Raw genomic sequence first — 57,671 nt, forward strand, 5'->3', positions numbered from 1 at the left:
TTAGCAAATGATAATATGTTAATAACCAACAATATAGTAAGGAAATTACAAACGAGAATATAGTAAAAAATATAATGCGTCTGCCCTGTCTTCTACCGGCATCTATATCGTTCCACTCCAGTGGACAGGCCTGTGCACTAGAGTAGAAAGAACCGTCCACTAGAGTGGAACGATCTGTTCACTCGAGTGCAATGATACAGATAGTAGCAGGAAGTGAGTAAGGGAAAACAGTAAGATATAAGGTGAATGATACACAGGAAAGCAGTAAACAATAGGAAGTTGATTAATAAACGACATAGGGAAAGGAATAATCGTAAGTCCGGCGAGAGTCCGGGAAAAGCTGCAGCCATCATGTATGAGAAATGAGCAAAACAAATAAGAAGGAGTATGAGAATAAGATGAGAAATGATTTGAAACCTATGAGAAATGCATCTTTTTTAGGGGTAAATGATGGAAATACTATGAGAAATGCCATTTCACAGTTCATTTCTCATAGTATTATATCATTGATTTACAAACTATTATCATATCATTTATGAGAACATGAGAAATGAATATGAAAAAACATTTGCAGAAGCTGAATTCAGCGGAGACTGCTGAATTCAAATTGTAAATACGACACCTCCTTATGAATCAGGCTGAATTTATCCGGGTAAAATTTGCTCTATTTCTTTCAACTCGTCTGCCGTGAACTCCAAATGTTCCAGCGCTTTCAAATTGTCGGCTAACTGATTCACAGAACTTGCACCTACAATCACTGATGTCATTCTTTCGTCTTTCAGCACCCATGCCAAAGCCATTTCAGCCAGCGTTTGCCCACGGCGGCGGGCTATTTCATTTAATTGACGGGCAGCTTCTACCTTTTCATGCGTCACTTGAGATTGTTGAAGAAAACCCGAAGAACGGGCAGCACGGGAACCTTCCGGAATGCCGTTCAGATATTTATCGGTCAATAATCCTTGTGCCAAAGGAGAGAAAGCTATGAAGCCGGAACCGTACTCCGCTGCTAAAGGAAGTGATTCAGCCTCAACCGCACGATCGAACATACTATATCGATATTGGCTGATAAGACAGGGAACACCGGCTTTTGCCATCATCTCATAGGCAACACGGGCTTGTTCGGGAGGATATTTAGAAATTCCGATATACAATGCTTTACCTTGCTTCACAATATCAATCAATGTCTGAATGGTTTCTTCAACTGGAGTGACTCCGTCATAACGATGACTATAAAAGATATCAAAATACTCCAAACCTGTCCGGCAGAGACTTTGGTCAATGCTCGCCATCAGATTTTTTCGAGAGCTATTTCCGCCATAAGGACCTGCCCACATGTCATGACCGGCCTTGGAAGAGATAATCATTTCATCCCGGTAGCCTTGAAAGTTCTCTTTCAAGATTCGTCCGAAATTTACTTCGGCACTTCCGGGAGCAGGACCGTAATTATTTGCCAAGTCAAAATGAGTAACACCGTGATCGAAAGCATACTTAATCATGTCGGTTGCTACATTGAAATTGTCCACACTACCGAAATTATGCCACAATCCCAAAGAGATTAGAGGTAACTGCAAGCCACTCTTGCCACAATATGTATAAGGCATCTGTTCGTAACGATCGGCTGCCGGCTGATAACTGAAAGAGTTTTCCATAAAGCAGAATGTTTATATTTTCCTTTCACAAAGAAAGGAAAAATATTCCAATTACGGCTTCAACCGGATATTAAAAAGAAGGCGGATCAGAACTGGAAATAGATAAACGGCTGAATCTCCGAACTCTTCATCTGAATAACAAGGTAAATCAAAGCTATCATCAACACTGCTTTTCCTACGAACGGTAGACGGATCACTCCCCGGCAAGCTGCATTTTCCCAGCTATCGGGAGCAAAATGAAGCAGGAAGCCGAACAACATTAATGCGAATACTTTCCAATATCCTTCAAGTAACTGTGGGAACAGTTGCGGACGGAAAGTAGTGAATATCTGTCCCAGCATATCCATTGAGTTCTGAAAATCGGCATTACGGAAGAAAATCCAGCAGAAGCAGACAAAATGGAAAGTAATAACCACTCCGAATACACGCCGCCAACCATGACTTTGTTCTCCTTTCTTACGCCCGGTGATGGTCATCCACATTTTATGCAATGCTAAAGCAACTCCGTGGAAGGTTCCCCAAAGAACGAAGTTCCAAGATGCGCCATGCCATAATCCACCCAGAAACATGGTAATGATAAGATTCAGATATTGCCGGAACTTACCTTTTCGGTTTCCTCCTAAAGAAATATACAGATAATCCCGCAGCCAACTGGACAAAGAGATGTGCCAACGACGCCAGAATTCGGTAATGGAGGCAGACTTATAAGGAGAATTAAAGTTGAGATTAAAATGAAAGCCCAACAATAAAGCGATACCGATAGCCATGTCACTATATCCGGAAAAGTCGCAGTAAATCTGTAAAGCATAACCATACACTCCCATCAGATTCTCAACACCCGAATAGAGAGTAGGATTATCAAAAATACGTTCTACAAAGTTGATGCTGATATAGTCGGAGATAATGGCTTTCTTGAAAAGACCGGATACGATCAGGAAGATTCCGCGGCCGAACATCTCCTGCGAAACAAAGAGAGGTTTCCGGATTTGCGGGATAAAATCGCGGGCACGCACGATAGGTCCTGCCACCAACTGGGGGAAGAAAGATACGTAGAAAGCATAGTCCAAAAGATTCGTCAATGGCTTTATGTCCCTCCGGTAAACGTCGATGGTGTAGCTTAGCGACTGGAAAGTAAAGAAAGAGATACCGACCGGCAGGAATATATCAAGGGCGGTAAACTCTCCTCCCATCAATGACGCTATCACTCCACCCAGGAAATTGGTATATTTGAAATAGACAAGAAGTCCCAGATTGATACTCAGACTCAAAACTACTAATCCTTTACGTTTCCAATACCCTTCTGCACGATCCATTAGCTGTGCAAGAAAGAAGTCGGCAACGGTGACTATAGCAAGCAGAAAGAAGTATGTGCCACTACTCTTGTAGTAGAAATAATAGGAAAAAAGGGTGACAAACAAGATACGGGCAGTGTATTTACGTTGTAACAACACATACACTACCATGAAAGCAGCGAACAGCCAAAGGAAGATACCGCTGCTGAATATCATCGGGGCTTGCGGATCGTAGGTAAGTACCTCTTTTAGTCTACTGAAATCTATATCAATGGGAAACATAGTCATTATATGCTTGTATAAGTGCTTGGTATAATAAATTTCCTTGCAGGATGTATCCTTCAGGTAAATAATGTACATGATCGGGACGCATCAGGTTTGCCTCCGTCCAGTTGGTGCAGGCACGACGCTTCCCTCCGACTACATCATACATATCCCACACGAGCAGGCGATGGTCTTTGGCATAACGGCGGATAGTTTCCGCTGCTGTTGCCGTACGGGGATTGATGGCATACGTGCGTCTACGCCTCCGTTGCCGGAAACTTTCATAGGAACCGGGAGGGGTAGTCAGAAGAATGGGGATGTTAGGAAGACTGTCGCGCAACAGTTTCACAAGTTCATCCATCTGATTGTAGTGCACATTTATATTATAACGCCGGTTATGGCTTTCATTGGTTCCGAAAGAGAGAATCAGCAATTCGGGTTTCAAGGCAGCGATTTCGGTAATACGATCCGGATGGGTAAATGTTAGGCAAGTAGCTCCGTTGACGCCTTTATCAATATAAGAAATGGCACCAAAGGTTTCTGCCAAACGGGCACCGGTGGTTTGGGGATAGATATGTCCACGCACGTGGCTATCGCCAATATGAACGATGCGGAGTGTATCTTCGGAGAGTCCGGCACGTACCTGGCGGAGATGTTCAAAGACGGGAGCCAGCAGAGCAATGCTGTCAATAATCTCATTCCGTCCGGTTTCGCGAAAAGCAGCAGGGAAGGCTACTTGTACGTTGATCGTATCATTCGCCCAGTTCATTTCCCGTAAAGGCTTTATCCGCTTTGCAGTCTTTCCCAATGGAGAGCATACAGGCATACGGTCTTGCGCGATTGTTTCTGTAAGAAAACAAGGGACACTCAACATACCGGCGAGAATGAGAATAAAGATGGACAGCAGGTTACTCTTTCTCATAAGCACGCCTCCTGTCGTATTGTTCCTTACCATAGATCATGGTTTCATAAAGCAATCCAGCCAAATGCTTACCGCCACGGAAGTTTATATGCGTATAATCGTAGTTTGCCATAGAGGGTTTGGCATGGACGAGTTTTGCCATACTGCCTTCTCCGCCCATTGCTTCAAACATATTCCAGAATGCAATACCGCTTTCAGCAGCAATGTTCTGCTGATAACGAATCAGATTCTTAACACCGGGCATGGTACGGAGTTCGCCGTTTTCGTTCTTATAATCACGGTCGCCAACGCTCAATAACAGAATTCCGGCTTGTGGGAAACATTCTTTCAGATGCTCGATAGCTGTAATCAATCCTTTCTGGTAATTATCATAATTGCGTCCCCGTTCGGTAGCTACATTCAATCCATATTCGAGGATAATCAGGTCGTAAGGACGCTGGCGGTTAAACTGCTTCAACGTTTGTACCGGAATACCGCGCAGGGAAAGACCGGAACTGCCACGCAACGAGAAGTTATCGAGAATGATTCCTTTCTTTCCATCCATTGCCAAGCCATAGAACAGGGCAGAGTCCGCACGATCTACTGTCCAACGGATAGAACCGATGCGTCCGTCCACCTGAACTTGTTGTAATCCATCAGAAGGGCCTAAAGAGTAATTCTTGCTTTCTCCTTTGTTCACACGGGCAGAAAGAAGAACGGAATCTTTATTATAGAAGAAGATAGAAGCACGTTGGCAAGTATCGAGCAGGGAGGCGTATTTATTTTGTCCGCGTAGTTCTACATAAGCTCCGTTCCGGGGGACAAAATAGTGTCCGGAAATGCCTTGTTTCTTCTTATCGAAATAGATACTGTCTGTTACTGCATGGCTGGACCATCCGCCAAATGTATGCCGTACCGTAGGACGGTAACCGCTTGTCATGGAAGTGATGGTAACAAAACCTACACCACAACCGCCGAATTGTTTCTGAAGCATTTCGCGCAAGTCGGCTGTAAATATATCCGCTTCGATAAAAGAGTCTCCGAATACGGCAATGCGTACCTGTTTGTCATCAGAGTCATCTGAATCACTGGAAGAGATACGATTGAGTGCTTCATAAAAAGGAGCCATCCCCCGGAGGGTGGAATCACTGTAATCTTCAATGCAAGTCATACCTGCACGACAAGTATCTACAAAGACCGGCTTTACAACTGGAGGCAAAGGGATACTGTCCGAATCAGCTGTGGCAATCTCCGATTCCGGATAACGAAGGTCGCTCAAAAGGTCTACACGCCTCATCGTGTGCCCGTCAATGGTCAGTACCGGAAGCCAATGAAGCCCGAGTAAGGCTGCAAATACAATCAGTACGAACCACAACGAATATTTCAAATAATTCTTTATTATCTCCATAATGTTTCTAAAATCCCAAACGACCGCAAAGATAGACAAAAGCCACAAAAAGAAAGGAGAATCTACATTATTTATTAGATTCTCCTTTCCTTTTTATCTATCTACCGGATCACATTTAAATGGTCCGTTCAATGTTCCACACAAATGCACGCAAACCTAATTGTTCCGTCTGCAAATCCATTTTATGCAAGGTGTCGAGCAATGAATCGACTTTGTTATCTTCTACCACTGTCAGGATAGCCGAGCACATACTTGGCCAGGCATGGCTTCCGAAATGCGGATCGCCTGTTTTCGAACCACGTCCCTGTACTTTTTCAAGGTATGTAAAGCCACGACAACCCAAACGGTCGAGCAACGCCATGATTCGTTCGTAATAAGCCTGGTCGAATGTTATCAATACTGATTTCATATTTCTTTTCTGTTATTTCTTAATAATGTTATCTTTATTCGCCTGGAAATAAACGTCCAATTCACGTTGACGGCGGAGTTTACGACGACGGTTCTTGATACCAGTTCCCGCGAATACACAATATAGAGTAGGAATCAAAATCAATGTCAAAACAGTAGATATCGTCAAACCACCGATTACGGCAATTGCCATCGGACTCCACATTTCCGAACCTTGACCGCCACCGATAGCCATCGGAATCATACCGAGAACGGTAGTAGCGGTGGTCATCAGTACCGGACGAAGACGGCTCTTACCTGCTGTTACCACAGAGTTCAAAACAGCCAATCCACGTTCTCGACAAAGGGTAATGTAGTCAATAAGCACAATACCGTTCTTCACCACAATACCAATCAACATGATACCTCCCAATAAACTCATGACACTCAATGTGCTGTTCGTAAAGAATAGTGCCATCAAGACACCACTAAACGCAAACGGCAGGGAGAACATGATGATAAACGGATAAGTCAGTGACTCGAACTGCGCTGCCATCACGATAAATACCAGAACAACAATCAGGATGGCAAGTGTTCCCAAATCGCGGAATGAATCCTGCTGATCTTCGTACGAACCGGAAATCTGGATGGTGACTTCTCCCGGAAGATCCATTTTATCTATCACCTTATTTCCGGCAGCCACTACGTCGCCCAGCGGAGCTCCGGAGATTACAGCGGAAACGGTCACGATACGTTCGCGGTCTTTACGTTCGATGGTAGGAGGTGCAAAACGTTCGACTACCTTTCCGACGTCTTTCACACGAACGGATTGTCCCTGTGCATTGTAAATGAGGATATTTTCGAGACTCTCCAGGCTTGTACGGTATTCAGGTGCGTAACGCACTTTGATATCATATTCATCTCCGTCCTCACGATATTTAGATGCTACCGCACCATTGACACGGTTACGCAGATAGTTACCAGCAGTTGAAAGATTCAAGCCATGCATCGCCAGTTTTTCACGGTCGAAGTCTACCTGGTATTCCGGTTGGTAGTCACTACGGCTGATATTTACCTCGGTCACGCCTTTTACTTTCAATAATTCACGTTTCAGACGGGCTGCTACGCTATCGGTTACTGTCATATCGTATCCGTAAACCTCAAAGTCGGCACTTGCCTGCGCGGACATACCCGTGTTACTACCTCCGAGGATTACCTGTGCTTTACTGAATTCCGGATAGGCTTTCAAATCTTCACGCATCTCATCACAGACTGCTTCCAAAGTGATGTCACGATCACCCGGGTCTACCAAACTGATGTTGAACGAGATTATATGTGAGCCATTGTCCTGCATGGATGCCCAAGTGTTGTCAGAATCAGCCTGACCGACTGTATAGTTACAGACTTTCATTATGTCTTTATACTTCGTCAGCCATTGGTTGGTTAACTTCTGAGATAATTCCTGCGCTATCTCTTTTCGTGTACCGATTGGAAGTTCCAACTGTACGGCAATACGGGCATTATCCTGTGCCGGGAAGAACTCCGTACCGATGCCCTTTGCACACAGCAAACTGACAACGAAGAAAGCAATACATCCCACAATCACAATCGGACGATGACGTACAGCCCAGTTCAACATCTTCGCATACCAAGTATCAAGTCCGTCGAGCGCTTTCTCAATCGGAGTAAAGAAGAGCTTGAACATTTTCGATGGTTTCTTCTGCAAGCGAAGTAACTGAGAACAGAGCATCGGAGTCAAAGATAGTGCGGCGACCGTAGAAATAAACATGATGGCACACATCATCCAACCCAACTGTTTGAAAAGCACACCGGACATACCGCTTACCATCGTCAACGGGAAGAACACGGCAATCATGGTCAACGTAGAAGCAATTACAGAGATTGCCACCTCATTTGTTCCGTGCACGGCTGCCTGTTTCGGATCGGAGCCACGCTCGATATGGGTCGTTACGTTTTCAAGTACCACAATCGCATCATCCACCACCATACCGATAGCAATAGAAAGTGACGAAAGCGAAATAATATTAATCGTATTTCCACTAATCGCCAAGTAAATGAACGAAGCAATCAACGAAAGCGGAATAGTGATACAGATAATCAGCGTCGCACGCCAACGTCCCAGGAAGAGGAACACGACGATGACAACAAAGAGCAAGGCATAAACAACGGTTTCCGTCAAACTGTCGATGGTGTTCAAAATGTTGTCCGAGGTATCGACAATGACACCAATCTTCACGTCGCTCGGCAGGTTCTTTTGAAGCCTCGGCAGCGCGTCGGCCACTTTCTTGGAGATTTCTACCGAATTGGCTCCCGACTGTTTCTGAACTACAATCATAGCACCTTGCACACCATTATTATAGGTTTCCTGTGCACGTTCTTCCACGGTATCGACAATACGGGCTACATCACGCAAAAAGACATTCGCCCCATTGTGTGTACCCACCACTACATCTGCCAACTGACGGGAATCATCAAACTCACCTTCTACACGCAGTGCATAGGTTTCGCTACCAATATCGAAGTTACCACCGGGAATGTTCTTATTCTCGGCTCCGATAATGGAGCTGATTGTTTCAATAGTCAGGTGATAGGCTTCCAGTTTGTTGGGGTCGCAATATACCTGAATCTCACGTTGCGGTGCACCACTGATGGAGACGGTTCCGACTCCCGGAATACGTGCCAGCGGATTTACCACACGGTCGTCCAATATCTTATAAAGCGCTGACTGACTCTCATTGGCCTGTACGGAAAGCAACACGATCGGAATCATGTCCGTACTAAATTTGAAGATGATCGGATTCTCGACATCATCGGGAAGCTGTGAGCTTACCATGTCGAGTTTATCGCGCACATCATTGGTGAGAACGTCAATATCGTTACCAAACTCGAACTCCAATGTAATTAATGACATATTCTCGGAAGAACGGGAGGTGATATGTTTCAGGTTGCTCACCGCATTCAACGTATTTTCGAGCGGGCGAGTCACATTATTTTCTATATCCGAAGCACTTGCTCCGGGATAAGCGGTCATTACCATGATTGTATTCGTGTCAATGTCCGGATACAAGTCGATAGGTAACTTGGACAAAGAGAAAAGACCAAAAATCACCACTGCCAGAAAGCAGAGGGAGGTCATAATCGGTTTCTTAACCGCACCTTCGTATAAACTCATGTTGTTTTATTTAAAAGCCTCTCCCCACTCCTCTCCCAAGAAGAGGAAGCCGGAAGATCGTTTTGAAATCAGGTTAATTAATAAAAGCATTGGGAGAAAGGTACTGTACATCTCTCATTTGGAAGAAAGTTGGGAAGAGGCTTCCACCTCTACTTCCATACCGTTCACCAAACGTGACTGTCCGGCAACTACAACCTGTGAGTTATCGGGCACACCGGATTTCAACTCGTACTCCGTACCCATGCGTCTACCCAGTTCAACCTTATTATAAGATACTTTACCATCTTTATAAACGAATACATAACGGTCGCCGGAACCTGCCTGCTTAACGATAGCCAAATCAGGAACAACTACGTTTTCTGCTGTACCGAAGTTCAATGTCGCACGGGCAAACATTCCCGGACGCACACGCTGGTCTTTATTATCCAGTCTGATCTCCACCTGGAATGTACGGGTAGTAGCATCTATGGTAGGGTAAATCAGGTTGATGGTTCCTGTAAAGACTTCATCACCATATACATCGAGTTTCACGTCGACAGGAGTACCTTTTTTCACTTTCGTGAAGTAGGTTTCAGACACGTTAATCAGGAGTTTCACGGGAGTGATCTGTTCTACTACCAGAACCGGTTCTCCACCACTGTACATATCGCCATTATCATAGTTGCGCGCAGTGACTACACCATTGATAGGGCTTTGCAAAGAGGTATTCTCCAGCAGATTCTTATAAGCGGTTTTCTTCACATCGAGTTGCATCTTCGAAGCATCCCACTCTGATTTGGACGCACCGCCCACTTTATATAATTCGTCGATACGGTTGAATTCTATTTCCTGATTATCTAGTTGCAGCTTCGTCTGTTTCAGGTTGGCTGCATCCATCTGCACAAGTTTCTGTCCTTTGGATACGCGGTCGCCCACTTCTACGAAAATCTGATCGATACGTACGGGAGACGAAGGCGCAATATTATTCTTTACTTCGGCTTCCACCGTTGCTGTGTAATCCTGTATTTGATCTACGGGGCGGGCTTTTACGTCTGCCAGCTTCACAATAGGCTTTGCGTCCACATGTTCCGCAGCAGCTTTGTCTTTTCCACCTGTACATGAGCCCATAAACACAGTTAACAGCAGGGCTACCAATTGGATACTTCTTTTCATATTCCTTACTTGTAATTTTTTAGTTGTCTATCTTTATTCTTTTCCCAGAACCTGATCGAGGTCTGCCTTAGCAACCAGGTAATCGTATATGGACTGATTGTAGGTGAGTTGCGCCTGTGTCAGTGACACTTGGGAACTGTTCAGTTCGAGCACCGTGCCCTTACCTACATCATAACGTTTTTCGGCAATCACCACCGCTTTCTTTGCCTGCATCACATTTTCCTTGTTGCTGACTACCTGCTCTGTGCTAGCACTCATATTATTGCGACAACTGACAATCTGCATATTCAACTGTCTTTCCGTATCGATACGATTCCAATCGAGCTGGCGCATCTGGATACGGGCAGATTTCACTTTCGTAAAATTGCTTGCCTTATATAAAGGTATGCTGATATTGAACATCAGGCTGGAACTGTTGCTCCAGTTATAATCGAAGAAATTGATATTCGGATTATACAATGACTGATATTGATAGGAGAAGCTCATGGAAAGAGTCGGCATAAAGTTCGTCTTTAAAGACTTTACATTCTTTTCGAGCAACTTCATGTTCAAGTCCAACTGCTTCATGGTGGTATTGTTGTTCAGATTCACATTCTCTTCTTTCAACTGATTGGCAAACATGGTCGTCTCATAGTTGGTCAGATTATCATTAATCTTTATCTCCACATCGGCAGTGATGCCCATCAGAACTTTTAACTGTAATTTAGCCAAAGTCACCGCATTGGCTGCCGCAATCAGGTTCGGCTTAATGCTGCGCATCTGTACTTCCGCACTGATCTTGTCATATTCGCTCACAGTTCCCTGCTGATATTTGGCATTCACTACATTGTAATTATCTTCTGCCAGTTTATAGCTGCCTTGAAGCACTTCATAGCTATCCTGTGCAAGCATTAACTGATAATAAGCCTTGCTTACCTGATTCACCAGATCCAGTTTGGAAGCACGTGACTTCTCTACTGCCAGTTCAATATCCGTCTTTGTCATCGACATAGCACGGTAAACACCCGGCACAAAGAGTGGCAGGTTAATACTCAACCCGGCATTGGCGGTGTTCGAACCGTCTTGCCCCATCTTGAACGACATATCGTTCAATTTCATTTCAGCCGCTTTAATTGTATGGTCTAAGGAACCGGCAATGCTGGCCTCCGGCAACAGACTTTGCCAGGCTTCCTTGCTGGCAACTCTCTTTAAGGCGATTTCTTCCGCTGCCACTTTCATTGTCGGATTCTCATCCAATGCAATTTCCAAGGCTTTGTCTAAGGTTAAGGTTAGGGTATTCTTCTCCGTCTGCGTGTCCTGCGCCTTTGCAAAACCAAATGCACAGAATGCCACAGCTACCAGAAGGATCTTCCGACCTGTCAATCTTTTCATCTTGTTCATAAACTGAATTTCTAATTTAATCTTAATTGTTTGTCAATAGAACCTCACTTTTACTCTAGTCTTCGATGCGGTTCTTGCGATATTCTTGTATAAAGTCTTCCAGTACCCTTGCTCCTTTTTCGGTGGAGATACCGCGTATATAAGTAAACATGATGGATTCGTACACTTCAATGAAAGGGTATTCATTACAGATGTCCGTATTCAAAAGCACATCAAATTGCTCACGTACCAGCAAATTGACAATAGCGAAGTTTACATCCGAACGAAAGATGCCCTGCTCTACTCCTGTTTTGAAGAAGGACATGGTTTTCATCGAATCGCTGTCCTGCCGATTCTTCATCATCTCATATACTTTGGGATATTTCTTAATGTCTTCAAAAAAGCGTTTGTTCGTCTGATGAAACATCTCAATGCTTTTCTGAAAGACTGCAAGTATCACTTCCAACACATTGTGCGACTGTTCAAAGACTTTCTGCAAATACTTGTCTCTGTCTGCCTGTGCCTTCAGTATGCATTCTTTCAACAACGATTCTTTATCCGAAAAGACTTCGTAGAGCGTACGTTTGGAAATTCCTAATGCTGCTGCAATGTCATCCATTGTAATACTCTTGATGCCTTTTGAAGTAAAAGCTTCTGTTGCCGCCGTTATGATCCGTTCTCTTAACTCTACCCGTTGGGAAGCGTCCTTTCCATGCTCTGTCATCATCCGTTTTTCTATTTTATTAAAATGCAGTTTTCGTTTTCTCTTCATTTCCAAAGGAAAAACGGAACAAAGATATATAGAAAACTCAATCAACAAATTAAGTTTCCAGCTATTTATAGTCCATTTGGGATTTATTATCATTCAATAGAGTGAAATGAAAACAAGTGTTAATAGGAAATTTGGAACAAACACAAAGGAAAGGTAAAAGGAGGGAATATAGGAAGTAAAGTTTTATCGCTAATAGAAGAGATGGGAGCCAATAAATGCCGGATAAATATCGATAAGAATCGACACTTACCCGGCAATAACAGTCACCATTATTAACGAAAAGCAAAAAAGGGTCAATTTATTGTCAGTATTCAATCTGTGTCCTCTTCAGGAAGGCGACTGTTTTATGTATTTCCTTGTACATCACAATGTCATCTTTTACAAAAGGCACTTCTTTCCGATAGGCATGGAGGAAACGCTCAAGAACGGGAGAGGTTTTCTGCGGGCGGCGGAAGTCGATGCCTTGTGCGGCGTTCATCAGTTCGATGGCAAGGATATGTTCCAGGTTGTCCATCACTTTATAGAGTTTGGTGGCGGCATTGGCACCCATGCTTACATGGTCTTCCTGTCCGTTGGAGGAGACTATGGAATCGCTAGAAGCTGCATAGCAGTACATTTTATTCTGGCTGACCATGGAGGCGGCGGCATACTGGGGAATCATGAAGCCGGAGTTCAGACCGGGGTTGGCTACGAGAAATTCAGGTAGTCCACGGAGTCCCATAATCAGTTGGGAGACACGGCGTTCGGAGATATTTCCCAATTCGGCCAGGGCGATGGCGAGGAAGTCATAAGAGATGGCAAGCGGTTGCCCGTGAAAGTTTCCACCGGAGATGATCCGGTCTTCATCGGGGAAGATGGTGGGGTTGTCCGTGACGGAATTGATTTCGGTCAGCAGTACGGAGGCAACGTAGCGGATGGCATCTTTGGTGGCGCCATGTACTTGTGGGATGCAGCGGAAGGAATAGGGATCTTGCACATGTTCCTTGTGGCGTTCGATTAGTTCGCTGCCTGCCAGTAGTTTGCGGAAGGCTTCGCCTGTCTCAATCTGTCCCTGATGGGGACGGATTTGCTGGATGCAGTCCATAAACGGGTCGATACGGCCGTCAAAGGCTTCGAGGGAAAGGGCGGCTATCAGGTCGGCCTTTTTCGAGAGGCGAAAGGCTTTGAGCATAGCAAACACACCGTTGGCACTCATAAATTGGGTGCCGTTCAGCAGGGCTAGTCCTTCTTTGCTCATTAGTTTGACCGGTTCCCAGCCAAACTCGTCGAGTACGCTGATGGCTTCGCACTTTTTTCCTTTATAGTAAACATCACCGACACCTATCAGAGGAAGGAAAAGATTGGCGAGCGGTGCCAGGTCGCCGGAGGCTCCAAGGGAACCGCGGTCGTAGACAATTGGCATGACGTCATTATTGAAAAAATCGAGGATGCGTTGCACGGTGATAACTTGTACGCCGCTATGTCCCAATGAGAGGGCGTGGGCTTTGAGAAGCATCATCAGTTTGATGATGACGGGGCGGATTTCTTCGCCTACGCTGCAAGCATGGCTTTTTATCAAGTTCTCCTGGAGGGTTCCCAGTTCATCGGGAGATATATTTTTAGTGCATAGAGAGCCGAAACCTGTTGTTATGCCGTATAATGGTTCTTCGGAAGAAGCTATTTTTTGGTCGAGGTAGTCACGGCATTTCTGGATGCGTAACTTGGCTTCGGGGGCTAGTTCCAGTTTCAGGTTTTCGTTTATAATTCGTTCGATGATTTCGAAGGTCAGTGCTCCGGAACCGATATGGTATACATTCTTACTCATACGCGCAGGTCTTGATTTACGGCATCCAACAATTCTTTTTCTCTCTGACAGGCGGTTTGCTCGATGGCATCGGCTTCGGTTTGCAGCTGGAGGACAAAATCTCTGTCTTTGAGCGAACCGAGGTTAATACGAACATTCAGCAAGGCTCCCAATACGGCGGAACGGGCAGACATCATGGCTACACAGGCGTCTGTGACGGCATTACGGTTACCCAAACGGGCAACATCTGCTATGACGGACATCATATCCAGTGCTTTGCGGGCTACTTCTAACGGGACGAGGGCAGCTTGTTTGGTTGCTTCCTGAATGGCGGCACTTCGGACAGCTTTCTCTTCGTCGGTTGTTTTAGGAAGTTTGAAGCAGGCAAAGACTTCGTTGTAGGCAGCGGAATCTTTATCAATAAGTGCAATAAATTCGTCCAGTAAGCGGAGTGTGATTGTTTGTGCGTGTTGCATTACTTCTTCACTGGCTTCGTATCCTTTTTTTCCTACGGTGAGCCGTGCCACCATCGTGGAAAGCGCGGAAGCCAGTGCTCCATTCAAAGCGGCAATACTGCCACCACCGGGCACAGGGTCACTGCAAGCTACTTTATCTAAGAAATCTTTTACGGTTAAATCTGCTAACATGGTATTCAGTTTTAAGTGATTAATGAATGAGTGGGGTAACTATTAAGCGACGGGATATAACATGCCGCCTTTAATAGTCATGATTACACAGTTCATGCCTATATAATAAGGTAGAATATGATAGTTGTCGGAATTGAGAATGATGAAATCGCCTTGTTTGCCAACTTCGATACTTCCAATACGGTCGGCTCGTTGAAGGGCGGCGGCTCCGTTCAGGGTCAGGGCGGTGATGGTTTCTTCGATGCTCATTTGCATATAGATGCAGGCCAAAGCAATGGTCAGCGGGATGGAACCGGAGAAACAACTGCCGGGATTCAGGTCGGTAGCGAGTGCCACAGCACAACCGGCGTCAATCATTTCACGACCTCGTGCGTAGGGTTCTTTCAGGGCAAAAGCTGTCAAAGGCAACAGGGTAGCCACAACTCCGGCATCAGCCATTGCACGGATGCCGGCATCGGAAGCATGCAGGAGGTGGTCAGCAGATAGTGCTCCCAGTTCGGCTGCCAGTTCGGCCCCACCGAGGGAGACGATTTCATCAGCATGGAGTTTCAATATGAAACCGTGCTCCTTGGCTGCCTGAAGCAGGCGACGGGATTGTTCGATAGAAAAAACACCTTGTTCGCAAAAGACATCACAACATTCTGCCCACTTACCGGAATGGATAAGGGGAAGCATTTCACGAATCAGGAAGTCGATGTATTCGTCGCTTCTCCCTGCATATTCTTCGGGAAGGGCATGGGCGCCGAGGAAAGTGGAGACTATATCGACGCGTTTATGCTCAGCGTTATTCAGGCTGCGCATTACTTTTAGTTGTAGTAATTCTGTGTCCCGGTCCAGGCCATAGCCACTTTTACCTTCTACGGTGGTTACTCCCATAGTACTCATCTTCTTCAGGAAGCTTTCGGCGGCTGAACGAAGTTTAAGGTAGTTCATTTGCCGGGTGGCTTTTACGGTACTTGCAATTCCCCCTCCCCGCTCCATGATTGACATATAGCTTTCGCCTTTCAGACGCCAGGAGAATTCTTCGGAACGTTCTCCACCAAATACAAAATGGGTATGGGAATCGACGAAACCGGGTAAAAGGCAATGTCCGCGAGCGTTATAATGCCAATAGTGCTGGTAGTAACCATCCCGGTCTTCACCACGGTTTTCACCAACGTAAGTAATGATTCCTTTGGTCACTTCCACGGTTCCGTTTTCTATGATTTGCAGTTGAGACATTTCCTCTCCTTTACGGGCGGAAAAGCCGATGGGGGTTACGATACGGGCGTTAAATATGATTAGGTTTTCACTCATAAATAGTTCATCATAATTAGTTCATATAATAAATGGAGATATGAATAGCACGTTTTTTAGAATGATGTTTGCCATAAAGCAATTGTGATTCATTTTATTTTCTTATTGACTATTCCATGATACGAGCTTCGAGAACTTGCTGCATGGTAAAGTTTTCGAGTCCGAGATAGTAGGAAGCGGTATCAATCAAAGCTTCCATCGGTACAAGGCCGATTATTTCGCTACCTACAATCGTAACACCGTAACGACGGGCTTCGATACGTACTAATTCGAAGGCACGGTAAAGTGCGGTACGGGTATAGTCGGTCATGTTAATGGATACTTGGGTAATGTTTCGCTCTTTCAGTTCCACCCCCATTGCTTTTACATAACGAAGTCCTCCATTGATATGGCGGATACTTTTCGCAATCTTAGTGGCTATCTCCAGATTATCTGTACTTAGATTAATATTGTAGGCTACGAGTGGCATACGGGCTCCGATTGCTACGGTACCTGCGGTCGGATGTCGTTCAGCAGGTCCGAAGTCAGGTTGCCATTCGGGTAGTTTGATCTTTTCGGCCATTCCTTCAAATTCACCTTTACGAACGGAGGCGAGATTTTCCCGATGTGGCGCAGTAGCGGACTTTTCATACAGGAAGACGGGAAGATTATATAGCTCCGCAACTTTCGCTGCTACTTTTTTAGAGAGTTCGATGGCTTCTTCCATACTGGTATTCTTAATCGGGATGAAAGGGATCACATCTACCGCTCCCATACGAGGATGTTGCCCGGTGTGCTGATTCAGGTCGATCAAACAGACAGCTGCACCGACGGCTTCAACTATTGCTTCATACAGTGCTTCCGGTTCTCCCACAAGTGTGACGACCAGACGATTATGGTCTTCATCATTACTATAATCAAGCAGTTTTACTCCGGCTTTAGCACGGAAAGGGGCTACTATCTGATCTATTTTCTCCAAATCACGTCCCTCGCTAAAATTGGGGACGCATTCAATAATCTTATTCCAACTCATACCAAATATCTATTATTATAGAGGTTATACTTTACTGAATAACTATATGTTTTACATCAAATAGCCACATGGTTTATTCAAAATAACCGCATGTTTAAACTGTTCCATATATTGTGGGAATTTACTCCCTCATATTATGGGAATGTTTTCTCTTATATTGTGAGACTACTTTCCCACAATAGATGTAACCATCTTCTTTATTAATTCTTCGTCCGCCACATACGGCATTGTTATCTGATAATCTCCAGCATGGGACTCATTAAATGCCTCACTCGTTTCCATCGCATGCGGATTACGCGCCCACGAACGGCGGGCTACTCCTCCCATTACGTCCCAAAGCATTGCCGAACGAAGTATTTCATCTACCCGTTCGCTACCGTCGCATACCATACCAAAACCGCCATTGATTGCTTTACCAATGCCGACGCCACCTCCATTGTGTAAGGCTACCAGACTCATTCCACGGGCACAATTTCCGGCAAAACATTGCACAGCCATATCTGCCATCACATTACTTCCGTCTTTGATATTCGACGTCTCCCGGAAAGGAGAATCCGTACCGCTTACGTCGTGATGGTCTCGTCCCAGCATAATAGGGCCTACTTCACCCCGGCGAACCATCTCATTGAAACGGAGGGCAATGTTCATTCTCCCAACTGCATCCTGATACAGAATACGTGCCTGTGTACCCACCACGAGCTGATTCTTTTCTGCATTATGTATCCAATTGTAGTTGTCAAGATCCTGTCCGCGCCGGTTGACGTCGATACATTCCATAGCCGCATGGTCTGTTTTTATCAGATCTTCGTGTTTGCCACTCAAGCAAACCCATCTGAACGGACCGTAGCCGTAGTCAAAGAGTTGGGGTCCCATAATATCCTCGACATAACTTGGCCAGATAAATCCGTCTTTTTCATCAACACCATTATAGGAGATTTCTTTTACTCCGGCATCGTATATGGCTTTCATAAAAGAATTTCCATAATCAAAGAAATAAGTTCCGCGGGCTACCAATTTCTTGATGACTTCGAAATGACGGCGCAGAGATATGTCTACCAAGTGACGGAATTGCTCCGGCGATTCGTGAAGAAGGCGTGTGCGTTCCTCGAAAGTCAGTCCGGCTGGGCAGTATCCGCCTTCGTAAACGGCGTGACAGGAGGTTTGATCGGATAATAGTTCGATCAAAATCTTTTCGCGCTCGGCATATTCGAGCAGGTCTACTATATTTCCATGATAGGCAATGGAACAAGGTTCACGACGTCGCATTGCTTCAGTTGCCATCCGGTATGCTTCTATGATATCTGCAGTCACATGCCCTACCCATCCCTGGCGGTAGCGTGTTTCAATGCGTGAACGATCTACTTCGGCTATGATGGAGACTGCTCCTGCTATTTCGGCTGCTTTAGGTTGTGCACCACTCATTCCTCCCAAACCGGAAGAAATAAATAAGTGTCCCCGCAAATCTTGGTCTTGTGGAATTCCGAGTTTCAATCGTCCGGCATTCAGGAGGGTGTTGAAAGTGCCATGCACAATGCCTTGAGGACCGATATACATCCAACCACCAGCTGTCATCTGTCCGTAATTGGCAACTCCCATCTGGGCGGCAATATGCCAATCATGTTGATTGTCGAATTGTCCGATCATCATCGAATTGGTAATTATAACGCGGGGAGCATCGGGACGGGAGCGGAAAAGCCCCAATGGATGTCCGGATTCAATAACCAGTGTCTGTTCCTGGGTAAGTTCTTCCAGATATTGCTTAATCAGTCGATATTGCATCCAATTTTGGCAAACTTGCCCGGTTTCACCATAAGTAACAAGTTCGTAGGGATATAAGGCTATATCGAAGCAAAGGTTATTGTCAATCATTACCTGAAAGGCTTTGCCTTCAATACATTGCCCCTGATATTCATCAATCGGCTTTGCTTTCAAGTCTCCGGCAGGACGGAAACGGTATCCGTAAATCCGCCCGCGAGTGCGTAGTTCTTCCATAAATTCAGGAGCCAGTTGTTCGTGCCACTCGGAGGGAATATAACGCAAAGCGTTTTTTAAAGCTGTGATGGTCTGCGCCGGGGTAAGTGTATAACCACGGTCGGGAGCTCTCCGGATACCTTCTACAAAATCCGGATAAGGAGGTAGCGTGTTGCCAAGAGTTATTCTCATAATAAACAGAATTAAGGATTACAAACTGTAAGCAATACAGTCTTATAACTCTTCGCAATATAGAAAAAAAGAAGATAAAAGACAAGAGAAATAACAGATTTATTATCAGAAAGGCATTATTACATTTACTGCTTAATAGAATGGTAAGATACAGGCAATGTCAGGAGTCTCTTATGCTTTTATACAGATACAAATGCAGGTCTTTTATCCAAACGGACTAATAGGGCTTTTATTAAAATGGATAGCGGATTTTTCCATTAAATCAAAGCCATGAGTTCTGTGTTATTTGCATAATCCGCACCCTAATCATATCACTATGACCATGATTGTATTATGAACATACTCTTTCTCTGCTATACCAACAGAGATCGACAAAATTACTTTTTTTGTTTATTCCGCAACTCCAACAAATATTTAAAGGTATGCTTCGCCTCCTGACTATCATCTTTCAAATATGCCTGTTTCAGTTCCGGATAATTCTCCAATAATTGAAGCATTTTATCTTTTCCTAGAAAATCGACTTTTCCTGTTTCACCATTTAGCTCATAACAGACGCGTTTCGTAACCAAACTTGAAGCGGCAAGAGCATCGCCAATATTCCCTCCCAGTTTTACGTCATCCTCTTCTACAAAGTTTCCTCCGATAACCGAGCCTAGAGGCATGGCACAAAAATAGATATTTTTACCCAATTGAACGGCAGGGGCATACCATGCTCCAAAGCGTAACTTTTTATAGCGCAACTTACGACAATTCAAATATAAATCTCCTTTTTCGTCACGCACGGCAAAACAACGCTTCTTCAAGCGTCGACACATCAACTCGTCATCACCGGCCGTTATCCGGTAATCAGCCCCTCCTGTCAATACAATCTGATTTCTGGAACGTTTTTCTACACGCAACACGGCTGTGGTATCACCATGTTGAGCCAGCAACTCTTTCAGGTTGGAATAAATAATATTCTGCGCAATTAACGGAAGGCTAATCACGCTTATCAGCAAACATAAGATACATCCTTTCTTCATAAGCATCCTCCTTTCCTGTCTAACGCCTTTTCGAGTGGAAAGTTATAAATTTTAGCGGATAAATGCAAGAATGAGAAAAGAAATATTGAAAAAAAGCTGCTATCAGGAAATGCCCCCTACTCTTATTAAACGGAAACAGAACTTATATACCCCATTCCTTACAGCTAATAAAGGCATTATCCAAACAAGTCATAATATGAGCTTGTTATTCCTTTCTATCTTCCGTTAATAAACAGTAAATCTGCTCTCGACAAAAACAAGCTCTTATCCCGACCGTCATGAATTATATTACCTTTGTGGAAAAGAATTAAATTTGTCATGGAAAAACAAGAACAGATCATTACTACATATCAGCAAATCATTCAGAAAACAGAACTGGAGTTACAGAATGCACGGAAACGTATCTATTATATCAGTCTTCTCCGCCTGATCTTATTCGTAGGAGCTGTAGCAAATGCTATTATCTTTTGGTCTGATGGGTGGCTATGTCTCTCTGCTTTCGCTATCTTACCTTTTATCTTATTCATCTGGCTGGTAAAACGCCATAATTTCTGGTTCTACCGAAAAGACTTTCTGAAAAAGAAAATAGAAATCAATGAGCAGGAGCTACGCGCCATGCAATATGACTTTTCTGATTTTGATGATGGAAAAGAATTTGTTAATCCATCTCATCTCTACACTCTTGATTTAGACGTATTTGGCGAACATTCTCTTTTCCAATACATCAACCGCACTGCAACGCCTATTGGCAAACAGCATCTTGCAAGCTGGTTCAATGCACATCTGGAAAACAAAGAAGCTATTGAACATCGCCAGGAAGCTATACATGAATTGTCCACAGACCTAGAATATCGCCAACAAATCCGCTTGCTCGGCTTACTCTATAAAGGAAAACCTGCCGATACCACCGAAATCAAAGAATGGGCAAACAGTCCAAGTTATTATCGGAAGCGTACGCTTCTACGCATCCTCCCGACAGCGGTAACGATCATTAATTTCTTATGTATAGGTCTAGCCATTTTAGGTATTATCTCGGCCAGTATTGCAGGAGGAGTGTTTGTTGGCTTTGTATTATTCAGCACTATTTTTTCTAAAGGAATCACTAAACTACAAACGACCTACGGAGAAAAGCTACAAATTCTTTCGACATACGCTGACCAGATTCTTCTCACTGAACAGAAAGAAATGCAAAGTCATATACTGCAAAAGTTAAAAACGGAACTTACAAGTCAGAATCAAACCGCTTCTCAAGCAGTACGCCAGCTTTCAAAACTGATGAACGCGCTCGATCAACGAAGCAATCTGCTAATAAGCACGATACTCAATGGACTGATATTCTGGGAGCTGCGCCAAGTGATACGAATCGAGAAGTGGAAAGAAATCCACGCATCTGACCTTCCCCGCTGGATAGAAACCATCGGAGAAATTGACGCTTATTGTTCTCTGGCAACATTCGCATATAATCATCCGGATTACATCTATCCTACCATTGCTGCTCAATCTTTCCATCTGCAGGCTGAAGCTTTGGGGCATCCTTTAATGGATCGCAACAAATGTGTACGCAACGGAATAGACATTGAAAGACGTCCTTTCTTTATTATTATCACAGGAGCCAATATGGCAGGAAAAAGCACGTATTTACGTACTGTAGGAGTGAATTATCTACTAGCATGTATAGGGGCTCCCGTTTGGGCAAAGCGGATGGAAATATATCCGGCTCGCCTCGTCACCAGCCTTCGAACCAGTGACTCCTTAGCCGACAACGAATCTTATTTCTTTGCCGAACTCAAGCGACTTAAATTAATCATAGACAAGCTTGAAGCAGGAGAAGAACTTTTCATCATCCTTGATGAAATATTGAAAGGTACAAACTCTATGGATAAACAGAAAGGTTCTTTCGCCCTCATCAAACAATTCATGCACATGAACACCAATGGCATCATCGCCACTCATGACTTGTTGCTAGGAACTTTAGTGGACTCTTTCCCACAAAATATCCGGAATTACTGTTTCGAAGCTGACATCACGAACAACGAACTCACCTTCTCTTACCAAATGAGAAACGGAGTTGCGCAAAATATGAATGCCTGCTTTTTAATGAAGGAAATGGGGATCGCCGTCATTAACGACTAATCCCCATCCTTGTATGAAAATCAAAGTTTTCTATTGCAGTAACATCCAAAACCTGCTTTATTTAGTAGCAGCAAACTGAATATAAAATTTCAAGCTACCTGTTTTAATGTGTCGGAAAAAACAAAGTTAAACAGGTTTTGTAGATATACTTTTACTGCATTTTACTTTTTGCCAGAAATGCTATTACCGCTGAAGCTTGTTCATCAGTGAAATACTGCACTGATGTTATTGGCTGATATGTATAAGGTATAAACTGGAATAACTGTACAGCTGCAAACTTTTTATCAGCAGAAAGTATCACATCCATACGTATATTACCACTAGCCTCACTCTTTATATTCGAACCTGCAGAGAATGAACCCGAATTCACAAGATTCCTCAAAGCATCCATGTGTTTCAAATCAAAGAATATACTATGCTCTTTAGCCACACTTTTGGTTGGCAAATAAATAACTTCTTTTGATTTCCAGAAGAGACGGAAAATCCCCATAAGGAATAAACCTGTTCCCAGAACCATCAAAGCCATACTAACCGTAGAAGACTTATCTTCCAATTCGAAAGTAGAAGCAAAAGCTAAAATACCGACCAATAACATTACAGAAGAAATTAAAACTCCTGAAACACTTGTACGTTTTGCGATATCGGGGTGTGAAGATGCGAAGATAGTAGCATCAATCGTTTGAGTAGTTGCCATAATATTTAAAGTTTAAATTATTAGTAAAAATATAAAGATAAAAAGGATATAGTCACCGGTATTACAGAAGATACCAGTAACCACAAAATAAACAATACCAATAAATATACTACTAAATAATTATACGCCTCAAAGTATATACATAGTATTCACTTGATGGCTGGCAATAATAGGAAGTTGTTGTACCATAAATCCGCCCCCAGTGTTGTGAAAGTGAATTATCACGATCAGCACAACATTGTAGCGCATTTTTTAAAGAAAAGAAATATTCTCCAAGTTGTACACGTTGAATACGTGTTACAGATATCTGATGGCTTTGCAAGTTGTTCAGTTCAGCCACTGGCTTACCAGGAAGATCCGGTGCGCTGATTTCCCCATGCTGTCTCATTGCATATGTAATAGCACGCTCCTGTTCATCCACCACTTTCGCAGTAGAAACATTGCCTGCTATGCTATGAAAAGCAACAGTCAGCAACAGAAACAATATTACCTTTACAAATTTTGCCATATTCACCTGCAAATATAACAGATTCTCTCTATGAAAAGTTCTATTAAGATATATTTTAATGTATCTTAGTATTAGTAAACGGCAGACAAACAAAAAAGGCTACCTGTGAGGGTAGCCTTTTTTATATCTATAAGAATAACTGTAAAATTATTCAGCTGATTCAGCTTTTGGTTCTTCAGCCTTAGGAGCTTCAGTTGCAGGAGCTTCAACAGCAGCAGGAGTAGCTTCAGCAGCTTTCTTCGAACGACGAGTACGAGTAGCTTTCTTAGCAACTTTTTCCTTAGCCATGTTTTCATTGTAGTCAACCAACTCGATGAAGCACATTTCTGCATTGTCACCCAAACGGTTACCAGTCTTGATAATACGAGTATAACCACCCGGACGATCAGCAATCTTAACAGAGATTTCTTTGAACAGCTCTGTTACTGCAATCTTATCTTGCAAGTTGCTAAATACAACACGACGAGAGTTCGTAGTATCTTCTTTAGACTTAGTAATCAAAGGCTCAACAAACTTTTTCAAAGCTTTCGCCTTTGCAACAGTCGTAGTGATTCTTTTGTGCTTGATCAAAGAGCAAGCCATGTTAGATAACATAGCGCTTCTATGAGAAGCAGTACGACCTAAATGATTGAATTTTTTATTATGTCTCATTTTTTATTCTTTATCTAATTTATATTTAGAAATGTCGGTTCCAAACGACAGATTCAGACTTTCCAGCAAATCATCAAGCTCGGTAAGCGATTTCTTTCCGAAGTTTCTGAATTTTAGCAGGTCAGTTTTGTTGAATTGTACCAAGTCGCCGAGAGTTTCTACGTCAGCAGCCTTCAAGCAATTGAGGGCACGAACTGACAAGTCCATATCAACGAGTTTAGTTTTCAACAGCTGACGCATGTGCAATACTTCTTCATCAAACTCTTCATTGCCATCAGTATCATTACTTTCAAGCGTGATCTTCTCGTCAGAGAACAACATGAAGTGATAAATCAGAATTTTTGCAGCTTCTTTCAGCGCTTCTTTCGGATGTATAGAACCGTCGGTACTAATTTCAAGTACTAGCTTTTCGTAGTCAGTCTTCTGTTCTACACGGAAGTTTTCTACAGCATACTTGACATTACGTATCGGTGTATAAATAGAGTCGATTGGAATTACATTAACATCCGTGCAATACTCGCGATTCTCATCAGCAGGTACATAACCACGGCCTTTGTTAATTGTAATATCAATCTGCATAGTTGACTTAGAATCTAAATGACAAATAACTAATTCCGGATTTAACACTTCAAATCCAGTCAAATACTTACCTATGTCACCTGCTTTAAATTCACTGGAATTCTCGACAGTGATGCTCACTTTTTCGCTCTCGAACTCTTCAACTACTTGCTTGAATCTCACTTGTTTCAGATTCAAGATAATGTTGGTAACATCCTCTTTTACTCCAGGTACACTAGAAAATTCATGCTCCACACCATCGATTCTGATAGTAGTGATAGCAAAACCCTCTAATGAAGAAAGAAGGATTCGGCGTAATGCATTACCTACAGTAATACCAAAACCCGGTTCCAACGGACGGAATTCGAATTTACCGAATCTGGAGTCCGCCTCCAACATTAATACTTTATCAGGTTTTTGAAATGCTAATATCGCCATGAAATTAATTATTATTTAGAATACAATTCAACGATCAAATGTTCTTTAATGTTCTCAGGAATGTCTGCTCTTTCAGGTATGTGCAACATTTTACCAACCTTAGAAGCTTCGTCCCATTCCAACCAAGCATACTTGCTATGATTGAAACCTGCAAGAGAATTAGCAATTACTTCCAAAGATTTAGATCTTTCACGAACACCAATCAATTGTCCTGGTTTTACTGCAAATGAAGGGATGTTTACCACTTCACCATCTACAGTAATGTGCTTGTGACTAACCAACTGACGAGCAGCAGCACGTGTAGGAGCAATTCCCAAACGGAATACTACGTTGTCAAGACGGCCTTCCAGCAATTGAAGGAGTACCTCACCGGTAATACCTTTAGCAGTAGCTGCTTTTTCAAACAAATTGCGGAATTGTTTTTCTAAAACTCCATAGGTGTATTTAGCTTTCTGCTTTTCACGAAGTTGCACACCATATTCAGAAGTTTTTCTTTTTCTTGAATTACCATGTTGTCCGGGAGGATAGTTCTTCTTTGACAAAACTTTGTCAGCTCCAAAGATTCCTTCACCGAATTTACGGGCGATTCTCGATTTTGGTCCAGTATATCTAGCCATTTCTTTTAAATATTTAATTGTTTATTCATGAACTTAATTTGTTGCAGCCGCGATTACAGAGAGAAATTAAATGTAATCCAAAAACAAAATCAAGATCATTGTGTAAGTTAAAGGTAAATTAAACTCTACGTCTTTTCGGAGGACGACAACCATTATGTGGAAGCGGAGTCACGTCAATGATTTCAGTAACTTCGATACCAGCACCGTGGATAGTTCTAATAGCAGACTCACGTCCGTTACCTGGACCCTTCACATATGCTTTTACCTTTCTCAGGCCAAGATCGAATGCAATCTTTGCACAATCCTGGGCAGCCATCTGAGCTGCATAAGGAGTATTCTTTTTAGAACCTCTAAATCCCATTTTACCAGCAGATGACCAAGAGATAATCTGCCCTTCACTATTTGCAAGAGAAACAATAATATTGTTGAAAGATGAATGAACATGCAACTGTCCATTAGCGTCTACTTTCACATTTCTCTTTTTAGCTGCAACTGTTTTTTTTGCCATATCAACAATTATTATTTAGTAGCTTTTTTCTTATTAGCAACGGTTTTCTTTCTACCCTTACGAGTACGTGCATTGTTCTTAGTGCTCTGACCTCTAACAGGCAGACCAATACGGTGACGTACACCACGATAGCAACCAATATCCATTAATCGCTTAATGTTCAATTGGATTTCAGAACGAAGATCACCTTCTACTTTATACTCTGCACCGATAATCTCACGAATCTTAGCAGCTTGATCATCTGTCCAGTCTTTAACCTTCAGATCTTTATCTACACCAGCTTTATCTAAAATTTTTGCTGAACTACTGCGACCTATTCCATATACATAGGTCAACGCAATTTCACCTCTTTTGTTCTGAGGTAAATCTACACCAACTATTCTTATAGCCATATACTAAATTATTTTTTTTGCAAAAATAACAAATTATCCTTGACGTTGTTTATACTTAGGATTTTTCTTGTTAATAACATACAAACGGCCATTACGTCTAACGATCTTACATTCTGGCGTGCGTTTCTTTAATGATGCTCTTACTTTCATATCTTATTTTATTTATATCTAAACACAATTCTTCCTTTCGATAAGTCGTAAGGAGACATTTCGACTCTCACTTTATCTCCCGGCAGGATCTTGATGTAATGCATCCTCATCTTGCCTGAAATATGTGCGGTAATCTCATGTCCGTTTTCTAATTCAACACGAAACATTGCATTTGACAATGCTTCAACTATAACTCCATCTTGTTCTATTGCAGATTGCTTTGCCATATTATATTGCTTTATCTCCTAAAACTTCTTCTATGAATTTGAATGAAGACAAAATATCAGCTTCACCAGCTCCAACAGCTATCGTATGCTCAAAATGTGCAGCACATTTACGATCTCTGGTCCTCACAGTCCATCCGTCACTTTCCATTATCACTTGTCGGTCTCCCAATGTTATCATCGGCTCTATCGCTATGCAAAGGCCTCTTTTCATCAATGGTCCATATCCTCTTTTACCATAGTTAGGAACCTGAGGATCTTCGTGCATCTCTTTACCGATGCCATGGCCAACAAACTCACGCACTACACCATAAGAATGAGACTCACAATATTGCTGAATAGCATATCCGATATCACCAATTCTTTTACCTTGCACTGCGTTCTGGATGCCAATATATAACGCTTCTTTAGTTATCTTCAACAAGTTACGAATCTCTTCGTCTACCTCTCCTACACAAAAAGTATAAGCAGAATCACCACAGAAACCATTCATGTAAGTTCCGCAATCCACTGATACGATATCACCATCTTTCAGTACGATATCCCCTGGGATTCCATGTACCACCTGTTCGTTGACAGAAGTACAAAGAGATGCGGGAAATGGTTCTCCATATTGATTCGGAAATCCTTTGAAAGTTGGAGTTGCCCCATGATCTCTAATGAACTCTTCAGCAACTTTATCCAACTCACGTGTAGTTACACCAGGCTTCACCAGTTTGGCAACCTCTGCAAGAGTTTTACCAACAAGCAGGTTACTCTGACGGAGCAATTCTATTTCATCTTCTGTTTTAAGAAATATCATTTCTAATCTAAAGAATTAATATGCCGCTACACCAGCGCGTCCTTTAATACGACCAGATTTCAACAGACCATCATAGTGTCTCATCAACAAATGACTTTCAACCTGTTGCAGGGTATCAAGAACAACACCTACAAGAATTAACAAAGATGTACCGCCGAAGAATTGAGCGAATCCTGCTTGCACTCCGAATACACCGGCAAAAGCAGGCATAATAGCAACTAAAGCCAAGAAGAAAGAACCCGGCAAAGTGATACGAGACATTATATCATCAATATACTCTGCTGTTTTCTTTCCCGGTTTAATACCAGGGATGAAACCATTATTTCTCTTCATATCCTCAGCCATCTGAGTCGGATTAATTGTAATTGCAGTATAGAAATACGTAAATAATATAATCATTACCGCAAAGACAAAATTATACCAGAAACTTGTATGATCTGTAAACGCATGCAAGAAACCGCCTGCATCATTTACATTTGAAAAACCGATAAATGTAATTGGAATAAACATGATTGCCTGAGCAAAGATGATAGGCATAACACCGGCAGCATTCACCTTTAAAGGGATATACTGTCTAGCACCACCATATTGCTTGTTACCAACGATTCTTTTTGCATACTGTACAGGAATCTTTCTTGTACCTTGCACCAAAAGAATAGCAGCGCCAATCACTAATAATAAGAATACGATTTCAATTATAAACATAATCAGACCACCGCTCTTATTTGCTACTCTGGACACAACTTCTTGCAACAAAGCATCAGGGAAACGAGCGATAATACCAATCAAGATGATAAATGAAATACCGTTACCAATACCTTTATCAGTAATTCTTTCACCAAGCCACAAAATAAACATACTACCTGCTGCCAAAATAATGGTAGAGGTAACCATAAACAGAGTCCAATCTAATGAAGCATTTAAGGAAGGGCCAGCCTGCATTTTAAGATTGAGCAAATAAGAAGGGGCCTGAACTAACAATATAGCAATCGTCAAGTAACGAGTATATTGATTCATTTTTCTTCTGCCGCTCTCACCTTCGCGTTGCAACTTCTGGAAATACGGTACAGCGATTCCCAATAACTGGATTACGATAGATGCAGAGATATAAGGCATGATTCCTAATGCAAAAATAGAGGCATTAGAAAATGCTCCTCCAGAGAACATATTTAACAAGGCTAAAAGGCCTTCACTTGTTTGTTCGTGCAATTTCGCCAGCATCGCCGGATTGATACCCGGTAATACGACATACGATCCGAAACGGTAAATTGCCACGAACAATATGGTGATGAGGATCCGCTGTCTCAGATCCTCAATCTTCCATATATTCTTTAATGTTTCAATAGCTTTTCTCATTGAATCAGAGTTTTACTACAGTTCCACCAGCAGCTTCGATAGCAGCAGTTGCAGTCTTAGAGAATGCATGAGCTTCTACTTCCAGCTTGTTAGTCAGAGTTCCGTTACCCAATACTTTTACCAACTGATTTGAAGAAATAAATCCTGCTTCGATAAAGTCGTTTACACCAACTTTTGTCAAGCTCTTAGCTTCAGCAAGTTTCTGGATAGTATCCAGATTGATAGCTTTATATTCAACACGATTGATATTCTTGAAACCAAATTTAGGAACTCGACGTTGAAGAGGCATCTGACCACCTTCAAAACCGATTTTCTTAGAGTATCCAGATCTTGATTTAGCTCCTTTATGACCTCTTGTAGAAGTACCACCTAAGCCAGAACCAGCACCACGTCCAATTCTTTTTCTTGTCTTAGTAGATCCCTCAGCAGGTTTTAAATTACTTAAGTTCATATTGTAATTTCGTTTTATTATTCAACAAATAATTACTTAACAATGGCAACCAAGTGTTTTACTTTATCTACCATTCCAAGAATTGAAGGAGTGCTTTCGTGTTCAACCACACGGTTCAGTTTACGAAGTCCCAGTGCGTCAAGAGTTCTTTTCTGATCAGCTGGAGCACCAATTCTACTTTTAACTTGTTTAATCTTTATAGTTGACATATCTCCTCCTTATCCTCTAAATACTTTTTCAACACTAATACCTCTGTTCTGAGCAACCATTCTTGCATCACGCATTTCACTCAAAGCTTCAATTGTAGCTTTAACAAGGTTATGCGGATTCGAAGAACCTTTAGATTTAGCCAAAACGTCAGTAACACCAACACTTTCCAATACAGCACGCATAGCACCACCAGCTACAACACCGGTTCCGTGAGATGCAGGTTTGATGAATACTTCAGCACCACCAAATCTAGCTGATTGTTCATGAGGAACAGTACCTTTTAAAATAGGTACTTTCACCAGGTTCTTTTTAGCTGACTCAACACCTTTAGCGATAGCAGCTGTTACTTCACCTGCTTTACCAAGTCCCCAACCAATGATACCTTCTTCGTTACCTACAACAACGATTGCAGAGAAACTAAAAGTTCTACCACCTTTGGTAACTTTAGTAACACGATTAATAGCAACTAATCTATCTTTCAGTTCTATATCGTTAGTAATCTTAACTCTATTATTAACTCCTGCCATAATGATTAAAATTTAAGTCCACCGTTACGAGCAGCATCAGCTACTTCTTTTACTCTCCCATGATACAAGTAACCATTACGGTCGAAAACAACAGTAGTTATACCTGCTTCCTGAGCCTTTTTAGCAATCATTTCACCAACTTTAGCAGCTTGTTCTTTTTTAGCGACTTTCTCAGTCAAACCTAAAGAAGAAGCAGCAGCCAGTGTCTTACCAGAAAGATCATCGATAATCTGGACATAAATTTGCTTGTTACTTCTAAATACACTCATACGCGGACATTCAGTAGTACCTGAAATTTTGTTGCGTACTCTATATTTGATCTTAACTCGTCTTTCTATTTTTGTTGTCATAATAATCTAATTTTATATGAATTACTTAGCGCCGGCTGATTTACCAGACTTTCTACGAATTACTTCGCCAACAAACTTAATACCTTTACCCTTGTATGGTTCAGGCTTACGGAAAGAACGTATTTTAGAGCAAACTTGACCAAGCAATTGTTTGTCACACGATTCCAATATAATAAGAGGATTCTTATTTCTTTCAGACTTCGTTTCAACTTTTACCTCAGCAGGTAATTGAATGAAAATATTGTGTGTATAACCTAAAGCCAGCTCAATGATGTTACCTTGGTTTGAAGCACGATAACCTACACCTACAAGTTCCAGTTCTTTCTTGTAACCTTCAGATACGCCCACAACCATGTTGTGAACCAATGAACGATACAAACCGTGGAAAGCATGTTTCTGCTTCGGGTTATCAAGCATTTCTTTATCGTTTTCTGTTAAAGTTACGTGTCCGTCTTCAATAGTAACATTGATAGCAGGATTCACATATTGGCTCATTTCGCCTTTGGGTCCCTTTACGGTAACCACATTATCCTTCAGAGTGATTGTCACTCCAGCAGGGATACTAATGGGTAATTTTCCTATTCTTGACATTCTAATTCCTCCTAATTAATATACATAACACAAGACTTCACCACCGATTTTCAGTTCTGCAGCCTCTTTGTTAGTCATTACACCTTTGGAAGTAGATATTATAGCAATACCCAGCCCATTAATAACACGCGGCATATCTTTGTAACCAGTATACTTACGCATACCCGGAGAAGATATTCTTTCTAACTTTTTGATTGCGTTAACTTTGTTAACAGAATCATACTTCAAGGCAACCTTAATAGTTCCTTGAGGACCATCTTCTACAAACTTATAATTAAGGATGTAGCCTTTTTCAAAAAGAATCTTAGTGATTTCTTTTTTCAAATTCGAAGCGGGAACTTCAACAACTCTGTGCTTTGCACCAATCGCGTTCCGCAACCTCGTTAAATAATCTGCTATTGGATCAGTCATATAAAAATAAATTAAATTAATCAGGACTACCCTGACAATATTTAAACAATAATTACCAGCTTGCTTTTTTTACGCCTGGGATCAGTCCGTTAGATGCCATCTCACGGAATTGAATTCTCGAAATTCCGAACTGACGAATATAACCTTTAGGACGACCAGTCAGTTTGCAACGGTTGTGCATACGAATTGGATTAGAATTCTTTGGCAACTCTTGCAACTTCTGTGCAGCTTCGAAAGCATCAGCAGGATCACCTGTTCTTACGATTTGCTTCAAAGCAGCTCTTTTCTCGGCGTATTTGGCTACTAATTTAGCACGCTTTACTTCACGTGCTTTCATTGATTCCTTTGCCATATCTATTAGTCTTTTTTAGCGTTTTTAAAAGGTAAACCGAATTCCTTCAGCAAAGCATAACCTTCTTCATCTGTTTCCGCAGAGGTTACAAAGGTAATATTCATTCCGAGAATTCTTGTAATACTATCGATATTTATTTCAGGGAAAATGATTTGTTCCTGAATACCAAGGGTATAGTTACCTTTACCATCAAACTTACTTTCGATACCTTTGAAGTCACGAATACGAGGAAGAGCTACACGAACCAATTTTTCAAGGAATTCGTACATTCTTTCACGACGTAAAGTTACCATAACACCAATCGGCATTTTTTTACGCAACTTAAAGTTTGCGATATCTTTACGAGAAATGGTAGCTACAGCTTTTTGACCTGTAATAGCTGTCATTTCATTGATTGCTACTTCGATAATCTTCTTATCAGCAACAGCCATACCTAATCCCTGATTGATTACAATCTTCTTAAGTACGGGTATCTGCATTGTAGAAGAATACTGGAACTGTGATTTCAATGCAGGTGCTATACGCTCTGCATATTCTTTCTTAAGACTAGCAGTATTACTCATTACTTAATCTCCTCTCCTGATTTTTTAGAATAACGCACTAAAGTTCCTTCCGAACTCTTTTTTCTCCCAATACGCGTTGCTTTACCAGTTTTTGGATCAACCGGGTTCAAGTTTGAAATGTGGATAGAAGCTTCTTGCTTCACAATACCACCTTGTGGATTCTTTGCATTCGGCTTTGTGCTTTTAGATACCATATTGATACCTTCAACAAATGCACGTCCTTCTTTAACAAGAACCTTCAATACACGACCAGTTTTGCCCTTATCTTCACCAGCATTTACGTAAACTGTGTCGCCTTTTTTAATATGTAATTTACTCATTACTTAAATCTTTTACAAATTAAAGTACCTCAGGCGCAAGTGACACAACTTTCATGTTTGTAGCACGAAGTTCTCTTGCTACAGGACCGAAAATACGACTACCTCTAATTTCACCTGCATTATTCAACAACACGCAAGCATTATCATCAAAACGTATATAAGAACCATCAGGACGACGGATTTCTTTCTTTGTACGTACAATCAAAGCCTTTGATACTGCACCTTTTTTAACATCACTAGAAGGGATAACGCTCTTCACTGAAACTACAATGACATCCCCCACTGAAGCATAACGACGGCCTGTACCACCCAAAACGCGGATACACAACGCCTCTTTCGCTCCACTGTTATCACATACTGTAAGTCTGGATTCTACTTGTATCATAATTACTTAGCTCTTTCAATTATTTCTACTAATCTCCATCTTTTAGTCTTGCTCAAAGGACGAGTTTCCATGATGCTTACAGTATCACCGATATTGCATTCATTCTTTTCATCGTGAGCATGGTACTTCTTCGTTTTGCTAACGAACTTACCATATATAGGGTGTTTTTCCTTAAATTTGGCAGCAACTGTGATGGTCTTGTCCATCTTATTGCTCAACACAACCCCTGTTCTTTCTTTTCTTAAATTTCTTGCTTCCATCAAGCTGATCATTTATTGTTAAGTTCTCTTTCGCGCAATTCTGTTTTCATACGCGCAATAGTCCTGCGTAATTGTTTGATTTGAGCAGGATTTTCCAAAGGAGAAATAGAATGATTAATAACCATTTGGTTATAATTAGCTGTTTCCGCCTCTACTCTTTCTACTAAATCATTAGTAGTCATTTCTTTAATTTCTGCAATTTTCATAACACTTACGCATTTTGATTTTGAATATCATAATCACGTCTTACGACAAACTTCGTTGTAATAGGAAGCTTTTGAGCAGCTAAGCGCAATGCTTCTTTCGCGATTTCGTAAGATACTCCTTCAGCTTCAATAATGATTCTACCTGGAGTTACAGGAGCCACAAATCCCTCTGGAGCACCTTTACCTTTACCCATACGTACATCGGCAGGTTTTCTAGTGATCGGTTTATCCGGGAATATACGGATCCAGATCTGTCCTTGACGTTGCATATATCTTGTTACTGCAATACGAGCAGCTTCGATCTGACGGCCTGTAATCCACTTAGTCTCCAAAGCCTTTATGCCAAAAGAACCAAAGGCCAGCTGGTTGCCTCTCTGGGCATTACCTTTCTGACGGCCTTTTTGTTGTCTTCTGAATTTTGTCTTTTTCGGTTGTAACATAGTTTCCTAAAATTCAAATTCGTTTAGCGATTATTTTTCTTTCTTTTGAAGTTCTTTCCGCCGTTGTTTCCACTATTGTTTCCACGACCACTTTCTTTGCTTTGTGTAAAGTTCGGAGCCAATTCTTTCTTACCAAACACTTCACCTCTACAAATCCAAACTTTGATACCAAGAAGACCTACTTTAGTCAATGCTTCTGCATGACAGTAGTCGATATCAGCTCTGAAAGTGTGCAACGGAGTTCTTCCTTCTTTATACATTTCAGAACGAGCCATTTCAGCTCCATTCAAACGTCCTGAAATCTGAATTTTGATACCTTCAGCACCCATACGCATTGTGTTTGCGATAGCCATCTTGATGGCACGGCGATAGGCAATTTTACCTTCAACCTGGCGAGCGATGTTGTTAGCAACAATCACAGCATCCAGTTCCGGTCTCTTCACTTCAAAGATATTGATTTGAATATCTTTGTCGGTAACCTTCTTCAACTCCTCTTTTAACTTATCAACTTCTTGGCCACCTTTACCGATAATAATACCCGGGCGAGCAGTGCAAACAGTAATAGTAACGAGCTTCAGCGTACGTTCAATTACGATTCTTGATACACTTGCTTTTGCAAGTCTTGCATTAAGATATTTACGGATTTTGCTATCTTCCAGCAAAGAATCACCGTAATCATTTCCACCATACCAGTTAGAATCCCATCCTCTGATAATTCCTAAACGGTTGCTTATTGGATTAACTTTTTGTCCCATCTACCTTAATTTTGATCTTCGTTATTACTTTTAGCACCAACGAACAATGTTACGTGATTTGAACGTTTGCGAATTCTATAACCTCTACCCTGTGGTGCCGGTCTCATTCTTTTGAGTGTAGCTCCACCATCAACAAAAATCTGTGTTACGAACAATTCGCCACTTTCTGCTTTACGTTCGTTTTTCTGTTCCCAGTTAGCAATTGCAGAGCGAAGCAATTTTTCCACTCTTGCAGCAGCTTCTTTTGAAGAAAATTTCAAAACACCAAGTGCTCTGTTCACTTCCATACCACGGATCATGTCTGCAACCAGACGCATCTTACGTGGAGAAGTAGGAACATTTTGCAATTTTGCAAAATACATGGTCTTAAGGGCTTCTTTTCTTTTTTCAGCCGATATTTTTTTTCTTGCTCCCATTATTATTTATTACTTTATTATTTCAAATAAATCCTGTTATCTTTTCTTGTTACCAGCGTGTCCTCTGAATGTACGGGTTGGAGCAAATTCGCCCAACTTGTGTCCTACCATATTCTCGGTAACATAAACAGGAATAAATTTATTTCCATTGTGAACTGCAACTGTATGGCCTACAAAATCAGGCGAAATCATTGAAGCTCTGGCCCAAGTCTTTACTACGACTTTCTTACCTGATTCATTCATGGCAAGAATTCTCTTTTCAAGCTTAACGTTAATATATGGACCTTTTTTTAATGAACGACTCATAGTTTACTCAATTAATCAGATTACTTTTTTCTTCTCTCAATAATGTACTTAGACGATTGTTTCTTAGGAGCTCTAGTCTTAAGTCCCTTAGCATACAATCCCTTACGTGATCTTGGGTGACCTCCGGAAGCACGTCCTTCACCACCACCCATCGGGTGATCAACCGGGTTCATTACAACACCACGGTTACGAGGACGACGTCCTTGCCAACGAGAACGTCCAGCTTTACCTGAACTTTCCAACCCATGATCAGAGTTACCTACACTACCGATAGTAGCTTTACAAGTGCTAAGAATCTGTCTAACTTCACCTGAAGGCAACTTAATTACACAATACTTACCCTCACGAGAAGTCAACTGAGCAAAGTTACCAGCTGAACGAACCAGAGCAGCGCCCTGTCCCGGACGTAATTCGATATTGTGAATTACAGTACCCACCGGAATGTTCTGAAGAGGAAGAGCATTACCAATCTCTGGCGCTGCTGTTTCACCTGACATCAGAGTCGCACCAACTTGCAATCCATTGGGAGCAATAATATATCTTTTTTCTCCATCAGCATAAAATAACAGAGCGATACGAGCCGAACGATTCGGGTCGTATTCGATTGTTTTAACTACTGCTGGAACACCGTCCTTATTTCTCTTGAAATCAACAATTCTAATCACCTTTCTATGACCGCCACCAATGTAGCGCATAGTCATCTTACCTTCGCTGTTACGACCACCAGATGATTTCTTACCATATACAAGAGACTTTTCTGGTACTGATGCAGTAATTTCTTCGAAAGTACCAATAATTTTATGTCTTTGCCCCGGTGTTGTGGGCTTAAATTTACGTACTGCCATTTTTATTAAATATTGCTATAAAAATCAATAGTATCTCCTTCTTTCAATGTCACGATTGCTTTTTTGAAAGCATTCGTACGACCATTGATGATACCTGCTTTGGTATAACGGCTCTTATTCTTGCCAGCATACTTCACAGTATTCACATCAACTACAGTAACATTATAAAGAGCTTCAATTTCCTTCTTAATTTCCAGTTTGTTAGCTTCAGGACGTACAACAAAGCCGAAACGATTCAGCTTATCTGTGATTGCAGTCATTTTCTCTGTTACCAACGGTTTAATAATAATTCCCATTATTTAAGCCTCCTTTTTAAATTAAGATATTGTCAATAGCCTTCAGAGAGTTTTCTGTAAGCACAACAACCCCAGCATTCAATACTCTGTAAGTATTTAATCCTGAGATAGTCTGCACATTAGTACCCTCAATGTTACGAGCTGACAAATATACGTTTTTATTTGCTTCCGGTAAAATTACAAGTAGCTTTTTATCGGAAACTTTAAGATTTTTTGTCATTGCAACGAAATCTTTTGTCTTAGGAGCTTCAAATGTGAAATCCTCAACGACAATGATTGCATCATTTTGAGCTTTATAAGACAAAGCTGACTTACGAGCCAATGTCTTAACTTTTTTATTCAATTTGAAGAAATAGTCTCTTGGTTTCGGACCGAAAACACGAGCACCACCTACAAGAACAGGCGAGTTCATATCACCACGACGTGCTCCACCGCCACCTTTCTGACGACCGATCTTACGAGTTGAACCACTGATTTCACTTCTTTCTTTTGACTTATGAGTACCCTGACGCTGATTAGCCATAAATTGTTTTACGTCCAAATAAATAGCGTGGTCGTTGGGCTCAATTCCGAAGATAGATTCGTTTAACGTAACCTTTCTCCCAGTGTCTTCACCTTTAATGTTATATACGTTAACTTCCATTATTTCTCAATTAATACGATTGAACCTTTGCAACCCGGGATAGAACCTTTAACCAAAAGAAGGTTATGATCCGCGATTACTTTTAATACCTGCAAGTTTTGTACAGTGACTCTGTCACCACCAAGTTGTCCACCCATGCGCATTCCTTTGAATACTTTTGCAGGGTAAGAACAAGCACCGATAGAACCCGGTTTACGAGCGCGATTATGCTGACCGTGAGTAGCTTGACCCACACCACCAAAACCATGTCTTTTTACTACACCCTGAAAACCCTTACCCTTAGAAGTACCAACAACGTCAACAAAGCTAGCGTCGTTAAACATTTCTACAGTAATGGTATCACCCAAATTCAACTCTGTTTCAAATTCTTTGAACTCAGCCAAGTGTCTCTTCGGTGTTACTCCTGCTCTTTTAAAATGTCCCATCAACGGTTTAGTTGTATGTTTTTCCTTTTTGTCCTGGAAACCCAACTGAACAGCTGCATAGCCATCTTTTTCTACAGTTTTAACTTGAGTAACAACACAAGGACCTGCTTCGATAACAGTGCATGGTACATTTTTACCATCGGCACTGAAAACGGATGTCATTCCGATTTTTTTTCCTAATAATCCTGGCATTTCACTAATTTTTAATTATCAAACTTTAATTTCTACTTCCACACCACTTGGCAATTCCAACTTCATCAAAGCATCTACTGTCTTAGCTGTTGAGCTATAGATGTCGATTAATCTCTTATAAGAAGAGAGTTCAAATTGCTCACGAGACTTTTTGTTTACGAAAGTCGAACGGTTCACAGTAAAGATACGTTTGTGCGTAGGCAGAGGTATTGGACCGCTAACGATAGCACCAGTAGCTTTTACAGTTCTTACAATTTTCTCAGCTGACTTGTCAACCAAGTTGTGGTCGTAAGATTTCAATTTAATTCTAATTTTCTGACTCATTATTTTTTTTAATTAATACATTTATAATAAGATAAAGCGGCAGGCTAAGAGTCATTCGCTAGCCTGCTGCTTTAGATATTTTAGAGTAAATCAGCGCGTCCTTTTACTTCTTCCAATACAGCCTTAGCAATAGAAGAAGAAAGCTGAGCGTGATGAGAGTAGGTCATTGACGAGGTTGCACGACCAGAAGTAATAGTACGTAAAGCTGTTACGTAACCAAACATTTCCGCCAGTGGAACCATCGCTTTCACGATACGAGCGCCAGAGCGGCTAGATTCCATACCTTCAACCTGTCCACGACGTTTGTTCAAGTCACCGATAACATCACCCATGTTTTCTTCCGGAGTTACAACTTCCAGTTTCATGATAGGTTCCATCAAAACAGGACCTGCCTTAGCACATGCATTTTTATAAGCCTGCATTGCACAGATTTCAAATGACAACTGGTCAGAGTCAACCGGGTGGAATGAACCATCAACCAAAGTCACTTTCAATGAATCCAATGGGTAGCCTGCCAAAACACCACTCTTCATAGCATTTGTAAAGCCTTTCTGAACTGCAGGAATAAATTCCTTAGGAATATTACCACCCTTCACTTCATCAACAAACTGCAAACCACCTAAAGTGAAATCCGCATCAGCCGGACCAATGTTCACAATGATATCAGCAAACTTACCACGTCCACCAGACTGCTTCTTGTACACTTCACGCAAGTTAACTGTCTTCGTGATAGCTTCCTTATAGTTAACCTGAGGCTTACCTTGGTTACATTCTACCTTGAATTCACGTTTCAAACGGTCAATGATAATATCCAAGTGAAGCTCACCCATACCAGAAATAACTGTCTGACCTGTCTGTTCGTCTGTTTTCACAGTAAATGTCGGATCTTCTTCAGCCAATTTAGCCAAACCGTTAGACAGTTTATCCATATCTTTCTGAGTCTTAGGTTCTACAGCGATACCAATAACCGGTTCCGGGAAGTCCATAGACTCAAGTACTATCGGAGCTGTTTCATCACACAAAGTATCCCCAGTACGAATATCTTTAAAGCCTACACCTGCACCAATATCACCAGCACCGATTACTTCAACCGGGTTCTGTTTGTTGGAGTGCATCTGAAACAGACGAGAAACGCGTTCTTTCTTACCAGAACGAGAGTTGTAGATATAAGAACCTGCTTCAATTTTACCAGAATAAACACGGAAGAAAGTCAAACGTCCAACATATGGGTCAGTTGCGATCTTAAACGCCAAAGCAGATGTTTTTTCATCATCACTTGGTTTACGATCCTCTTCAGCTCCCGTATTAGGATTTGTACCTATTACGTTCTCTGTATCAAGTGGAGAAGGCAAGAAAGCACAAACATAATCAAGCAATGTCTGAACACCTTTGTTCTTAAAAGAAGATCCGCAAAGCATAGGAACTACAGCCATCTGAACTGTTGCATTACGAAGAGCTCTCAATACTTCTTCTTCAGTAATAGTAGAAGGATCATCGAAATATTTCTCCATCAAAGCATCATCAAATTCTGCTACTTTTTCAAGCATCTTATCTCTCCACTCGTTAGCTTCATCGATAAGTTCTGCAGGGATTTCCTCAATACTGTAGTCAGCCCCCATTGTTTCATCATGCCAATAGATAGCTTTCATTTTGATAAGGTCAACAAGACCTTTGAAAGATTCTTCAGCACCGATAGGAACAACAATCGGACACGGATTAGCTCCAAGAACATCCTTCATCTGACGAACTACTTCAAAGAAGTCAGCACCAGAACGATCCATCTTATTAACATAAGCAATACGAGGAACGTTATATTTATCAGCCTGACGCCATACAGTTTCTGATTGAGGCTCAACACCACCAACAGCACAGTAAGCAGCTACAGCCCCATCAAGGATACGCAATGAACGTTCTACCTCTGCGGTAAAGTCAACGTGTCCCGGAGTGTCAATCAAGTTAATTTTATAAGTATCACCAGCATATTTCCACCTTGTTGTTGTAGCAGCGGATGTAATAGTGATACCACGTTCTTGCTCCTGTTCCATCCAGTCCATAGTAGCAGCACCATCATGAACTTCACCAATTTTGTGAGTCAATCCAGTATAGAACAGGATACGTTCAGAAGTAGTTGTTTTTCCGGCATCAATGTGAGCCATGATACCGATATTACGAGTTAAATGTAAATCATGTTTAGCCATCTTCTAATTCCTTTACTTTAAGTTTATATTAGGTTTCTTACAGTATTAGAATCTAAAATGAGCAAATGCACGGTTAGCTTCTGCCATTCTGTGCATATCTTCTTTACGTTTGTATGCACCGCCTTGTTCATTGAAGGCATCCATAATTTCAGCAGCCAACTTGTCAGCCATTGATTTACCACCTCTTTTGCGAGCAAACAGAATCAAATTCTTCATAGAGATTGATTCTTTACGATCCGGACGGATTTCAGTAGGAACTTGGAAAGTAGCACCACCTACACGGCGAGACTTTACTTCCACTTGCGGAGTTACATTATCCAAAGCCTTTTTCCAGATTTCGAGAGCTGATTTTTCTTCGTTAGGAAGTTTTGCTTTCACAGTTTCCAAAGCGGCATAAAAGATTTCATAAGATGTATTTTTCTTTCCATCATACATCAAGTGGTTCACGAACTTGGAAACCTTTTGGTCATTAAACACGGGATCCGGAAGAATCAGGCGTTTTTTTGGTTTTGCTTTTCTCATTTGTTTGAAAAATAATGTTTTTGTTCTTGGTTGTCTACTTCTTGACTTCTTCAACTCTCCCTCCGGAGAATTTACTCAACCTTTAGCATTTCCAACAAACTAAAACGTAAGTTATTACTTTAATTTTAATTAGGTCTTAATCCTTATTTTTTCTTACCCTTAGCAGGAGCAGCAGCTTGTCCTGGTTTCGGACGCTTAGCACCATATTTAGAACGTCTTTGAGTACGACCAGCAACACCTGCTGTATCAAGTGTACCACGTACAATGTGATAACGCACACCCGGAAGGTCTTTTACACGACCACCACGTACCAAAACGATTGAGTGTTCCTGCAAGTTGTGTCCTTCTCCCGGAATGTATGAGTTCACCTCTTTTTGGTTAGTCAAACGTACACGAGCTACTTTACGCATTGCAGAGTTCGGCTTCTTCGGAGTAGTAGTGTATACTCTCACGCAAACGCCACGTCTTTGAGGACATGAATCCAAGGCTGGAGATTTACTTTTCTCCACCAGCACTTCGCGTCCTTTTCTTACTAATTGCTGAATTGTAGGCATTTTAATTGTTTTTTGATTTATATTATTGTTATATTAATTTCGTAACTATACATTTTGGGCTGCAAAAATACGAATAATATTTGAATATTCAATGCACTACAACTTTTTTTTCTTTTTTAATGTTTTTATATCATCCTCACGCTTCGCCTTTTACACCCGTCAAAGGAGAAATAGGGGGTTCATCCGAAGTACGAATCGGACCGAATACGCGCTCATACTTTGCTATATTATCTTCTAATGCCCGCAGCAGACGTTTTGCGTGCTCCGGAGCCACAATAATACGAGATTGCACACCAGCCTTCGGTATACCCGGCATTACGCGCACGAAGTCAAGGATGAATTCAGAACTCGAATGAGTAATAATAGCAAGATTTGCATAAGTTCCCTGTGCAACCTCTTCTCTCAATTCAATCTGTAATTGTCCGTTGTTATTTTGTTCTTCCATATTTAATATGATTAAAAAGTTATCCTGCAAAATAACACATTTTTCCTGAAACTAATGGTAATACACGCGAGTAAAAAAGAAATAAAAAAAGGAGCAATTGCCCAATCAGGCAACTGCTCCTTTTCATATAGTCAATTGAATTGTATTTATTCTACTTCATTGTAGTCAAGTACTGTTTTCTTGTTAGCCAAGATACGGTCATACTCTTCTTTTGATCCAACGATGAGCTTTTCGAACTCGCGCTGTCCGGTACCGGCAGGAATCAAGTGACCACAGATCACATTTTCCTTCATACCTTCAAGCTTATCGATCTTACCGTTGATAGCAGCTTCATTCAATACTTTCGTTGTTTCCTGGAAGGAAGCAGCCGACATAAAGCTTGATGTTTGCAAAGCAGCACGCGTGATACCTTGAAGGATCTGAGTAGAGGTAGCAGCAACAGCGTCACGAACTTCAACCGGCTTCAAGTCACGACGTTTCAACATACTATTCTCATCACGCAACTTGCGGGCAGTTACAATCTGTCCAGCTTGCATATTTTGAGAATCACCAGCATCCACTACGACTTTCTTGCCCCAGATACGATCATTTTCTTCCATGAATTCCAGTTTGTCTACGACTTGCTGTTCGAGGAAGCGAGTATCTCCCGGTTCATCAATTTGTACTTTACGCATCATCTGACGAACGATAATCTCAAAGTGCTTATCATTGATCTTCACACCCTGCAAGCGGTATACATCCTGAACTTCATTCACGATATATTCCTGTACAGCTGTAGGACCCTTAATTGCCAAGATATCTGCCGGAGTAGTAGCACCGTCAGACAACGGAGTACCAGCACGTACATAGTCATTTTCCTGTACCAGAATCTGCTTAGACAGTGCAACCAGATACTTCTTAACCTCACCCGTCTTGGAAGTTACGATGATTTCACGGTTACCACGTTTGATCTTACCCATTGTCACCTCACCGTCGATTTCAGAAACGACAGCCGGATTTGACGGGTTACGAGCTTCAAACAATTCAGTAACACGAGGAAGACCACCCGTGATATCACCCGCCTTACCTACGGCACGCGGAATCTTCACGATTACTTCACCGGCTTTTACCTTCTGACCATTCTCGATGATAACGTGCCCACCTACCGGTAAGTTATAAGTACGGATCAAATCACCGTCCTCTGTTAAGATATGAGCGGTAGGAACTTTGGTTTTATCCTTGGATTCAATAATAATAATTTCACGAAGACCTGTTGCTTCATCCGATTCAACCTTATAAGTAACGTTTTCAATCACGCCCTCAAATTCGATCTTACCGGTTGCTTCTGTGATAATAACAGCATTGAACGGGTCCCACTTAGCAATCAGTTTGCCTTTTTCTACCAAGTCGCCGTCGCTTACATACAGTGTTGAACCATAAGGTACGTTATGAGTAGAAAGAACGATACCGGTATTCACATCCACAAAACGTACTTCGGCCAAACGACCTACTACCACTTTTGCAGATTCACCCATCTCGTCAACGATATCTACTGTACGCAACTCTTCAAATTCAAGACGTGCATTATTTTTAGCAACGATACTGGCGTTAGCTGCAATATTTGCAGCAGTACCACCGGCGTGGAATGTACGCAATGTCAACTGTGTACCCGGCTCACCAATAGACTGAGCAGCGATTACACCGACAGCTTCACCCTTCTGAACCATGCGGCTCGTTGCCAGGTTACGTCCGTAACATTTAGCACAAACACCCTTCTTAGCTTCACAAGTCAATACCGAACGGATTTCAACACTCTCGATCGGAGACTCCTGAATCTTCTTGGCTACTTCTTCTGTGATTTCTTCACCACCGGCAACAAGCAATTCACCTGTGGTAGGATGAATAATATCATGTACGGAAACACGGCCTAAGATACGTTCGTACAGAGTAGCAATAACTTCATCATTATTCTTAAGGTCCGTACAAACCAATCCGCGGAGTGTACCGCAATCTTCTTCTGTAATAATCACATCGTGTGATACGTCCACCAGACGACGAGTCAAATAACCAGCATCGGCAGTCTTCAAAGCGGTATCCGCCAAACCTTTACGAGCACCGTGGGTAGAGATAAAGTACTCCAACACCGAAAGTCCTTCTTTAAAGTTCGACAAAATCGGGTTCTCGATGATCTGACCACCTTCAGCGCCTGCTTTCTGCGGTTTTGCCATCAAACCACGCATACCTGACAACTGACGAATCTGCTCTTTAGAACCACGGGCACCAGAGTCAAGCATCATATATACAGAGTTGAAACCCTGATCGTCCGAAGAAATAGTCTTCATCAGGATATTAGACAACTCGGAGTTCACATGTGTCCAAATATCAATTACCTGATTGTAACGTTCGTTATTGGTAATGAAACCCATGTTATAGTTGTTTACGACTTGTTCAACTTCGTCGTAACCTTTCTGTACCAAAGTTTCTTTTTCCTTCGGAATGATAATATCACCCAAGTTGAATGACAAACCACCCTTGAACGCCATCTGATAACCTAAATTCTTGATTCCATCCAGGAAGTCGGCAGCCTTAGCCACACCACATACCTTAATTACATCACTAATAATATCACGAAGAGATTTCTTAGAGATAATTGTATTGATATAACCAGCTTCAGGTGGAACGATTTCATTCACAATCACACGTCCTACTGAAGTTTCGCGCATTACGTCTACAATGTTACCATTTTCATCAACGTCTTTCACGATAACCTTTACCGGAGCATGAATATCTACCTTACCTTCATTGTAAGCGATCAACGCTTCTTCCGGTCCGTAGAATGTCAAACCTTCACCTTTTGCACCGGCACGCAACTTAGTAATATAGTACAAACCAAGAACCATATCCTGTGCAGGCACAGTAATAGGCGCACCGTTTGCCGGATTCAATATATTATGTGATTGAAGCATCAACATTTGTGCTTCAAGAATTGCTTCATTACTCAAAGGCAAGTGAACAGCCATCTGGTCACCGTCAAAGTCGGCGTTGAATGCCGTACATGCCAACGGGTGCAACTGAATAGCTTTACCTTCGATCATTTTAGGCTGGAAAGCCTGAATACCCAAACGGTGCAAGGTCGGAGCACGGTTCAACAGTACCGGGTGTCCCTTCATTACATGTTCTAAGATATCCCAAATCACCGGCTCTTTGCGGTCTACGATTTTCTTTGCAGACTTAACAGTCTTAACGATACCACGTTCGATGAGCTTGCGAATAATAAACGGCTTGTATAATTCGGCAGCCATCAATTTAGGAATACCGCATTCACCCATCTTTAATTCCGGACCAACGACGATTACGGAACGAGCAGAGTAGTCAACACGTTTACCCAGCAAGTTTTGACGGAAGCGTCCCTGTTTACCTTTCAAACTGTCAGACAATGACTTCAACGGACGGTTGGCGTCTGTCTTCACAGCACTTGACTTACGTGAGTTATCAAACAAAGAATCGACAGATTCCTGAAGCATACGTTTTTCATTACGCAAGATTACTTCCGGAGCCTTGATTTCAATCAGTCGTTTCAAACGGTTGTTACGGATAATCACACGACGATAAAGGTCGTTCAAGTCAGATGTAGCAAAACGGCCACCATCCAGCGGAACCAACGGACGAAGTTCGGGCGGAATAACCGGTACGATACGTACGATCATCCATTCCGGTTTGTTACGTCCACGTGATGCGCGGAACGATTCTACTACCTGAAGACGTTTCAAAGCTTCATTCTTACGTTGCTGAGACGCATCGTTTCCGGCGCGGTGACGCAGTTCGTAAGACAAAGCATCCAGATCCAAACGAGCCAGCAAATCATAAATAGCTTCGGCTCCCATCTTTGCAACAAATTTATTCGGATCATTATCTTCAAGATACTGATTGTCTTTCGGAAGCGTATCCAAAATATCCAGATATTCTTCTTCAGAAAGCAAATCATATTCAGCTACGCCATCTTCAGCTTTCACACCCGGCTGAATAACAACATAACGTTCGTAGTATATAATCGAATCCAGTTTCTTTGTCGGCAATCCGAGCAAATAACCGATTTTATTAGGAAGCGAACGGAAATACCAGATGTGAGCCACCGGCACAACCAGCTGGATATGTCCCATACGTTCACGGCGCACTTTCTTTTCAGTAACTTCCACACCACAACGGTCGCAGACGATACCTTTATAACGGATACGCTTGTATTTACCGCAATGACATTCATAATCCTTGATAGGACCAAAAATGCGCTCGCAGAACAAACCGTCACGTTCGGGTTTGTACGTACGGTAATTAATGGTTTCAGGCTTCAAAACTTCACCACTCGAATTCTCAAGGATTTCTTCCGGAGAAGCCAGACCAATTGAGATCTTCGAGAAATTACTTTTCGTCTTATTTTCTTTTCTAAAAGCCATACTCTATATAATTGAGATTTGATAATTGAATCATTGGAAATTGAAAAAAGTGCGGATGCCAACAGACCTTCATCGGTACATTGACATCTCACATTCTTTCATTATTTTATTCTAGGTTGATACTCAAACCTAAACCTCTCAACTCGTGCAACAATACGTTCAAGGATTCCGGAATACCAGGTTGTGGCATCGGTTCACCTTTCACAATTGCTTCATAAGCCTTCGAACGTCCTACCACGTCATCAGATTTGATAGTCAGGATTTCCTGCAAGATATGGGCAGCACCGAAACCTTCGAGTGCCCAAACCTCCATTTCTCCGAAACGCTGACCACCGAATTGAGCTTTACCACCAAGAGGTTGCTGAGTAATCAATGAGTACGGACCGATAGAACGAGCATGCATCTTGTCTTCAACCATGTGGCCCAACTTCAACATGTAAGTTACGCCCACAGTAGCTGCCTGGTCAAATTGCTCACCTGTACCACCATCACAAAGATAAGTCTTACAGTAGCGAGGCAATCCTGCCTTGTCTGTCCACTGATCCAGATCTTCCATGGTAGCACCGTCGAAAATAGGAGTCGCAAATTTCACGCCCAACGTTTTTCCGGCACGTCCGAGTACAGCTTCAAAAATCTGACCAATGTTCATACGAGAAGGCACACCCAATGGATTCAACACGATGTCAACCGGAGTACCATCAGCCAAGAACGGCATATCTTCCTGACGAACAACACGGGATACAATACCCTTGTTACCGTGGCGACCAGCCATCTTATCACCCACACCAATCTTACGTTTCTTAGCAATATATACTTTTGCCATCTGGATAATACCAGCAGGAAGTTCATCACCAATTGTAATAGCAAACTTCTTACGTTTCAATTCAGCATCCAGCTCTTTATATTTCTTAATGAAATTCATCACCAGATCACGAATCATACCGTTAATATGATCGTCGCTTGTCCAGTTGCTCAATTGAATAGAAGTAAAGTCAAGTGAATCAAAATCAGAAGCACTGAACTTAGAACCTTTCGCAATAACTTCCGCACCCAAATAGTCTTTCACACCTTGAGAAACCTTACCTTCAGTCAAAGTCATCAGTTTCTTAACCAGGATACGTTTCAAGTCAGCTACCTTAGATTCAAATTCATCATCAATCTTAGGCAACAATGCTTTATCGGCCAGTTTAGAGCTACGATTCTTAATCACACGTGAGAAAAGTTTCTTATCAATCACCACACCTTTCAAAGAAGGAGAAGCTTTCAAAGAAGCATCTTTCACGTCACCTGCCTTATCACCGAAGATAGCCCGAAGCAGTTTTTCTTCCGGAGAAGGATCAGATTCACCCTTCGGCGTAATCTTACCAATCATGATATCACCCGGCTCGATACGAGCACCGATTCTTACGATACCGTTTTCATCCAAGTCTTTGGTAGCTTCTTCACTTACATTCGGGATATCAGAAGTCAACTCTTCCATACCACGTTTTGTCTCACGAACTTCCAGAGAATATTCCTCTACGTGAACTGAAGTCAACAAGTCTTCGCGTACCACACGTTCGTTCAATACGATAGCATCCTCATAGTTGTAACCCTTCCAAGGCATATAAGCTACCAACAGGTTCTTACCCAATGCCAATTCACCCTTTTCAGTAGAATAACCTTCAGTCAAGATATCACCTTTCTTCACACGCTGGCCTTTGTCACAAATCGGACGTAAGTCAATCGTCATGTTCTGGTTAGTCTTACGGAACTTAGGTATTCTATATTCCTTCAAAGCAGGTTCGAAACTTACAAATTCTTCGTCTTCCGTACGGTCATACAAAATACGGATAGTAGTAGCATCCACATAGTCAACCACACCATCGCCTTCTGCAGTAATCTGGGTACGAGAGTCTCTTACCAACTGACGTTCGATACCTGTACCTACGATTGGAGCTTCACTTCTCAACAAAGGAACCGCTTGGCGCATCATGTTCGATCCCATCAATGCACGGTTAGCATCGTCATGTTCCAAGAATGGAATCAAAGAAGCTGCAATAGATGCAATCTGCTGAGGAGCAACGTCCATCAAGTCAACTTCAGATGGTTCAACAACCGGGAAATCTGCATCTTGACGAGACTTCACCCTGTTAAGTACGAATGTACCATCGTCATTCAACGGAGCATTTCCCTGCGCAATAACCTTTTCTTCCTCTTCTTCAGCAGTCAGATAAATCAGACCGTTATCAGAAAGATCCACTTTCCCATTTTCCACCTTGCGGTAGGGAGTTTCAATGAATCCTAGCTCATTAATCTTAGCAAATACACACAATGAAGAAATCAAACCGATGTTCGGACCTTCAGGAGTCTCAATCGGACAAAGACGACCATAGTGTGTATAGTGAACGTCACGAACCTCAAATCCGGCACGTTCACGGGAAAGACCACCAGGACCAAGGGCAGACATACGACGTTTGTGCGTAATTTCAGCCAGCGGGTTTGTCTGGTCCATGAACTGCGACAACGCGTTCGTTCCGAAGAATGAGTTGATTACTGAAGAAATAGTCTTCGCATTAATCAAATCAATCGGAGTAAACACTTCATTGTCACGAACGTTCATACGTTCACGAATCGTACGAGACATACGAGCCAGCCCCACAGCAAACTGATTAGAAAGCTGTTCACCAACAGTACGTACACGACGGTTACTCAAGTGGTCAATATCATCCACATCCGCTTTTGAGTTAATCAACTCAATCAGATATTTGATGATTTCAATAATATCTTCCTTCGTGAGGACACGCACGTCCATATCAGTCGTCAGATTCAACTTTTTGTTGATTCTGTAACGGCCTACATCACCAAGGTCATATCGTTTTTCTGAGAAGAACAAGTTATTGATAACCTCCCTTGCACTTGCGTCATCAGCCGGATCGGCATTACGCAACTGACGGTAGATATACAACACAGCTTCTTTTTCCGAGTTACTCGGGTCCTTCTGCAACGTATTATATATGATAGAGAAATCGGACTGATTCGGTTCATCCTTATGCAAAAGGATGTTCTGAACTCCCGACTCCAAAATTTCATCAATATGCTCCTCTTCCAGTACGGTTTCACGGTCGATAATAACTTCGTTACGTTCAATAGAAACCACTTCACCGGTATCTTCATCAACGAAATCTTCAATCCATGTTTTCAAGACACGTGCAGCCAGTTTACGGCCTAACACCTTCTTCAGATTTGTCTTGTTTACCTTCACATCTTCTGCAAGATCGAAAATCTCAAGAATATCTTTGTCATTCTCGAAGCCAATTGCACGCAACAATGTAGTCACCGGCAATTTCTTCTTACGGTCGATATATGCGTACATCACATTATTGATGTCAGTAGCAAACTCAATCCACGAACCCTTAAACGGAATAATACGAGCCGAATAAAGTTTCGTACCATTGGCATGTACACTCTGACCGAAGAACACACCCGGAGAACGGTGAAGCTGTGACACAACTACGCGTTCGGCACCGTTAATGACGAAAGTAGCCTTATCAGTCATATAAGGAATCGGGCCGAGGAATACGTCCTGAATCACTGTATCAAAATCCTCATGATCGGGGTCCGTACAGTAAAGCTTAAGTTTCGCTTTTAAGGGAACACTATAAGTAAGCCCACGCTCTATACAATCATCAATGGTATAACGCGGCGGATCAATATAATAGTCCAGAAACTCAAGAACAAAATTGTTTCTTGTATCGGCAATAGGGAAGTTTTCAGCAAATACTTTATACAATCCCTCATTCTTACGCTTTTCAGGTGGGGTATCTAATTGTAGAAAGTCTTGGAATGACTTCAATTGTACTTCCAGGAAATCCGGGTATTCTAGCGGATTCTTAGTCGAAGCAAAATTAACTCTTTGATTTACAGTATTTGAAGACATCTGTCAATGAATTTGGAGAACTTAATTTGAAATATATACACAAAAAGGTTAAGAATCCTCTTGTGAAGGATTCCTAACCGAATTACCTGATTACCAGGCCAATGTTATTTAAGTTCAACTTCAGCTCCAGCTTCTTCCAATGTTTTCTTCAATGATTCTGCTTCGTCTTTAGCCAAACCTTCTTTTACTGTGCTAGGAGCACCGTCTACCAAGTCTTTAGCTTCTTTCAAACCAAGACCACAAGCTTCCTTAACGGCCTTAACTACTTGAAGTTTAGCTGCACCAGCGCTCTTCAATACTACGTCGAAAGAAGTTTTTTCTTCTGCGGCAGCAGCACCAGCTGCAGGACCAGCAGCAACAGCTACAGCTGCAGCAGCAGGTTCAATACCGTATTCTTCTTTAAGGATAGTTGCAAGTTCATTAACTTCTTTTACTGTCAAGTTAACTAATTGTTCTGCAAAAGCTTTCAAATCTGCCATTTTTTGTATGATTTTAATTGTTTAAATACTTTGTTGATTTTTGAAAATTATTCGGGACGTTCACCAAGAGTCTTGAGAACTCCGTGAAGGGTGTTACCACCTGATTGAAGAGCAGAAATAACATTCTTGGCCGGAGATTGCAACAGGGCAACGATATCGGCGATAACTTCATTCTTACTCTTGATTGAAACGAGAGCATCCAATTGATCAGCACCAATGTAGAAGCTTTCTTCTGCATATGCAGCTTTCAGTCCGGGAATACCGTCTTTCGCTTTGTCTTTGATTAACTTAGCAGGAACGTTTGCAGTATTGCTAAACATAACAGCAGTAGTACCTTTCAAAGAACCGTAAAGAGGTGAGAAGTCTTCTTCCAAGCTTTCAAGTGCTTTGTGAAGCAGCGTGTTTTTAACCAACATCAATTTGATGTCTGATTTAAAACAATCTCTTCTCAATGCACTGGTAGCAGCAGCGTTCATAGCTGTAACGTCTACCAAGTAGAAGTGACCATATTCCTTTACTGTAGCAGCAATTTGCTCTATAATCGTACTTTTATCTTCCTTTCTCATTATTTCTCTGTTTTATTAGATTTCATCCACTGATTTCGGGTCGATTTTAATACCCGCACTCATTGTACTAGAAAGATAAATACTCTTAATATATGTACCCTTTGCTGCGGTCGGTTTCAGTTTGTTCAGAGTAGAGATGAACTCTTTCGCGTTGTCGCGAATCTGATCAGGACTGAATGATACCTTACCGATAGAAGTGTGAACGATACCGCTCTTATCAACTTTAAAGTCAATCTTACCTTGTTTTACTTCTTTTACAGCCTTAGCAACATCCATAGTTACAGTACCACTCTTAGGGTTCGGCATCAATCCACGAGGACCGAGAACACGACCGAGCGCACCAATTTTACCCATGATAGATGGCATAGTGATGATTACATCAATATCAGTCCATCCACCTTTGATCTTTTCAATATATTCGTCAAGACCAACGTAGTCAGCACCAGCTTCTTTTGCAGCAGCTTCAGCATCCGGTGTACAAAGTACCAATACACGTACTTCTTTACCAGTACCATGAGGAAGTGAAACAACACCTCTCACCATCTGGTTAGCTTTACGTGGATCAACACCTAAACGTACATCAATATCCAGTGAAGCATCAAACTTAGTAAAAGTGATTTCTTTTACCAAAGATGCAGCTTCTTTCAGTGAGTATGCTTTCCCTGCTTCAATCTTTTCTGCAGCTAACTTTTGATTTTTTGTCAGTTTACCCATTACAATTGAAGTTTATTAATTATTAACCGGGAACTCCCCTTTTACAGCGATACCCATACTTCTAGCTGTACCTGCAACCATTCTCATGGCAGCTTCCACAGTAAAACAGTTTAAGTCAACCATTTTGTCCTGAGCAATCGTACGAACCTGTTCCCAAGTAAGCTCGGCAACTTTCTTACGGTTAGGCTCAGCAGAACCACTCTTTACCTTAGCTACTTCAAGTAATTGAATAGCAACGGGAGGAGTCTTGATTACAAAATCGAAAGACTTATCTGCGTAGTAAGTAATGATAACAGGTAAAATCTTACCTGCTTTGTCTTGGGTTCTGGCATTGAATTGCTTGCAAAATTCCATGATATTGATACCCTTAGAACCCAAAGCAGGTCCAACGGGAGGTGATGGATTTGCAGCGCCTCCTTTAATCTGTAACTTGATTAGTCCAGCAACTTCTTTAGCCATTTTTTTATTGATTTATATATAAACATTAAACGAAGAACAACAACAGCGTAACAATTCCGCGTTATTCCTTTTCCACTTGCATAAAGCCCAATTCAAGCGGCGTTTTGCGCCCGAATATCTTCACCATGACCTTTAGTTTCTTTTTTTCACTATTCACTTCTTCAATGATACCACTGAATCCGCTGAAAGGTCCAAAAGTAACTTTTACAGTTTCTCCCACTACGTACGGAATATTGAGTTCTTCACCCGTTTCCTGCAGTTCGTCCACTGTACCAAGTATACGATTCACTTCTGATTGTCTGAGAGGCACCGGTTTTTCGGAGCCGCCTAAAAAGCCTATCACATTCGGAGTATTGCGCAGGTGATGAGCGACCTCACCAACCAAAGCAGCCTCCACTAAAACGTAGCCAGGAAGATAACTTCTTTCCTTCACAATTTTTTTACCATTGCGAACCTGGTAAACTTTTTCAGTAGGAATCAATACCTGAGATACATATTCACCAAGGTCGCTGTTCTTAAGATCAGCTTCAAGATATTCCTTTACCTTAGCTTCTTTACCGCTAATAGCACGTAGAACGTACCATTTCTTTTCAATCTCAGCCATTTTCAATTCCTAATTTTTTAATGTGGATAAACGATTTTTTCCATGAAGTTCTGGAAACAGACATCCATACCCCATACTACCAATGCAATAAGCAGGGAAGCATATAAAACAACTACTGCACTGTTAGCAAGTTCAGAATACGTAGGCCACGATACTTTATGTACAAGTTCGTCGTAAGATTCTTTAATATAAGCTATTACCTTTTTCATTTCAATAATATTAGCACGGGAGGAGAGGCTCGAACTCCCGACACCCGGTTTTGGAGACCGGTGCTCTACCAACTGAGCTACTCCCGTGTGTACATAATCAGTTCCCGATGGAAAACCGGGAACTGATTAATTATTGTGTATTAGTCGATAATTTCAGTAATCTGACCAGCACCTACCGTACGTCCACCTTCGCGGATAGCGAAACGAAGACCCGGGTTCAATGCTACTGGGTAGATCAACTCAACTGTAATAGTTACGTTATCACCCGGCATTACCATTTCTGTTCCTTCCGGCAAAGTGATTTCACCTGTACAGTCCATAGTACGCAAGTAGAACTGAGGACGGTATTTGTTGTGGAACGGAGTGTGACGACCACCTTCTTCTTTCTTCAAGATATAAACCTCAGCTTTGAATTTAGAGTGCGGTTTAATCTGACCTGGTTTACAAAGAACCATACCACGTTTGATTTCGTTCTTGTCAATACCACGAAGCAAAAGACCTACGTTGTCACCAGCTTCACCTTGATCCAACAGTTTACGGAACATTTCAACACCAGTTACAACTGATTTCTTATCTTCACCTAAACCAAGGATTTCGATTTCATCACCAACGTGGATAACACCAGTTTCGATACGACCTGTTGCTACAGTACCACGACCTGTGATAGAGAACACGTCTTCAACCGGCATCAAGAATGGTTTATCAACATCGCGCGGAGGCAGTGGAATCCAGTTATCAACTGCATCCATCAGTTCCATAACTTTGTCTTCCCATTTTTCAACACCGTTCAATGCGCCAAGAGCAGAACCACGGATGATAGGAGTATTGTCACCATCGAAATCATAGAATGAAAGAAGTTCTCTCATTTCCATTTCAACGAGTTCCAACATTTCTTCGTCGTCTACCATATCGCACTTGTTCAAGAATACAACCAGACGAGGTACGTTTACCTGACGAGCCAACAGGATGTGTTCGCGAGTTTGAGGCATCGGACCATCAGTTGCAGCACAAACGATGATAGCACCGTCCATCTGAGCAGCACCAGTTACCATGTTCTTTACGTAGTCGGCGTGACCCGGACAGTCTACGTGTGCATAGTGACGGTTAGCTGTTTGATATTCAACGTGAGAAGTATTGATAGTAATACCTCTTTCTTTTTCTTCAGGAGCGTTGTCGATAGAATCGAAAGAACGCAATTCTGAAAGACCTTTCTTTGCCAACACAGTAGTGATAGCAGCTGTCAACGTTGTCTTACCGTGGTCTACGTGACCGATTGTACCAATGTTTACGTGCGGTTTGGTACGTTCAAATTTCTCTTTAGCCATAGCTTTACTTGTTATTTATTTGATTAATAATCAGCATTTACATCCTTTATGAGCTGTTACCGGGATTTGAACCCGGGACCTCTTCCTTACCAAGGAAGTGCTCTACCACTGAGCTATAACAGCAAGAAAAGAGAGCGGAAGACGGGGCTCAAACCCGCGACCCTCAGCTTGGAAGGCTAATGCTCTATCAACTGAGCTACTTCCGCATTCTTGCCAAAGTTGTCACTCTGATTGTGGGCAAAGATGGATTCGAACCACCGAAGGCGTAAGCCAGCAGATTTACAGTCTGCCCCATTTGGCCACTCTGGTATTTGCCCTTTTCAAAATCAAGAAATAAAAGAACTATTTTCAAACAATATAATAAAGACAGATGTTCTATCTTTGTTCTTCGGTTTCTTTTTGAGCCTCTTGTCGGATTCGAACCAACGACCCCGAGATTACAAATCACGTGCTCTGGCCAACTGAGCTAAAGAGGCAAACTTACTAAAAAATGCAACCGTCACGTTCTAACGCGAGCGAAACGGCTGCAAATTTAGTTATTTATTTCTTTCCCGCAAAATATTTGGGATTTTTTTATTTGCTACGTTGCTTTTCCTTGTATTTAACCAGCTGTTTTCCGAGTGCTTCCACATCTAAATCAATTGCTTCTTCAAATGTATCGCATACTTTGCTTGCATAAAACTCTCCATTTGGAATCAATATTTTAATGCCCGCTTCCTTGTTTTCAGCAACTTCTGGTTTAACTACCTTTAATGACACCTCTACTTTCTTTATATCTTCGTAATATTTTTCCAACTTGGACACTTTCTTCTGAATAAATGCCTGCAATTGCTCTGACGCATCAAAGTGAATTGATTGAATTCTAACATCCATACTTACCTCCTTTTTTTTAAGCTCTTGGATGAGCTTGTTTATACACTTTTTTAAGTTCTTCAAATGTGGCATGTGTGTAGATCTCGGTAGTTGTTATGCTCTCGTGACCCAAAAGTTCTTTTACCGCCCCCAGTTCTGCTTCATTGTTCAGCATTGTGGTAGCAAAAGTATGCCTCAACACGTGAGGACTCTTTTTCTTCAACGTCACCACCTTTGACAGGTTCCGTTTCACTAAATTATAGACTAGATTCTTGTAAAGCCGTTCACCATTCTCTCTAATAAAGAAAGCTTCCGACCTTTCCGGAATCGTTTCGTTTCTTACATTAATATATTCAAGCATCAGCTCCTGCAGTTCGTCACCGAACGGAATCAGCCGTTGCTTATTTCTTTTCCCGGTCACTTTCAGAAGAGAAGCCGAAAAATCCACATCCTTATCATCCAAACCTATTAATTCCGAAAGTCTCATGCCAGTAGCATAAAACACTTCAATCACCAACCGGTCCCGACAACCTTTAAATCCTTGGCCAAAATCCGTATCATCCAATAACCTATTCATTTCGTTCTCTTTTAAGAACACAGGCAACGGCTTTTTGTTTTTAGGTCCTTTTATTTTACGCAAAGGATCTATAGTCGTTTCTCCCTGTCTTATGAGATACTTGTAAAACGTTCGGAGCGAACTTAGCTTACGATTTACAGAAGTTGAGGTATACCCTTTATCCATCAATGAAACAATCCATTCACGAATCAGTTCCGCCTCGACCTCTAACGGATCAAACTTCCCATACTCTTCCTGAGCAAACTCCTGCAGTTGCTTTATATCTTCACCGTACGCAAGAACGGTCTTTTCAGAATAGTTCCGCTCATACTGGAGATAATCAAGAAAAGATTCTATCAACATAATATCGCTACATCTAAAATCGTGCAACGAATGTATGAAAAGAATTCAATAATTCAAAGGAAATTACGAATTATTAATCTTCTACTTGCTGAAGTTGTTGTACGTAAACTGCGCGTTCTTTCTTAAGTCTCTTAGTTACAGACGGTTTATCAAACTGCTGTCTGCTTCTCAATTCTTTTACGATGCCAGTTTTCTCAAATTTTCTTTTGAACTTCTTCAGCGCTTTTTCAATGTTTTCGCCTTCTTTTACAGGTACTACAATCATTTTGTTATTATTAATATGTTATGATTAAAAAAATTCCGCAGTCAAATTGCGCCGCAAAATTACACATACTTTCTTTATTCACAAAACTTTCGGCAAATATTTCTCAAAAACTATTCATAAACAAGTCATTAAATGCGGAAAGTTAGTACCTTTGAAACACTTACATGTCTATAATAATATAATAAGGTATGAAACAGAACATAAAAGAACGAATACATGCTCTGCGCATGACATTCCATCCCAATTACATCAAAGCATTCATTATCCCCAGCACCGACCCTCATCTTAGTGAGTATGTGGCTCCCCACTGGATGTCACGCGAATGGATTTCCGGTTTTACGGGTTCTGCAGGAACAGCGGTCATCCTGATGGACAAAGCGGGATTATGGACCGACTCACGTTACTTCCTTCAGGCAGCGAAAGAACTGGAAGGGAGTGGCATCACACTCTACAAAGAGATGCTGCCGGAAACTCCAAGCATAACAGAGTTTCTCTGCCAGCACTTAAAACCCGGAGAATCTGTAAGCATTGACGGGAAAATGTTCTCCGTGCAACAGGTAGAACAAATGAAAGAAGAACTAGCGGCACATCAGTTACAGGTAGATATATTTG

Annotated in this window: 65 protein-coding genes and 5 tRNA genes (1 of these 70 only partly in view); 2 read left to right on the top strand and 68 right to left on the bottom strand. The window is 41.8% G+C overall.

The features are described from left to right. Positions 1-644 precede the first annotated feature (644 nt). The 15 genes from KQP79_RS12155 to KQP79_RS12225 form a co-directional block, all read right to left on the bottom strand. On the bottom strand, positions 645-1,649 hold the full coding sequence (locus tag KQP79_RS12155; protein WP_004307509.1) for an aldo/keto reductase: 1,005 nt from the start codon (positions 1,647-1,649) through the stop codon (positions 645-647). A gap of 86 nt (positions 1,650-1,735) precedes the next feature. After that, positions 1,736-3,223 carry an MBOAT family O-acyltransferase gene (locus KQP79_RS12160; RefSeq protein WP_008646303.1) on the bottom strand — a complete coding sequence of 496 codons (1,488 nt, stop codon included), beginning with the start codon at positions 3,221-3,223 and terminating at the stop codon, positions 1,736-1,738. Further along, positions 3,210-4,127, bottom strand: coding sequence for an SGNH/GDSL hydrolase family protein (locus KQP79_RS12165; protein ID WP_032856095.1), 918 nt, complete (start codon positions 4,125-4,127; stop codon positions 3,210-3,212). Before KQP79_RS12165 ends, KQP79_RS12160 begins: the two co-directional genes overlap by 14 nt. Further along, positions 4,114-5,514, bottom strand: a complete 1,401-nt coding sequence (locus KQP79_RS12170) for an SGNH/GDSL hydrolase family protein (RefSeq protein WP_004310861.1) — start codon at positions 5,512-5,514, stop codon at positions 4,114-4,116. The genes KQP79_RS12165 and KQP79_RS12170 overlap by 14 nt, the downstream gene beginning before the upstream one ends. Before the next feature lie 115 nt (positions 5,515-5,629). After that, positions 5,630-5,923: a PG0541 family transporter-associated protein gene (locus KQP79_RS12175; protein ID WP_004307513.1), complete on the bottom strand. Its 294-nt coding sequence runs from the start codon at positions 5,921-5,923 to the stop codon at positions 5,630-5,632. Between the two features lie 12 nt (positions 5,924-5,935). Further along, positions 5,936-9,094, bottom strand: coding sequence for an efflux RND transporter permease subunit (locus tag KQP79_RS12180; protein WP_004310863.1), 3,159 nt, complete (start codon positions 9,092-9,094; stop codon positions 5,936-5,938). A gap of 114 nt (positions 9,095-9,208) precedes the next feature. Beyond that, complete coding sequence (locus tag KQP79_RS12185; RefSeq protein WP_004307515.1) at positions 9,209-10,246, bottom strand: efflux RND transporter periplasmic adaptor subunit; 1,038 nt, start codon at positions 10,244-10,246, stop codon at positions 9,209-9,211. 33 nt (positions 10,247-10,279) lie between these two features. Next, complete coding sequence (locus tag KQP79_RS12190; RefSeq protein WP_004310868.1) at positions 10,280-11,626, bottom strand: TolC family protein; 1,347 nt, start codon at positions 11,624-11,626, stop codon at positions 10,280-10,282. A gap of 55 nt (positions 11,627-11,681) precedes the next feature. Further along, positions 11,682-12,332 carry a TetR/AcrR family transcriptional regulator gene (locus KQP79_RS12195; RefSeq protein ID WP_004323670.1) on the bottom strand — a complete coding sequence of 217 codons (651 nt, stop codon included), beginning with the start codon at positions 12,330-12,332 and terminating at the stop codon, positions 11,682-11,684. A 349-nt stretch (positions 12,333-12,681) separates the two neighbouring features. Next, positions 12,682-14,181 (bottom strand): histidine ammonia-lyase, encoded by a 1,500-nt coding sequence (hutH, locus tag KQP79_RS12200; RefSeq protein ID WP_004296315.1) that lies wholly within the window; start codon positions 14,179-14,181, stop codon positions 12,682-12,684. Beyond that, on the bottom strand, positions 14,178-14,807 hold the full coding sequence (locus tag KQP79_RS12205) for a cyclodeaminase/cyclohydrolase family protein (RefSeq protein ID WP_004310872.1): 630 nt from the start codon (positions 14,805-14,807) through the stop codon (positions 14,178-14,180). Before KQP79_RS12205 ends, hutH begins: the two co-directional genes overlap by 4 nt. A 42-nt stretch (positions 14,808-14,849) precedes the next feature. Next, complete coding sequence (gene hutI / locus KQP79_RS12210) at positions 14,850-16,103, bottom strand: imidazolonepropionase (RefSeq protein WP_004310874.1); 1,254 nt, start codon at positions 16,101-16,103, stop codon at positions 14,850-14,852. A gap of 109 nt (positions 16,104-16,212) precedes the next feature. Beyond that, positions 16,213-17,115: a glutamate formimidoyltransferase gene (gene ftcD / locus KQP79_RS12215; protein WP_004323668.1), complete on the bottom strand. Its 903-nt coding sequence runs from the start codon at positions 17,113-17,115 to the stop codon at positions 16,213-16,215. Between the two features lie 165 nt (positions 17,116-17,280). Continuing rightward, complete coding sequence (locus tag KQP79_RS12220; protein WP_004310876.1) at positions 17,281-19,278, bottom strand: urocanate hydratase; 1,998 nt, start codon at positions 19,276-19,278, stop codon at positions 17,281-17,283. A gap of 377 nt (positions 19,279-19,655) precedes the next feature. Then, a complete protein-coding gene (locus KQP79_RS12225) occupies positions 19,656-20,300 on the bottom strand; it encodes a DUF6563 family protein (RefSeq protein ID WP_004310877.1) in 645 nt (214 codons plus the stop codon). A 318-nt stretch (positions 20,301-20,618) separates the two neighbouring features. Here KQP79_RS12225 and KQP79_RS12230 point away from each other — a divergent pair, with 318 nt between their 5' ends. Then, the gene (locus KQP79_RS12230) at positions 20,619-22,433 is read left to right on the top strand and encodes a MutS family DNA mismatch repair protein (RefSeq protein ID WP_004310878.1); all 1,815 of its coding nucleotides are present in this window, start codon (positions 20,619-20,621) and stop codon (positions 22,431-22,433) included. 151 nt (positions 22,434-22,584) lie between these two features. Here KQP79_RS12230 and KQP79_RS12235 read toward each other — a convergent pair whose 3' ends face one another. From KQP79_RS12235 to rpsU, 53 genes are all read right to left on the bottom strand, one after another. Further along, positions 22,585-23,127 (bottom strand): hypothetical protein, encoded by a 543-nt coding sequence (locus tag KQP79_RS12235; RefSeq protein WP_004310879.1) that lies wholly within the window; start codon positions 23,125-23,127, stop codon positions 22,585-22,587. A 112-nt stretch (positions 23,128-23,239) separates the two neighbouring features. Beyond that, positions 23,240-23,635, bottom strand: a complete 396-nt coding sequence (locus KQP79_RS12240) for a hypothetical protein (protein WP_004296323.1) — start codon at positions 23,633-23,635, stop codon at positions 23,240-23,242. Between the two features lie 147 nt (positions 23,636-23,782). Further along, entirely contained in the window at positions 23,783-24,286 is a 504-nt protein-coding gene (gene rplQ / locus KQP79_RS12245; RefSeq protein WP_004296324.1) for a 50S ribosomal protein L17, read from the bottom strand. Between the two features lie 3 nt (positions 24,287-24,289). Beyond that, positions 24,290-25,282, bottom strand: coding sequence for a DNA-directed RNA polymerase subunit alpha (locus KQP79_RS12250; RefSeq protein WP_004296325.1), 993 nt, complete (start codon positions 25,280-25,282; stop codon positions 24,290-24,292). 11 nt (positions 25,283-25,293) lie between these two features. Next, complete coding sequence (gene rpsD / locus KQP79_RS12255; RefSeq protein WP_004296326.1) at positions 25,294-25,899, bottom strand: 30S ribosomal protein S4; 606 nt, start codon at positions 25,897-25,899, stop codon at positions 25,294-25,296. A 118-nt stretch (positions 25,900-26,017) separates the two neighbouring features. After that, positions 26,018-26,407, bottom strand: coding sequence for a 30S ribosomal protein S11 (rpsK, locus tag KQP79_RS12260; protein WP_004296327.1), 390 nt, complete (start codon positions 26,405-26,407; stop codon positions 26,018-26,020). 11 nt (positions 26,408-26,418) lie between these two features. Beyond that, positions 26,419-26,799 (bottom strand): 30S ribosomal protein S13, encoded by a 381-nt coding sequence (gene rpsM / locus KQP79_RS12265; protein WP_004296328.1) that lies wholly within the window; start codon positions 26,797-26,799, stop codon positions 26,419-26,421. Between the two features lie 33 nt (positions 26,800-26,832). Next, a complete protein-coding gene (gene ykgO / locus KQP79_RS12270; protein ID WP_002558051.1) occupies positions 26,833-26,949 on the bottom strand; it encodes a type B 50S ribosomal protein L36 in 117 nt (38 codons plus the stop codon). Positions 26,950-26,957: 8 nt separating this feature from the next. Then, positions 26,958-27,176 carry a translation initiation factor IF-1 gene (gene infA / locus KQP79_RS12275; protein WP_002558052.1) on the bottom strand — a complete coding sequence of 73 codons (219 nt, stop codon included), beginning with the start codon at positions 27,174-27,176 and terminating at the stop codon, positions 26,958-26,960. A 1-nt stretch (position 27,177) separates the two neighbouring features. After that, the gene (gene map, locus KQP79_RS12280; RefSeq protein ID WP_004310880.1) at positions 27,178-27,975 is read right to left on the bottom strand and encodes a type I methionyl aminopeptidase; all 798 of its coding nucleotides are present in this window, start codon (positions 27,973-27,975) and stop codon (positions 27,178-27,180) included. Positions 27,976-27,990: 15 nt separating this feature from the next. After that, entirely contained in the window at positions 27,991-29,331 is a 1,341-nt protein-coding gene (gene secY, locus KQP79_RS12285; protein WP_004310881.1) for a preprotein translocase subunit SecY, read from the bottom strand. 4 nt (positions 29,332-29,335) lie between these two features. Next, positions 29,336-29,782: a 50S ribosomal protein L15 gene (gene rplO / locus KQP79_RS12290; protein WP_004310882.1), complete on the bottom strand. Its 447-nt coding sequence runs from the start codon at positions 29,780-29,782 to the stop codon at positions 29,336-29,338. A gap of 32 nt (positions 29,783-29,814) precedes the next feature. Continuing rightward, positions 29,815-29,991, bottom strand: a complete 177-nt coding sequence (gene rpmD / locus KQP79_RS12295) for a 50S ribosomal protein L30 (protein WP_004296332.1) — start codon at positions 29,989-29,991, stop codon at positions 29,815-29,817. A gap of 9 nt (positions 29,992-30,000) precedes the next feature. Then, on the bottom strand, positions 30,001-30,519 hold the full coding sequence (gene rpsE / locus KQP79_RS12300; RefSeq protein WP_004296333.1) for a 30S ribosomal protein S5: 519 nt from the start codon (positions 30,517-30,519) through the stop codon (positions 30,001-30,003). 5 nt (positions 30,520-30,524) lie between these two features. Next, positions 30,525-30,869 carry a 50S ribosomal protein L18 gene (gene rplR, locus KQP79_RS12305; protein ID WP_004310883.1) on the bottom strand — a complete coding sequence of 115 codons (345 nt, stop codon included), beginning with the start codon at positions 30,867-30,869 and terminating at the stop codon, positions 30,525-30,527. 21 nt (positions 30,870-30,890) lie between these two features. Next, positions 30,891-31,460, bottom strand: a complete 570-nt coding sequence (gene rplF / locus KQP79_RS12310) for a 50S ribosomal protein L6 (protein WP_004310884.1) — start codon at positions 31,458-31,460, stop codon at positions 30,891-30,893. Between the two features lie 15 nt (positions 31,461-31,475). Next, positions 31,476-31,871 (bottom strand): 30S ribosomal protein S8, encoded by a 396-nt coding sequence (gene rpsH, locus KQP79_RS12315; protein WP_004296336.1) that lies wholly within the window; start codon positions 31,869-31,871, stop codon positions 31,476-31,478. Positions 31,872-31,923: 52 nt separating this feature from the next. Further along, positions 31,924-32,223, bottom strand: a complete 300-nt coding sequence (gene rpsN / locus KQP79_RS12320) for a 30S ribosomal protein S14 (protein WP_004310885.1) — start codon at positions 32,221-32,223, stop codon at positions 31,924-31,926. 5 nt (positions 32,224-32,228) lie between these two features. After that, complete coding sequence (rplE, locus tag KQP79_RS12325; RefSeq protein WP_004310886.1) at positions 32,229-32,786, bottom strand: 50S ribosomal protein L5; 558 nt, start codon at positions 32,784-32,786, stop codon at positions 32,229-32,231. Then, entirely contained in the window at positions 32,786-33,106 is a 321-nt protein-coding gene (rplX, locus tag KQP79_RS12330; protein ID WP_004296339.1) for a 50S ribosomal protein L24, read from the bottom strand. Before rplX ends, rplE begins: the two co-directional genes overlap by 1 nt. A gap of 19 nt (positions 33,107-33,125) precedes the next feature. Continuing rightward, positions 33,126-33,491 carry a 50S ribosomal protein L14 gene (rplN, locus tag KQP79_RS12335; RefSeq protein ID WP_004296340.1) on the bottom strand — a complete coding sequence of 122 codons (366 nt, stop codon included), beginning with the start codon at positions 33,489-33,491 and terminating at the stop codon, positions 33,126-33,128. A gap of 2 nt (positions 33,492-33,493) precedes the next feature. Further along, a complete protein-coding gene (rpsQ, locus tag KQP79_RS12340) occupies positions 33,494-33,763 on the bottom strand; it encodes a 30S ribosomal protein S17 (protein WP_004296341.1) in 270 nt (89 codons plus the stop codon). Then, on the bottom strand, positions 33,760-33,957 hold the full coding sequence (gene rpmC, locus KQP79_RS12345) for a 50S ribosomal protein L29 (RefSeq protein ID WP_004296342.1): 198 nt from the start codon (positions 33,955-33,957) through the stop codon (positions 33,760-33,762). The genes rpsQ and rpmC overlap by 4 nt, the downstream gene beginning before the upstream one ends. A gap of 5 nt (positions 33,958-33,962) precedes the next feature. Further along, the gene (gene rplP / locus KQP79_RS12350; protein WP_004291234.1) at positions 33,963-34,397 is read right to left on the bottom strand and encodes a 50S ribosomal protein L16; all 435 of its coding nucleotides are present in this window, start codon (positions 34,395-34,397) and stop codon (positions 33,963-33,965) included. A gap of 23 nt (positions 34,398-34,420) precedes the next feature. Then, entirely contained in the window at positions 34,421-35,152 is a 732-nt protein-coding gene (rpsC, locus tag KQP79_RS12355) for a 30S ribosomal protein S3 (protein ID WP_004296343.1), read from the bottom strand. 5 nt (positions 35,153-35,157) lie between these two features. Next, positions 35,158-35,568, bottom strand: a complete 411-nt coding sequence (rplV, locus tag KQP79_RS12360; RefSeq protein ID WP_004296344.1) for a 50S ribosomal protein L22 — start codon at positions 35,566-35,568, stop codon at positions 35,158-35,160. A 36-nt stretch (positions 35,569-35,604) separates the two neighbouring features. After that, positions 35,605-35,874, bottom strand: coding sequence for a 30S ribosomal protein S19 (gene rpsS, locus KQP79_RS12365; protein WP_004296345.1), 270 nt, complete (start codon positions 35,872-35,874; stop codon positions 35,605-35,607). 20 nt (positions 35,875-35,894) lie between these two features. Then, positions 35,895-36,719, bottom strand: a complete 825-nt coding sequence (gene rplB, locus KQP79_RS12370; RefSeq protein WP_004296346.1) for a 50S ribosomal protein L2 — start codon at positions 36,717-36,719, stop codon at positions 35,895-35,897. Positions 36,720-36,724: 5 nt separating this feature from the next. Continuing rightward, complete coding sequence (rplW, locus tag KQP79_RS12375) at positions 36,725-37,015, bottom strand: 50S ribosomal protein L23 (protein WP_004296347.1); 291 nt, start codon at positions 37,013-37,015, stop codon at positions 36,725-36,727. Between the two features lie 16 nt (positions 37,016-37,031). Next, positions 37,032-37,658 carry a 50S ribosomal protein L4 gene (gene rplD, locus KQP79_RS12380; RefSeq protein WP_004310887.1) on the bottom strand — a complete coding sequence of 209 codons (627 nt, stop codon included), beginning with the start codon at positions 37,656-37,658 and terminating at the stop codon, positions 37,032-37,034. Continuing rightward, positions 37,658-38,275 carry a 50S ribosomal protein L3 gene (gene rplC / locus KQP79_RS12385; protein ID WP_004313455.1) on the bottom strand — a complete coding sequence of 206 codons (618 nt, stop codon included), beginning with the start codon at positions 38,273-38,275 and terminating at the stop codon, positions 37,658-37,660. Before rplC ends, rplD begins: the two co-directional genes overlap by 1 nt. 18 nt (positions 38,276-38,293) lie before the next feature. After that, a complete protein-coding gene (gene rpsJ, locus KQP79_RS12390; RefSeq protein ID WP_002558075.1) occupies positions 38,294-38,599 on the bottom strand; it encodes a 30S ribosomal protein S10 in 306 nt (101 codons plus the stop codon). A gap of 80 nt (positions 38,600-38,679) precedes the next feature. Continuing rightward, complete coding sequence (fusA, locus tag KQP79_RS12395; RefSeq protein WP_004310890.1) at positions 38,680-40,797, bottom strand: elongation factor G; 2,118 nt, start codon at positions 40,795-40,797, stop codon at positions 38,680-38,682. A 45-nt stretch (positions 40,798-40,842) separates the two neighbouring features. Next, entirely contained in the window at positions 40,843-41,319 is a 477-nt protein-coding gene (gene rpsG, locus KQP79_RS12400) for a 30S ribosomal protein S7 (protein WP_004296352.1), read from the bottom strand. 143 nt (positions 41,320-41,462) lie between these two features. Beyond that, the gene (gene rpsL / locus KQP79_RS12405) at positions 41,463-41,873 is read right to left on the bottom strand and encodes a 30S ribosomal protein S12 (protein WP_002558078.1); all 411 of its coding nucleotides are present in this window, start codon (positions 41,871-41,873) and stop codon (positions 41,463-41,465) included. 136 nt (positions 41,874-42,009) lie between these two features. Continuing rightward, on the bottom strand, positions 42,010-42,318 hold the full coding sequence (locus KQP79_RS12410) for a DUF3467 domain-containing protein (protein WP_004296354.1): 309 nt from the start codon (positions 42,316-42,318) through the stop codon (positions 42,010-42,012). A 146-nt stretch (positions 42,319-42,464) separates the two neighbouring features. After that, positions 42,465-46,748 carry a DNA-directed RNA polymerase subunit beta' gene (gene rpoC / locus KQP79_RS12415; protein ID WP_004310891.1) on the bottom strand — a complete coding sequence of 1,428 codons (4,284 nt, stop codon included), beginning with the start codon at positions 46,746-46,748 and terminating at the stop codon, positions 42,465-42,467. A 106-nt stretch (positions 46,749-46,854) separates the two neighbouring features. After that, positions 46,855-50,667, bottom strand: a complete 3,813-nt coding sequence (gene rpoB, locus KQP79_RS12420) for a DNA-directed RNA polymerase subunit beta (protein ID WP_004310892.1) — start codon at positions 50,665-50,667, stop codon at positions 46,855-46,857. A gap of 104 nt (positions 50,668-50,771) precedes the next feature. After that, the gene (gene rplL / locus KQP79_RS12425) at positions 50,772-51,146 is read right to left on the bottom strand and encodes a 50S ribosomal protein L7/L12 (protein WP_004296358.1); all 375 of its coding nucleotides are present in this window, start codon (positions 51,144-51,146) and stop codon (positions 50,772-50,774) included. Between the two features lie 47 nt (positions 51,147-51,193). Further along, the gene (rplJ, locus tag KQP79_RS12430) at positions 51,194-51,712 is read right to left on the bottom strand and encodes a 50S ribosomal protein L10 (protein ID WP_004310893.1); all 519 of its coding nucleotides are present in this window, start codon (positions 51,710-51,712) and stop codon (positions 51,194-51,196) included. 15 nt (positions 51,713-51,727) lie between these two features. Beyond that, positions 51,728-52,426 carry a 50S ribosomal protein L1 gene (rplA, locus tag KQP79_RS12435; RefSeq protein WP_004310894.1) on the bottom strand — a complete coding sequence of 233 codons (699 nt, stop codon included), beginning with the start codon at positions 52,424-52,426 and terminating at the stop codon, positions 51,728-51,730. 15 nt (positions 52,427-52,441) lie between these two features. Further along, the gene (gene rplK, locus KQP79_RS12440) at positions 52,442-52,885 is read right to left on the bottom strand and encodes a 50S ribosomal protein L11 (protein WP_004296361.1); all 444 of its coding nucleotides are present in this window, start codon (positions 52,883-52,885) and stop codon (positions 52,442-52,444) included. 61 nt (positions 52,886-52,946) lie between these two features. Continuing rightward, positions 52,947-53,489: a transcription termination/antitermination protein NusG gene (nusG, locus tag KQP79_RS12445; RefSeq protein ID WP_004296362.1), complete on the bottom strand. Its 543-nt coding sequence runs from the start codon at positions 53,487-53,489 to the stop codon at positions 52,947-52,949. A 17-nt stretch (positions 53,490-53,506) separates the two neighbouring features. After that, positions 53,507-53,698: a preprotein translocase subunit SecE gene (gene secE, locus KQP79_RS12450; protein WP_004296363.1), complete on the bottom strand. Its 192-nt coding sequence runs from the start codon at positions 53,696-53,698 to the stop codon at positions 53,507-53,509. 14 nt (positions 53,699-53,712) lie between these two features. Then, positions 53,713-53,785, bottom strand: a tRNA-Trp gene (locus tag KQP79_RS12455). A 53-nt stretch (positions 53,786-53,838) separates the two neighbouring features. Then, on the bottom strand, positions 53,839-55,023 hold the full coding sequence (tuf, locus tag KQP79_RS12460) for an elongation factor Tu (protein ID WP_004307553.1): 1,185 nt from the start codon (positions 55,021-55,023) through the stop codon (positions 53,839-53,841). Positions 55,024-55,074: 51 nt separating this feature from the next. Next, positions 55,075-55,146 (bottom strand) — tRNA-Thr (locus KQP79_RS12465). 10 nt (positions 55,147-55,156) lie between these two features. Continuing rightward, positions 55,157-55,229, bottom strand: a tRNA-Gly gene (locus KQP79_RS12470). Between the two features lie 28 nt (positions 55,230-55,257). After that, positions 55,258-55,340: transfer RNA gene (locus tag KQP79_RS12475), tRNA-Tyr, on the bottom strand. 85 nt (positions 55,341-55,425) lie between these two features. Then, positions 55,426-55,499, bottom strand: a tRNA-Thr gene (locus KQP79_RS12480). Between the two features lie 97 nt (positions 55,500-55,596). Beyond that, positions 55,597-55,896 carry a ribosome hibernation-promoting factor, HPF/YfiA family gene (gene hpf, locus KQP79_RS12485; RefSeq protein WP_004310895.1) on the bottom strand — a complete coding sequence of 100 codons (300 nt, stop codon included), beginning with the start codon at positions 55,894-55,896 and terminating at the stop codon, positions 55,597-55,599. 16 nt (positions 55,897-55,912) lie between these two features. After that, the gene (gene xerC / locus KQP79_RS12490) at positions 55,913-56,794 is read right to left on the bottom strand and encodes a tyrosine recombinase XerC (protein ID WP_004310896.1); all 882 of its coding nucleotides are present in this window, start codon (positions 56,792-56,794) and stop codon (positions 55,913-55,915) included. Between the two features lie 73 nt (positions 56,795-56,867). Further along, positions 56,868-57,059 carry a 30S ribosomal protein S21 gene (rpsU, locus tag KQP79_RS12495; protein WP_002558090.1) on the bottom strand — a complete coding sequence of 64 codons (192 nt, stop codon included), beginning with the start codon at positions 57,057-57,059 and terminating at the stop codon, positions 56,868-56,870. 188 nt (positions 57,060-57,247) lie between these two features. Here rpsU and KQP79_RS12500 point away from each other — a divergent pair, with 188 nt between their 5' ends. Further along, positions 57,248-57,671, top strand: the 5' end (the start) of a protein-coding gene (locus KQP79_RS12500; protein ID WP_004310897.1) for an aminopeptidase P family protein. 1,358 nt of this gene lie beyond the right edge of the window; 424 of the gene's 1,782 nt are visible here — the first part of the coding sequence; its start codon is at positions 57,248-57,250; its stop codon lies off the right edge, out of view.

The sequence above is a fragment of the Bacteroides sp. DH3716P genome (assembly GCF_025914115.1).
Taxonomy (GTDB): Bacteria; Bacteroidota; Bacteroidia; order Bacteroidales; family Bacteroidaceae; genus Bacteroides; species Bacteroides ovatus.

Coding starts and splice junctions, on each gene's coding strand:
- KQP79_RS12155 (WP_004307509.1), bottom strand. CDS start 1,649: ATGGAAAACTCTTTCAGTTATCAGCCGGCAGCCGATCGTTACGAACAG.
- KQP79_RS12160 (WP_008646303.1), bottom strand. CDS start 3,223: ATGTTTCCCATTGATATAGATTTCAGTAGACTAAAAGAGGTACTTACC.
- KQP79_RS12165 (WP_032856095.1), bottom strand. CDS start 4,127: ATGAGAAAGAGTAACCTGCTGTCCATCTTTATTCTCATTCTCGCCGGT.
- KQP79_RS12170 (WP_004310861.1), bottom strand. CDS start 5,514: ATGGAGATAATAAAGAATTATTTGAAATATTCGTTGTGGTTCGTACTG.
- KQP79_RS12175 (WP_004307513.1), bottom strand. CDS start 5,923: ATGAAATCAGTATTGATAACATTCGACCAGGCTTATTACGAACGAATC.
- KQP79_RS12180 (WP_004310863.1), bottom strand. CDS start 9,094: ATGAGTTTATACGAAGGTGCGGTTAAGAAACCGATTATGACCTCCCTC.
- KQP79_RS12185 (WP_004307515.1), bottom strand. CDS start 10,246: ATGAAAAGAAGTATCCAATTGGTAGCCCTGCTGTTAACTGTGTTTATG.
- KQP79_RS12190 (WP_004310868.1), bottom strand. CDS start 11,626: ATGAACAAGATGAAAAGATTGACAGGTCGGAAGATCCTTCTGGTAGCT.
- KQP79_RS12195 (WP_004323670.1), bottom strand. CDS start 12,332: ATGATGACAGAGCATGGAAAGGACGCTTCCCAACGGGTAGAGTTAAGA.
- hutH (WP_004296315.1), bottom strand. CDS start 14,181: ATGAGTAAGAATGTATACCATATCGGTTCCGGAGCACTGACCTTCGAA.
- KQP79_RS12205 (WP_004310872.1), bottom strand. CDS start 14,807: ATGTTAGCAGATTTAACCGTAAAAGATTTCTTAGATAAAGTAGCTTGC.
- hutI (WP_004310874.1), bottom strand. CDS start 16,103: ATGAGTGAAAACCTAATCATATTTAACGCCCGTATCGTAACCCCCATC.
- ftcD (WP_004323668.1), bottom strand. CDS start 17,115: ATGAGTTGGAATAAGATTATTGAATGCGTCCCCAATTTTAGCGAGGGA.
- KQP79_RS12220 (WP_004310876.1), bottom strand. CDS start 19,278: ATGAGAATAACTCTTGGCAACACGCTACCTCCTTATCCGGATTTTGTA.
- KQP79_RS12225 (WP_004310877.1), bottom strand. CDS start 20,300: ATGAAGAAAGGATGTATCTTATGTTTGCTGATAAGCGTGATTAGCCTT.
- KQP79_RS12230 (WP_004310878.1), top strand. CDS start 20,619: ATGGAAAAACAAGAACAGATCATTACTACATATCAGCAAATCATTCAG.
- KQP79_RS12235 (WP_004310879.1), bottom strand. CDS start 23,127: ATGGCAACTACTCAAACGATTGATGCTACTATCTTCGCATCTTCACAC.
- KQP79_RS12240 (WP_004296323.1), bottom strand. CDS start 23,635: ATGGCAAAATTTGTAAAGGTAATATTGTTTCTGTTGCTGACTGTTGCT.
- rplQ (WP_004296324.1), bottom strand. CDS start 24,286: ATGAGACATAATAAAAAATTCAATCATTTAGGTCGTACTGCTTCTCAT.
- KQP79_RS12250 (WP_004296325.1), bottom strand. CDS start 25,282: ATGGCGATATTAGCATTTCAAAAACCTGATAAAGTATTAATGTTGGAG.
- rpsD (WP_004296326.1), bottom strand. CDS start 25,899: ATGGCTAGATATACTGGACCAAAATCGAGAATCGCCCGTAAATTCGGT.
- rpsK (WP_004296327.1), bottom strand. CDS start 26,407: ATGGCAAAAAAAACAGTTGCAGCTAAAAAGAGAAATGTGAAAGTAGAC.
- rpsM (WP_004296328.1), bottom strand. CDS start 26,799: ATGGCTATAAGAATAGTTGGTGTAGATTTACCTCAGAACAAAAGAGGT.
- ykgO (WP_002558051.1), bottom strand. CDS start 26,949: ATGAAAGTAAGAGCATCATTAAAGAAACGCACGCCAGAATGTAAGATC.
- infA (WP_002558052.1), bottom strand. CDS start 27,176: ATGGCAAAGCAATCTGCAATAGAACAAGATGGAGTTATAGTTGAAGCA.
- map (WP_004310880.1), bottom strand. CDS start 27,975: ATGATATTTCTTAAAACAGAAGATGAAATAGAATTGCTCCGTCAGAGT.
- secY (WP_004310881.1), bottom strand. CDS start 29,331: ATGAGAAAAGCTATTGAAACATTAAAGAATATATGGAAGATTGAGGAT.
- rplO (WP_004310882.1), bottom strand. CDS start 29,782: ATGAACTTAAGTAATTTAAAACCTGCTGAGGGATCTACTAAGACAAGA.
- rpmD (WP_004296332.1), bottom strand. CDS start 29,991: ATGTCAACTATAAAGATTAAACAAGTTAAAAGTAGAATTGGTGCTCCA.
- rpsE (WP_004296333.1), bottom strand. CDS start 30,519: ATGGCAGGAGTTAATAATAGAGTTAAGATTACTAACGATATAGAACTG.
- rplR (WP_004310883.1), bottom strand. CDS start 30,869: ATGACAACAAAAATAGAAAGACGAGTTAAGATCAAATATAGAGTACGC.
- rplF (WP_004310884.1), bottom strand. CDS start 31,460: ATGTCAAGAATAGGAAAATTACCCATTAGTATCCCTGCTGGAGTGACA.
- rpsH (WP_004296336.1), bottom strand. CDS start 31,871: ATGACTGATCCAATAGCAGATTATTTAACGAGGTTGCGGAACGCGATT.
- rpsN (WP_004310885.1), bottom strand. CDS start 32,223: ATGGCAAAGGAATCAATGAAAGCACGTGAAGTAAAGCGTGCTAAATTA.
- rplE (WP_004310886.1), bottom strand. CDS start 32,786: ATGAGTAATACTGCTAGTCTTAAGAAAGAATATGCAGAGCGTATAGCA.
- rplX (WP_004296339.1), bottom strand. CDS start 33,106: ATGAGTAAATTACATATTAAAAAAGGCGACACAGTTTACGTAAATGCT.
- rplN (WP_004296340.1), bottom strand. CDS start 33,491: ATGATACAAGTAGAATCCAGACTTACAGTATGTGATAACAGTGGAGCG.
- rpsQ (WP_004296341.1), bottom strand. CDS start 33,763: ATGATCAGCTTGATGGAAGCAAGAAATTTAAGAAAAGAAAGAACAGGG.
- rpmC (WP_004296342.1), bottom strand. CDS start 33,957: ATGAAAATTGCAGAAATTAAAGAAATGACTACTAATGATTTAGTAGAA.
- rplP (WP_004291234.1), bottom strand. CDS start 34,397: ATGTTACAACCGAAAAAGACAAAATTCAGAAGACAACAAAAAGGCCGT.
- rpsC (WP_004296343.1), bottom strand. CDS start 35,152: ATGGGACAAAAAGTTAATCCAATAAGCAACCGTTTAGGAATTATCAGA.
- rplV (WP_004296344.1), bottom strand. CDS start 35,568: ATGGGAGCAAGAAAAAAAATATCGGCTGAAAAAAGAAAAGAAGCCCTT.
- rpsS (WP_004296345.1), bottom strand. CDS start 35,874: ATGAGTCGTTCATTAAAAAAAGGTCCATATATTAACGTTAAGCTTGAA.
- rplB (WP_004296346.1), bottom strand. CDS start 36,719: ATGGCAGTACGTAAATTTAAGCCCACAACACCGGGGCAAAGACATAAA.
- rplW (WP_004296347.1), bottom strand. CDS start 37,015: ATGGGAATTATTATTAAACCGTTGGTAACAGAGAAAATGACTGCAATC.
- rplD (WP_004310887.1), bottom strand. CDS start 37,658: ATGGAAGTTAACGTATATAACATTAAAGGTGAAGACACTGGGAGAAAG.
- rplC (WP_004313455.1), bottom strand. CDS start 38,275: ATGCCAGGATTATTAGGAAAAAAAATCGGAATGACATCCGTTTTCAGT.
- rpsJ (WP_002558075.1), bottom strand. CDS start 38,599: ATGAGTCAGAAAATTAGAATTAAATTGAAATCTTACGACCACAACTTG.
- fusA (WP_004310890.1), bottom strand. CDS start 40,797: ATGGCTAAACATGATTTACATTTAACTCGTAATATCGGTATCATGGCT.
- rpsG (WP_004296352.1), bottom strand. CDS start 41,319: ATGAGAAAAGCAAAACCAAAAAAACGCCTGATTCTTCCGGATCCCGTG.
- rpsL (WP_002558078.1), bottom strand. CDS start 41,873: ATGCCTACAATTCAGCAATTAGTAAGAAAAGGACGCGAAGTGCTGGTG.
- KQP79_RS12410 (WP_004296354.1), bottom strand. CDS start 42,318: ATGGAAGAACAAAATAACAACGGACAATTACAGATTGAATTGAGAGAA.
- rpoC (WP_004310891.1), bottom strand. CDS start 46,748: ATGGCTTTTAGAAAAGAAAATAAGACGAAAAGTAATTTCTCGAAGATC.
- rpoB (WP_004310892.1), bottom strand. CDS start 50,667: ATGTCTTCAAATACTGTAAATCAAAGAGTTAATTTTGCTTCGACTAAG.
- rplL (WP_004296358.1), bottom strand. CDS start 51,146: ATGGCAGATTTGAAAGCTTTTGCAGAACAATTAGTTAACTTGACAGTA.
- rplJ (WP_004310893.1), bottom strand. CDS start 51,712: ATGAGAAAGGAAGATAAAAGTACGATTATAGAGCAAATTGCTGCTACA.
- rplA (WP_004310894.1), bottom strand. CDS start 52,426: ATGGGTAAACTGACAAAAAATCAAAAGTTAGCTGCAGAAAAGATTGAA.
- rplK (WP_004296361.1), bottom strand. CDS start 52,885: ATGGCTAAAGAAGTTGCTGGACTAATCAAGTTACAGATTAAAGGAGGC.
- nusG (WP_004296362.1), bottom strand. CDS start 53,489: ATGGCTGAGATTGAAAAGAAATGGTACGTTCTACGTGCTATTAGCGGT.
- secE (WP_004296363.1), bottom strand. CDS start 53,698: ATGAAAAAGGTAATAGCTTATATTAAAGAATCTTACGACGAACTTGTA.
- tuf (WP_004307553.1), bottom strand. CDS start 55,023: ATGGCTAAAGAGAAATTTGAACGTACCAAACCGCACGTAAACATTGGT.
- hpf (WP_004310895.1), bottom strand. CDS start 55,896: ATGGATGTTAGAATTCAATCAATTCACTTTGATGCGTCAGAGCAATTG.
- xerC (WP_004310896.1), bottom strand. CDS start 56,794: ATGTTGATAGAATCTTTTCTTGATTATCTCCAGTATGAGCGGAACTAT.
- rpsU (WP_002558090.1), bottom strand. CDS start 57,059: ATGATTGTAGTACCTGTAAAAGAAGGCGAAAACATTGAAAAAGCGCTG.